Below are 57,671 nucleotides of genomic sequence, written 5' to 3'. Positions count from 1 at the left end.
TCTGCACGGGCGGCTCCAGATACACCTGGACCACCTCACGGCCGGTGCGAGCACCGGTGTTTTCGATCTGTACGTCGACCTCAACCGCACCGGAGTCTTCCCAGCGCGGCTCACCGAGCGCGGCGTAGCGCCAGTTCGTCCAGCCGAGGCCGTGGCCAAAGGGCAGAGCCGGGGTGTTCCCGGCACGCAGCCAACCGCGATAGCCCACGTGCACACCATCGGTGTAGCGGATGCGGTCATCGGCTTCGGGAACCGCGTGCGGCACGGGGACGCTCGCCTCATCGCCGGGCAGCGTCCAGGGCAGGCGGCCCTGCGGCTCGGCGCGGCCGGCCAGAATATCCGCGAGCGCGCCGCCCGCCTCCTGCCCGGGGAACCAGGCCCACAGAACCGCGTGAGCGTCGTTCAGCCAGGGCAGCAGCACCGGGGCACCCGCGTTGACCACGATGATGGCCTCGGGGGCGACCGCAAGCACGCGGCGCACGAGTTCGTCCTGGCGGCCGGGCAGAGCCAGGGTGGTGCGATCCCACCCCTCGGACTCCACCTCCTCGTTGGTACCCACCACGATGACGGTGCGATCGGCGACCCGGGCGGCGTCCACCGCGGCCGAAATCTCGAGATCGGCATCCTCGCTCGGGGTGCGGTGCCGGAACTCGGCACGCACAAAATCGCCGTAGCCGCCGGCGTGGATCACGCCGAGTTCGGCGCGCAGCACGGCCACCCGGGGCTCCTCCACGAGGCCCTTTGCCACGATGCTCGGCGGGTTGTTGACGCTCGAATCCAGCACAACCTCGGCACCGGCCGGCCTGGTGTTCTCGCCGATCAGTTCGCCGTCGACCAGGACGCGATGCGCACCGACGGTTCCCACCTCGAGCGAGTGGTATCCGGGTTCATCCAGCAGGATGCGGGTCTCGACGATGACCCGCTCGATGCGCGGATCGGTAATGCGCTCCCAGCCCTCCCACTCGACCATCTCGCGACGGCTGAGCTCGCCGCCCTCGGCGTCAAGGTGGGTGACGGTGACGATACCGGCGCCGGGCACGGTCGGGTTGCCGGAGGCATCCACGAAACCGGTCAGGCCGGCCAACACCGGAATGGTGGGGGCGTAGCGTCGGCTATCGCCACCGCGGCTCAGGGTCACGGTACTCGCCGGGAACACCTCGGTGAGGCCGTCGTGGATCTCCTGTACCCGGGCGGGATGTACGGTGGAGCTGCCGCCGCCCAGCACGTGGGTGCGGGCAGCATTCGGGCCGATCAGCGCGATGGACTCGCCATCGCGAATCTCGGGGATCCCCGCCTCGGGGCGCGCGAGCACCACGGTGCCGGCGGCGGCCAGCTCGCGGGCGATGCGGGCATCGGCCTCGACATCGGCGAGCCCCGCGGGGTCCGCGGGAGCCTCGAAGCCGGCGAGCTTACCCACGCGGGCAGCCATCAGCAGGATGCGGCGTACCTTGTCGTTGATGACGTCCTCGGACACCTCGCCCGCCCGCACGGCGGCGAGCAGATTCTCCGCCCAGGGTCCACCGGGGCCGGGCATCACGATGTCGAGGCCACCATTGGCGGATTCGACGGTGGTGTTGGTGGCCATCCAGTCGCTCACGACCGTGCCGTCAAAGCCGAGCTCGTCCTTCAAAACGTCGCGCAGCAGGTGCGAGTGCTCGGTCATCGGCGCGGATTCCACACCGTCATCGACGCCGTTGTACGCCGCCATGATCGACCACACGCCCACCTCGCGCACCGCGTGCTCGAAGGGGGCAAGGTAGACCTCGCGCAGGGTGCGCTCATCAACCTCGGAGACATACTCGGTGCGGCGGGTTTCGGAGTCGTTGGCCACATAGTGCTTGAGGCAGGCGGCGACGCCGCACTCCTGGAGGCCACCCACGATCGCCGAGCCGATCTCAGCGGTCAGCAGCGGGTCCTCGGCGAGGCACTCGAAGTGACGGCCGCCCACCGGGGTGCGCTGAATGTTGACCTGCGGTGCGAGCACGACGTCCACGCCGTGGCGGCGAGCCTCGCGGGCGAAGAGATTACCCACCTCGCGGGCGCGCTGCGGATCCCACAGGGCGCTGAGCGCACTCGGCGACGGCAGCAGAATCGAGGTCTCCCCCGGGGTCTCGCCGGTACCGCGCACCCCGACGGGGCCGTCCGACAGGACAACGGATTCGAGCCCGATTTCGGGGATGGGGGTCAGTCGCCAGGAGGTCATCCCGGTGAGCAGGGTGACGCGCTGTTCGAGCGGGATACGCGCGACCAGCTGGTCTAGTGTGGTGCCGTCCCGATGGGTCGGGAGGGGCCGCGGGGTAGTGGGCATCTTTGCATCGCCTTCCGTGCGTCTCTGCGCGAGTGCGTTTCACCCTAGGTTACTGAACTGTAAGTAACTGCGCAAGCAGCGTGTCGCAGAACGACGGCACCCCGTCGCCCAAACGGGCGACGGGGTGCCGTCGTTGATCTCGAGGTGCCGCCTAGGCGGCCTGCTCCAGGTAGGGCTCCCAGGAGGGGACGCCGCGATCGGCACCACGCACCGACCAGGACGGGCCGCGCGGCGGGCGCGGCGCCCGGTTGAGCGACCAGCCCATCTCGCGCGGGGTGCGGTCGGCCTTGATGTTGTTGCAGCGCATGCAGCACGCCACCAGATTTTCCCAGCTCCCCGCTCCCCCGCGCGAGCGGGGAATCACGTGATCGATGGTGTTCGCGTTGGCCCCGCAGTAGGCGCAGCGGAAGTCGTCACGGCGCAGCACGCCCCGGCGGCTCACCGGAACCCGGCGCACGCGCGGAAGACGCACATAGGTTCCGAGGACGATCACGAGCGGCCTCGCGAACTCGGACTCGGAGGTCCAGACCGGATGATCGGTATCGACCTCGAGCACGGTCGCCTTGTTATTCATCACGAGCACGAGTGCTCGCCTGAACGAGACGATACCGAGTGGTTCGTATCCCGCGTTAAGAATGAGTGTGCGCATGAGTGGTTCTCCCTCGCGAATGGCCTGGACGGCTTCTAGGTAATTCGGCTGCTGCCCCGTCACGCTCGCGGTCATTCCGGAAAACAAAAATGGCGCTGTCTTTACGACAGCGCCACAACTCAGGCTGGAAATCCAGCTCGTTCCGGAACACAAACAAACTCTCACGCACACCACGATGGTCCATGGGTCGGACACCGGGTATTCGGATCATGTGCTTCCGCTCCTTACAACGGGTAACGATCTCACACTAATGCAGAAATGGCGCAAAATCCGAAGATTTTGCGCCATTTCTCGGTGAATACAAATCGAAGATTAGCCCGCGATCCGAACGATCGACCAGCTCTTTGCGTAGATGGGACCGATTCGCAGCGGAACGCCCGGACGCGATGCGTGCAGCATCATTCCGTTACCGGCGTAGAAGCCGATGTGGCCGGCGCTGACAACCAGGTCACCGGGGACGGCATCGGCGACGTTGATCTTGGTGCCCATGCGGCCCTGGGTGTCCGCGTTGTGCGGCAGGTTGATACCGAACTTCGCGAAGACGTACTTCACGAAACCGGAGCAGTCGAAGCCGGCGGGGGTAGCGCCACCGAGCACGTAGGGCACACCCTGGTACTTCAGGCCCTCGCTGAATACTGCCGCGAGGCTGTAGGAGGGTACGGGAGCGTTAGCGTCTACGACGGTTGCGCCCTTGTACGAGGTCTGGCTGGCAGCAAATGCGGCGCGGCTAGCGACGGCGTCCGCGGTGCGCTGAGCCTGGATCTGGGCGGCGTTGGCGGCGGAGATTTCGGCGTCAGAGGTGGCGTCGAATCCGTCACGCTGCAGGGCGGCGGTTTCGGCCACGGCCGAGTCAACGGCGAAGCTCTGCGCGCTGTCGGTGGTCGAGGCGGTGGAGCCCTTCTGACCGGGCAGGCCCGCGGCGTATGCGGGGAGGGCAACGGTTCCGAACAGTGCCGGTACGGCCAGGGCGACGGCCACGGTCGAGCCCCAGCGGCGACGCGGTGCCGCGGGTGCGGCAGAGATGGTGCGAGCGGGCTGCGGGTTGACGAATGCCGATTCGCGAGCGAGTCGGTTTTCGCGGCGGCTGGTCGGCTGAGTGCGAGCCAGGGCCTGAGTGCGAGCCGCTGTCAAGGAGTCGGCGTTCGACTCGTTGGTTCCTTCTTCAGTCAAAATGACTTCCTCCGGCGCCTCCACACGGGGTCCGTAGCGGGTACGGATCCGCCGTTCGTCCACTTCAAGAATACTTGGAGTCTCGTTCATGAGGAGACGAACGGGTAGGCGCCTCATGACGGGTCCTGCGGTCTGGGTTGAACCATCGGACTCAACCGAGAGTACGCGAGTTCGAGGCCGTTGTCATCTCTCAGAGGGATATTTCTAACAAATTGGTAACGTCCACAGTGATCTTTATGAAAACCCTACTAACAAAATACCCCGCCACCTTCGTGACGGGGTACTGAGTTTTCCGCGTAATTACGCGGTTCTTGCGGAAACCTACAGGGCTTCGGCGTAGATGTGTGCGGCAACCTCGGTGGGAAGTTCCAATCCGTCACCGAAACCGTCAACTCGCACCACGACATACGAACCGGCCGAGGTGAAGGTACCGACCTGGCCGGGCATCACGCCCGCCTGCTTGAGCTGCAGGAGGAGCTCGGGCTCAAACTGAACCGGCTCGCTCAGGCGGCGAATCCGGGCGCTCACGGGCTCGGCGGAGTCTGCAACCAGCTGCACCAGGCTCGAGACGCCCTCGGTGAACGAAACGGCCTCGGGGCCGCCGAGGTCGGACAGACCGGGGATGGGGTTGCCATAGGGCGACTCGGTGGGGTGGCCCAGCACCTCGAGAAGCTTGCGCTCCACCTGCTCGCTCATCACGTGCTCCCAGCGGCAGGCCTCATCGTGCACGAGTTCCCACTCAAGGCCGATAACGTCGCTCAGCAGGCGCTCGGCGAGGCGGTGCTTGCGCATCACCTGGACGGCCTTTCGACGCCCTTCGGTCGTCAGCTCGAGGTGGCGGTCTCCCGACACAACCACGAGCCCGTCGCGCTCCATTCGACCCACCGTCTGTGAAACGGTCGGGCCGGAGTGTCCTAGTCGCTCGGAAATACGCGCGCGCAGCGGCACGATGTTCTCTTCTTCGAGATCGAGGATGGTTCGCAGATACATTTCGGTGGTATCAATGAGATCGGTCATTGGGTCTCCCTACTAGCCCTCGGGGGTCGCACCAAGCTTAGCTTGTCCTTGCTGTGAACCCACCAGAGCGCCTCGCCGTGCAACGGTTGATCCGTGCACTTCTAACCATATCTTTGACATACGACAACATCCTCGCTCCGCGCGTCCCCACGCGGCCGTAGAATCTGGGTATGCCTGAGATTACGATCCCCTCCAACCTTCTGCCCGCCGACGGTCGCTTTGGTTGTGGCCCGTCCAAGATTCGTCCCGAGCAGAATGCCGCACTGCTGGCCGCCGGTTCCGAACTGCTGGGTACCAGCCACCGCCAGGCGCCGGTCAAGAACCTCGTGGGCCGCGTCCGCGACGGTCTGGCCGACCTCTTCTCGCTGCCCGAGGGCTACGAGATCATCCTGGGCAACGGTGGCTCGACCGCGTTCTGGGACGCCGCCTCGTTCGGTCTGATCGAAACCCGCGCCCAGCTGCTGAGCTTCGGTGAGTTCGGATCGAAGTTCGCCGCCGCCGCGGCCGCACCCTGGCTGCAGGCTCCGGATGTCCGCACCGCTCCGGGCGGCTCGCGCAGCGACTTCGAGGCCGTGGAGGGCGTCGACGTCTACGCCTGGCCGCACAACGAGACCTCCACCGGTGTGTCCGCGCCGGTCACCCGCGTGCACGGCGATGCCGGTGCCCTGACCGTGATCGACGCCACCAGCGCCGCCGGTGGTATCAACTTCGACACCGCTCAGGCCGACGTCTACTACTTCGCCCCGCAGAAGAACTTCGCCTCCGACGGAGGCCTCTGGTTCGCCGTGGTTTCCCCCGCCGCGATCGAGCGCATCGAGCGCATCGCCGCATCGGGCCGCTACATCCCCGAGTTCCTGTCGCTGGCCAACGCCGTGTCGAACTCCCGCCTCAACCAGACCCTGAACACCCCGGCCCTCAGCACGCTCGTGCTGATGGACAGCCAGGTGCAGTGGATGAACGCCAACGGCGGGCTCGCCTGGGCGGATGCCCGCACGGCGGAGTCTTCCGGCCACCTCTACGCGTGGGCCGAGAAGAACTCCTTCACCACCCCGTTCGTCGAAAACCCCGAGCACCGCTCGCAGGTCGTGGCCACCATCGACTTCGATGACAGCATCGACGCCGCCGCCGTGGCCAAGGTACTGCGTGCCAACGGCATCGTCGACACCGAGCCCTACCGCAAGCTCGGCCGCAACCAGCTGCGCGTCGCAACCTTCACCGCGATCGACCCCGAAGACGTGCGCGCCCTGACCGCGAGCATCGACTACGTGGTGGGTGCCCTCTAGGCTTCCCGCTCGGCACGCGGCCCCCGCTTCCTCGTGAAGCGGGGGCCGCGTGCATTTGGCCCGTATGGATACGCTCGACGGGCTTCCGTGACGCGCAAAAGACCCCCGATGCCGAGCATCGGGGGTCTTTCGGTGAGGGCTAGCGCCGCCTAGCGGAAGGACGCGGGGCCCTCATCGTCATCGTCGTCTACGAGGTCGCCGTAGATGTCGTCATCGCCGGTCGCGTGGCGGGCACGGCGTGCGCCCGGGGAGGATGCGGCGAGGGGGAGGTCGTGCTCGTCGGATTCGTCGTCCGCTTCGTCTTCCTCGTCATCGTTGTCATCCTCGTCATCGTCGTCATCGTCGTCACCGTCGTCGTCGTCTTCTTCTTCTTCGTCGTCGTCTTCGTCGTGCTCGTCGTCGTCATCATCCGAGTCGTCGTCTTCGTCCTGCACCTGATCAACGTCGACGCCGTCGATGTCTCCGCCGTGAACGCGACGACCGTTCTCGTCGAACTCCTCATCGTCGTCGTCATCGTCATCGTCGTGATCGTCGTCATCCGCGTGGAGTGCGGCGAGCTCTGCCTCCGCGGCGGCCGCGGCCGCCTGGCTGGCACGGTAGTCGGCCAGACGGTCCGACCACGGCACCCACTCGGGCGAGAGCAGCGCGCCGTCGGCGGGGATCAGCGAGATCTCGAGCACGTTGGGCTCCGCATCCGCGTCCACCCGCGCGATCGTGACGTTCCAGAACCAGCCCGGGTAGCCGGGAAGGCGGTTCTCAAACAGCATTGAGAGAACGCGCTCGCCCTCGACCCGGTGCCCGACGTGACGCCCCACCTGTTCGGCGGGAATCACCTCGAGCAGCGCATCGCGGGCAACGTCCACGGCGATCGCGAGCACCGGATCCGATTCGAAGACCACCGGGGCTTCCGACGGCTCCGAGGTCTCAGCAGGCTCAGGTGCATCCGGTGCGGTCACCGAATCGCCCTCGGTCGCCGTGACGGAGGCAAGGGTCTGCGCGAGCTCGGCATCCGCAGCCGGCAGAGCAACTTCCTCGGCGGGGACGACGTCGCCCGGTTCGAGGTTCTCGAAATCTGTGGTCACTGGATGTCCTTGCTGTTGGTATCCGCGGTGAGGCGGGAAAATCGGTTGTACCGGGCTCGACGCGGGCCGAGCCGCGAAACTAGGCGTCGAGCTCGTCGGCCACGCGGCGCAGCGCCTGGGCGACCATTTTTGCCTGCTGCCCCTCGGGGTAGCGGCCGGCACGCAGGTTGCTGCCCACGCCGTCGAGAACCTTGACGACGTCCTCGATGATGATGGCCATGTCGTCCGCATTCTTACGCTTCATCCGAGCGAGGCTCGGCGGGGCCTCCAGCAGTCGTACCGACAGAGCCTGCGCCCCACGCTTTCCGTCCGCGATTCCAAACTCAAGCCGGGTACCGGGCTTTACCGAGCCCACTCCGGCCGGCAGTGCGGACGCATGCAGAAACACCTCCTGGCCGTCATCGCTGGCGATGAAGCCGAAACCCTTGTCATCGTCGTAGAACTTGACCTTGCCGGTGGGCATGGGGAAAACCTCGCTGAGAGTCGGGGAGCGCCGGGGCGATCCAGGGAATAAAGGGGCGCCATCGGACGCCGCCGTGAACGCGGTGTTCACGCGCCCAGCTTACCCGTCATCCCCCCGTTATTCTTGCTTTCGTGACGCGTCATCGTTTACCCGGGTGGGGCGTGGCGGGTTATCCTGAGGGAGTGACCGACGAACAGACCCGCAGTGTGTCCCGCGCCGAGCGCGTGCTTGCCTACCTTTTGATTGTGTTTGTGGCGGCCGCGATCATCGCGTTTTTCGCGATCATGATCGGTTCCGCCAGCGGCATGAGCCAGGAAAGCTTTGACACGCCGGTGTGGCGCGTTGTCGCCTTTGTGCCCTGGGTTGGTCTCCCGCTGGCGTTTGTCATGCTGTTCGCCCTGGTCATCATCGGGGGTCGGGGCCGTTCCGCCGCGAACCGTCTTGCCCGACAGACCGGCAGCGGGAGCTGACCCGCCCCGTGCAGCCTCGCGTCGCCGATCTCCGCGTCCTCGCCGACGCCCTTTCCGTCCTCTCCCACTCGGAGCTGGACGCCCTGCTTCGTGCACGCCAGGTGTCGCCGACCGCGCGTCTCATCGACTTCTTTGACCTCGCCGAGCTGCTGCTCTCCGAAGACTCCCTGCGTACCGCCCTCGCCCCGCTCGACCGCACCCGAATCTCAGCCCTGACCGATCCGACGGTCTCGGATCCCACCGAGTTCAGCGCGGAACTTGCCCGGCGCGCGCTCCTCGTCGAAGTCGACGGCCGGGTTACCCACCTCGAGAGCGTCACAACCCTGGCGCGCGAGATCAGCGCGCTGGCGCCCTCCCCGGCCACCGGTCCGGCCCCCGGCGGGCATCCCGCACCGATGGGTCGCCTCGCCCGCGGCGAGCGCGCTCTCTCCGAGCTCCTCATCGGTCTCGGCGATACCCCCGCCCGGGAGCTCATCCGCGGCGGGCTGGCTCAGCCTGAGCTGCGCAGGCTCGGCACCGAGCTCGGCCTCGAGCCCGAGGCGGTCCCCGCAATTGTCACCCTTGCCCGCGATGCCGGCCTGATCGCCCGCACCATTGAGGGGTGGGTACCCACCGACCACGGCGAACACTGGCTTGGCCTCGGTACCGCGACGCGCTGGGTACGACTCGCTACCGCCTGGGCCGATGGTTTCCCGCCCGGGCTAGAAAGAATCATCACGGCCGAGGCCCCCCTGGGTGATCAGCTCGCCGCCGGCTATCCCGCCGCCACCGATGCCCTCAGTGAGGCTTTCACCGAGCGACGCGTGAGCGGTGAGCTGCTCGGTCTACTCGACGGTGACTACCTCACCGATCCCGCACGACTCCTGCTCACCGATCCCGATCTGCTGGAAGAAAGCGTTACCGCGGCCTTCCCCGCCCCCATCACCGGGGTGTATCTGCAGCACGATCTGAGCATCATTCTTCCCGGCACCCTCGCCCCACATATCGAGCGCACCCTGCGCGGCTTTGCCGATCTTGAGGCCCGCGCCGAGGCATCGACGTATCGCCTGAGCGATGCCAGCATTATTCGCGGGCTCTCCGCCGGCACCACCGGCGAGGAAATCCTGAGCTTCCTCACCGACATCTCGCTCACAGGAATTCCGCAACCCGTGCGCTACCTGGTATCGCGCGGCAGCGAACGCTTCGGCTCGCTCGTGATTCGACCGCACGACGGGCAGACCATCCTGCGGGTCACCGAGCCTCCCCTGCTGGATCAGATGCTGGTGGATCGGAACCTCTCGGCCCTCGCCCTGCGACGCGACGACATTCAGACGGCGCACTCCCGGTTTGATCCGGACGTCGTGTTTTGGGCCCTCACCGACGCGCGCTACCCGGTGGTGGCCCACACCATCTCCGGGGAAGTGCGCCGCCCGCGTCGCCGGGTCGCGCCGGTTCCGGTGCCGGCCGAGGTGGACTACCACCCGCTCATCGAGGTGCTGACCTCCTCGGCGCGCGAGGCACCCACCGACACCGATGCCGCCTGGATGACCCGCCGGCTCTCCTCCGCACTGCGGGCAAAGGAGTCGCTGCAGGTCACCGTGACGGTGCCGGGCCGCGGCGACTTCACCTTCACGCTGGAACCCACTGGAATCTCCGGCGGGCGCCTGCGCGGGCTCGACAAGGCGGCGGATACCGAGCGCACCTTCCCCATCTCGAGCATCACCGCGGTGGCGGAACTCTGAGCGGGCCGCACCGACCACCCCGCGGGGGAAATCTCACCGTTCGCCCTGAGCGAGTATTCGGTCGGATTGTTGCGGCGAGGGCCGCCGTCCAATAAATACGGGTAAACTTGACCCTTATGTCAGACGGCCCCCTCATCGTCCAGAGCGATCGCACAGTCCTCCTCGAGGTTGCGCACCCGCACGCCGAAAATGCACGCCACGAACTCGCTGTTTTTGCCGAGCTCGAGCGCGCCCCCGAACACATCCACACCTATCGCATTACGCGTCTGGGCCTCTGGAACGCCCGTGCGGCCGGGCACACCGGCGAGGACATGATCGCAACCCTCGAACGGTATTCGAAGTTCGCGATTCCGCCGAGCGTCACAATGGATATCGCCGAGACCGTGGGCCGCTATGGCCGCCTCATCATTGATCGCAATGAGGAGGGCGAGCTGATTCTGCGCTCGAGTGATGACGCCGTACTGCGCGAGGTCGCGCACGCGAAGAAGATCGCTCCGCTGCTGATCGGCCACCCCGCCCCCGGGGTATTCCTCGTCGAGCCCTGGGCTCGCGGGCAGCTGAAGCAGGATCTCGTGAAGCTCGGGTGGCCGGCAGAAGACCTCGCCGGGTACACCCCGGGCACCCCGCACCCGATCGATCTCGAAACCGACGGCTGGGAGCTACGCGGCTACCAGCAGAAGGCCATCGATAACTTCTTTGACGGCGGCTCGGGCGTCGTTGTGCTCCCCTGTGGGGCCGGCAAGACCCTGGTGGGCGCGGGAGCCATGGCCACCGCGAAGACCAACACCCTGATCCTCGTGACCAATACGGTATCCGCCCGGCAGTGGCGCGATGAGCTGCTGCGTCGCACCACCCTCACCCCGGACGAGATCGGCGAGTACTCGGGCTCGGTCAAGGAGGTCAAGCCGGTCACCATCGCGACCTATCAGATCCTCACCGCCCGCCGAAAGGGCGAGTACGCCCACCTCGCGCTGCTCGATGCGCTCGACTGGGGTCTCGTGGTCTACGACGAGGTACACCTCCTGCCGGCACCGGTGTTCAAGCTGACCGCCGAGCTGCAGGCGCGCCGCCGCCTCGGCCTCACCGCCACGCTCGTGCGCGAGGATGGCCGGGAGGGCGACGTCTTCAGCCTGATCGGCCCCAAGCGGTTCGACGCCCCGTGGAAGGAGATCGAGGCCCAGGGGTTCATCTCCCCCGCCGCGTGCTTCGAGGTGCGGGTAGACCTCCCCTATGAGGATCGCATGGCGTATGCCGCGGCCGCGGATGAGGAGCGCTACCGTCTGGCAGCGACCGCCGAGGCCAAGCTGCCGATCGTGAACCGCATCCTCGAGAAGCACCGGGGCGAGCGCATCCTGATCATCGGGCAGTACCTCGATCAGATCGATCACATCGCCACGAGTCTCGGGGTGCCCCAGCTCACCGGCTCGACCCCGATCGAGGAGCGCGAGCGTCTGTTCCAGGAGTTCCGGGACGGCATTTCCGACGTGCTCGTGGTCTCGAAGGTTGCCAACTTCTCGGTGGACCTCCCGGAGGCCTCGGTCGCGATTCAGGTGTCGGGGGCCTTTGGTTCCCGACAGGAGGAGGCGCAGCGTCTCGGCCGGCTGCTGCGCCCGAAGTCGGTCAAGAAGACCGCCCACTTCTACACGCTGGTTGCGCGTGACACCCTCGATCAGGACTTCGCGCTGAACCGTCAGCGCTTCCTCGCCGAGCAGGGCTATTCGTACACGATTCTGGATTCGGATTCCCCCGAGCTCAGCGACGTCCCCGCCTGGGTGTAGCCGTGCCTCGACCCCGGTGTGCCCCGCGCTTTCGCATGCAAACCGGGGTTTTGTTTTGCCCTGAACCAGCCGGGTATCGGACGTGAACCCCAATCCTTCCCGATAACGTTCAGACTTCTTTCAGGAATTGTGCAGATACTGGGCTCATGACCGGACCCAGAATTCTCATCGTTGACGACGAACCAAACATTCGCGACCTGCTGACCACCAGCCTGCGTTTTGCAGGTTTTGCCGTTCGCGCCGTAGGAAACGGTGCTCAGGCAATCTCGGCCGTACTCGAGGAGGAGCCGGATCTCATGATCCTGGACGTTATGCTCCCCGATATGAACGGCTTCGGCGTAACCAAGCGGCTGCGTGCCGCGGGCTACACCGCCCCCATCCTCTTCCTCACCGCGAAGGATGACACCGAGGACAAGATCACCGGCCTGACCGTGGGCGGCGACGACTACGTCACCAAGCCGTTCAGCCTCGACGAGATCGTTGCCCGCATCAAGGCGATCCTGCGCCGCACCATGCAGGCCGACGAGGATGCGATCATCCGCACCGGCGAGCTGACCATGGATCAGGACACCCACGAGGTCCTCGTTGGGGACACCCCGATCGAGCTCAGCCCCACCGAGTTCAAGCTGCTGCGCTACCTCATGCTGAACCCCAACCGGGTTCTCAGCAAGGCACAGATTCTGGACCACGTTTGGGAGTACGATTTTAACGGCGACGCCGGCATTGTGGAGAGCTACATTTCCTACCTGCGACGCAAGCTCGATCAGTTCTCTGCGGAGCCCCTGATCCAGACCAAGCGCGGTTTCGGATACATGCTCAAGACCTCGAAGGTGTAGTTCCCCATCTCCATGCACGATTCCCTCAGCGAGTGGTGGCACTCGATCTCGCTGCGCACAAAGATCACCGGCGTCACCGTACTGGTGCTGGCCTTTGGCATTCTCGTTGCGGGAATCGGAACCATGGCGATGCTCCGCCCGGCTCTGCAGGGGCAGGTGGATGAGCGGCTGAAGGCCGCGGCCGAATCGATGGCCACCTACGGCAAGATCGATCAGTCATCCACCTCCTCCGGCGGCCTGTCGACCACGGGCAACGACTTCTACTTCGCGTTCTACTGGCCCGATGATGGCAACCTGGTACAGACCAACTGGAGCGAAAAGGCCCCGGCCGTGGTTCCCAACGTGCCCACAAACATTCGGCTGCAGGACGCCCTCTCGCGTGGCCGCGCACCCTTCGCGCTGGACAGTGCGAACGGCTCGACCCACTTCCGCGCCGTACTGATTCCCGTCTGGTACAAGGACGGCCCCGAACAGCAGGGCGTGATGCTCGTCGCCACGAGCACCCGCGAGGCCGAAAACATCATCGCGACCTACCTGACCATCTTCTTCGGTCTGGGCCTCGCCGTGATTCTCTTCGGGGCCGCGCTCACCCGCCTCCTCGTGACCAGCACGTTCACCCCGCTGCGCGAGGTTGAGCACACGGCCGCGGCCATCGCCGACGGAGATTTCAGCCAGCGATTGGCGGTAACGACCCCCAATACCGAGGTGGGCAGGCTCAGCCGCTCCCTCAACACGATGCTCGATCGTATCGATCAGGCATTCTCCGACCGCGCCAAGACCATCGGCCAGATGCGCCGCTTCGTGGGCGATGCAAGCCATGAGCTACGCACCCCGCTGGTGACCGTCCGCGGCTATGCCGAGCTGTATCGGATGGGCGCGCTGCAGAGCCCCGAGGATGTGAGCCAGGCGATGGAGCGCATCGAAAAGGAGGCCATCCGGATGGGGGCCCTCGTCGAGGACCTTCTGGAGCTCGCCCGCCTGGACGAAACCAAGCCGCTAAATCTCGGCCGCCTCGACCTCTCGGCACTGGCCCGCGATGCCGTAATGGATGCCCGCGCCGCCGACCCGGGCCGCGCCGTCACCCTCGTGGTGGATCACTACGTTCCCGAGACTCCCGCCCCGGAGTCCCTCGCGCTTCCGGCGGGGGCACCGCCGCGACCGCCGCTGCCGGTCACCTCCGGTGCCGAGGCGACGCCGCCGCTCACCCGCCCCACCCTCGAGGATGACGCGGTGCAGCAGCTCGACCCAACGCGCGTCATTCGTCTCCCCGAGACCGACGCCGCCGTGCCCCCCGCCCCGGAGGCACCGACCACCGGTCGCGTGCGTACCGGGACCGGACCGCTGTCCCGCGTGCGCGGCGAGGGCACCGGTCCCTTCACCACCCGTCCGCGCGCCGAGGGCACGGGCCCCTTCACCTCCCCCACCTCACTGGTGAGCCGGCTGCGGGCGCGACGCCCGCGTCGCGGCACCCCCTCGGCTCCGATCGAGCTGGTCGAGACCCACTCGGCCGCGCCCAGCGCCGTGCCGACACTCGAGATTCCCGCGATCGTGCTGGCCGAGGAAAACAAGATCCGTCAGGTCATCACGAACCTGATGGGAAACGCGATGCGCTTCACCGACACCGAGTCCCCCATCGAGATCGGGGTCTCGGCGAACAGCGAGACCCGTCGTGCCTCGATCGCGATCATCGATCACGGCGAGGGCATCCCCGAGCAGATTCGCGAGAAGATCTTCCAGCGCTTCTGGCGTGCGGATACTTCGCGCACCCGGGAAACCGGCGGCAGCGGCCTGGGGCTCGCGATCGTGGCCTCGATCATCGGCGCGCACCACGGCACGGTCACCGTTTCCGAGACCCCCGGCGGTGGCGCCACGTTCCGGGTCGAGTTACCCCTGCTTACCGAGGCACCGGACGCCCCGCCGCAGAACTCGGTACCCTCGCTCTAGCCGACGCCGGGCAGGCTCGCGCTACTCAGTCGCGCCAGATCCCGTTGGTTCCGGCAACCGCAGCAGCAGCGCGAGCATCAGCCGGGTTGCGGCATCGGCGAGGTCGAGCCCGCTGATCTGCTGTGCCCGGGTCAGTCGATACCGCAGGGTATTCGGATGGATGCCGAGCCGTTCGGCGGCGTGACGCACATCGGAAAACGCATCGAGGTACACCCGCACGCTCGGCACGAGCGAGCCGTCGTGTTCGGCATCGTGGGCGCGCAGCGCGGTGAGCCGCGGATCGCGGAGGTCCGGGCGGGCGGCCAGCCAGCCGGTCACCTCGCCCAGCAGCACGTCCGATCGCAGGCCGGAGCGGGTCACCACCGTGGGGAACCGGGCCGGGTCTCGGGCCACGGTGTCCAGCAGGTGGTCCACGCTCAGCCGCGCCTCGGCGAGGGTGGGTAGGCCGCCCTCGGCCTCGGCGATTCCGGCACGAAGTTCGGCCGTGAGGCGCGCGCGCAGGCTCGAGACGGCGTTCTCGGTCCACTCGGTGAGGCGATCGGGATCGGTTCCGGTCACCACCGCGTAGAGGCGGCCGCGGTGGGTGCCCACCACGATCCGACGACGATGGCTCGATGCCGACAGACGAAGGTAACCGGTGAGGGCGGCGGCGTCCTGATCGCCGAGCCCTCCGGCAGACTCAGCCGCGAACCCGATGACCGCGAGGAACTCCCCCGGGTGCGGGTCGAGCATGCTGGCCAGGGCGTAGCGGTCGGTGACCGAGGGCTCGACCCCGTGGGCACCGAGGCCGAGGCCACCGCGCACGAGCCGTTCTTCCTGGCCAGGGCCACCCGGCCGGCCGCGCAGACCGCGTACCGCAATTCGGGCGGCGCCCGGCAGCAGTTCGCGAGCATCCGGCGCAAAATCGGTGGGCCCGCGCTGCACCCAGAGCGTGCCGAGGAACTCGCCCGCGTCATGGATCCCCACCGCCAGACGCTCCTGCCGCAGACCATCGGCCGTGGCCGGGACGTAGAGCACGGTGTCTTCGCGGGCGAGCGCGGTCAGCACGCCCTCGTCGCTCAGTCGGCGCATCTGTGCGGCCGGACCGCGGCGCCCGAGGATCGAGGAGATGCGCAGCTCGTCCGCGCCCGCCACCGCGCGGGAGTAGGCCAACACCTCCCCACCCGGCCCCTCGATACTCACGAGCCCGCGCACCTGCGCGGCCACGGATTCGGCGAGGGTGAAGAGGTCTTCGGCATCATCGCCACGCCCGGTGTCGAGCGGCGCCGTGCGTGCCAGCACACGCTGAACGATGCCCGCGAGCTGATCCCAGCCGGCATCGGGGTGCACCCGCACGAGGTGCACGCGCCGCTGCTGGGCGGTGGCGATCGCGTCGAGGTTTTCGCTCGCGAGCTTCACGAACAGCACGCTTCCCGCCGGGACCAGCGCGAGGAGCTCCACCAGCCCCTCGATTCGCACGCCGATGAGCAGCAGGACGTCGGCCTCGGGCAGGCTGCGCGAGCGCAGTTCCTCGGCCTCGATCACCGCGCTGGTGCGCACCGGTACCGAGCCTCCGCCGGCGGTGAGCAGCCGCGCGAGGGGGGATCCGATCGTGCTGAGGAGGGTGCGGAGCTCGACATCCTCGGTCAGGGCCATACTCGCCGCCTTTATTTGTGCAATTGAACTATGAACAGACTATCTTCTCTTATTCCTGGCCAATAGTTTTCCCGGTGTCTCGGCGTAGATTGGCAGGATCAGCCGCATCCGGCTGACATCGGAATCTTTGTCGTCAGGAACACCATGACCACCGAACCCATCGCCGTCCCCGGCGAGGACGCCGTCGCCCTCGTTCGCCGCTGGCTTGCCGAGAGCAAGGATCACGCACCCAGCCGCTCCGCGAGCCTGCTCGCCGAGACGCTGCGCGACCCGGCCGGCCTCGACTTCACCCTGGGCTTTGTTGACCGCGTGATTCGCCCCGAGGACCTCGGCGTCGCCGCCCGCAACCTCCGTGCCCTCGCCGCCCACACCCCGCAGTTCCTGCCCGCATACATGCGCGGTGCGGTGCGCCTCGGTGGCGCTTTCGCCCCGATCCTGCCGGGCATCGTGGTGCCGATCGCCCGCCGCGTGCTGCGCGGAATGGTGAGCCACCTGATCCTCGATGCGCGCCCGGCACAGCTCGGCCGCGGCATCAGCCACCTCTCGGCCGCCGGTCACCGCCTCAACATCAACCTGCTCGGCGAGGCCGTGCTGGGTGATGCCGAGGCCAACCGCCGCCTGGCCGGTACCCGCGATCTGCTCGCGCGTCCGGACGTCGACTACGTCTCGATCAAGGTGTCCTCGGTTGTCAACGAGCTGAGCCTGTGGGACTACGACAACACCGTCACCAAGGTCGTTGACCGCCTGGTGCCGCTGTATGAGCTGGCCGCGTCCTCCGCGACCCCGAAGTTCATCAACCTGGACATGGAGGAGTACCACGACCTCCACCTGACCATCGACGTGCTGAAGAAGATCCTGGACCGCCCGGAGTTCCTGACCCTCGAGGCCGGAATCGTGCTGCAGGCCTACCTGCCCGATGCTCTCGGCGCGCTGCAGGATCTCACCGTCTGGTCGCAGGCTCGTCGCGCCCGCGGCGGTGCCGGTATCAAGGTGCGCGTCGTGAAGGGCGCAAACCTCGCGATGGAGACCGTCTCGGCCACCGTGCACGGCTGGGAACTCGCCACCTACGGCACCAAGCAGGACTCGGATACCAACTACAAGCGCGTGCTCGACTGGGCGCTGCGCCCCGAGAACACCGACGCCGTGCGCCTCGGTATCGCCGGCCACAACCTCTTCGACATCGCTCACGCGCACCTGCTGGCCACCGCACGCGGTGTGTCCGACCGGGTCGAGTTCGAGATGCTGCTCGGCATGGCCGAGGGCCAGGCCGCCGCGATCTCGAAGGACGTGGGCTCGCTGCTGCTCTACACCCCGGTGGTTGCCCCGGAAAACTTCGACGCCGCGATCTCGTACCTGGTGCGCCGCCTGGAGGAGAACGCCAGCCCGCAGAACTTCATGTCCGCGGTGTTTGAGCTCACCAAGGAGCCCGCGCTGTTCGAGCGCGAGAAGAACCGCTTCCTGGACTCCCTGGCCGCGGTGGATGCCACCGTGCCGGGTGCAAACCGCACCCAGACCCGTCTGAACGAGACGCCGGTCGCCCCGGTTGGTGGTTTCGACAACACCCCGGACACCGACTCCTCGCTGCCCGCCAACATCCGCTGGGCTCACGACATCGCCGCGCGTATCCCCTCCTCCGAGCTGGGTCTCGCCGGAATCGCCGCGGCCGCCGTGCACTCCGCCGATGAGGTGGAGACGCTCGTCGCCGGTGCCCGTGCCAGCCAGCCCGCGTGGCAGGCCGCCGGTGCCGCCGAGCGTGCCCGCGTGCTGCGTGAGGTGGCCCGCGAGCTGGCCGCGCACCGCGGTGAGCTGATCGAGGTTGCCGCGGTTGAAACCGGCAAGAGCCTCGACCAGGCCGACCCGGAGATCTCCGAGGCCATCGACTTCGCCGCCTACTACGCCGAGCGTGCCGAGGAGCTGGAGGCCCTGCAGGGAGCCGAGTTCACCCCCGCGGCACTGACCGTGGTGGCCCCGCCCTGGAACTTCCCCATCGCGATCCCCACCGGTTCGACCCTCGCAGCGCTGGCCGCGGGATCCGCCGTGATCCTGAAGCCCGCCCCGCAGGCACGCCGCTGCGCCGCCGTCATTGCCGAGCTGCTCTGGGCTGCCGGTGTGCCGCGCGAGGTGCTGATCCTCGCGGATGTGGCCGAGGGTGAGCTGGGCAAGCAGCTAATCTCGCACCCGAGCGTGGACCGCGTGATCCTCACCGGTGCGTTTGAGACCGCCGAGCTGTTCCGCTCCTGGCGTTCGGACCTCCCGCTGCTCGCCGAGACCTCGGGGAAGAACTCGATCATCGTGACCCCGAGCGCCGACATCGACCTCGCCGTGGCGGACGTCGTGTACTCGGCCTTCGGCCACGCCGGTCAGAAGTGCTCGGCTGCGAGCCTCGTCATCCTGGTGGGTGAGATGGGCCGTTCGGAGCGCTTCATCAACCAGCTCGTTGACGCCGCAACCAGCCTGCGCGTTGACCTGCCGACCAACCTCGCCGCGCAGGTCGGCCCGATCATCGAGCCCGCCGCCGGCAAGCTCGCCTGGGCCCTGACCGAGCTGGCCCCGGGTGAAACCTGGGCCGTGGAGCCGAAGAGGCTCGACGCCGAGGGGCAGCTGTACTCCCCCGGCGTGCGCGTGGGCGTGGCCGAGGGTAGCCGCTTCCACACCACCGAGTTCTTCGGTCCGGTGCTCGGCGTGATGGCCGTCCCGACCCTGGAGGACGCCATCCGAGTGCAGAACGGCACCGCGTATGGTCTGACCGCGGGTCTCCACTCGCTGGATGCCGCCGAGCTGAAGATCTGGCTTGACGGTGTGCAGGCAGGAAACCTGTACGTCAACCGCGGTATCACCGGTGCGATCGTGCGCCGTCAGCCCTTCGGTGGCTGGAAGCGCTCGGCCATCGGTGCCGGCGCGAAGGCCGGCGGACCGAACTACCTGTTTGGTCTCGGTTCGTTTGCTCCCGCCGCCGCGGCGAGCGTACCGCAGGTTTCGATCGACGCTCGCGTGCGCGCCATCATCGACGCCTCGGGTGCCGACACCGCCGCGCTGCTGCGCGCCGCCGCCCTCGACCAGGCCGCCTGGGATGCCGAGTTCGGTGCGATCACCGATGTGTCCGCCCTCGTGCTGGAGCGCAACATCTTCCGCTACCTGCCCGCCCACACCGGCGTGCGGATCGCGGAGAACGCGGCCCTGACCGACGCCGTGCGCGTCCTGATCGCCGCCGTTCGCGCCGGCGGTTCGGTTCCGGTGAGCACCGGTCTGGCGCTCCCCGGCGCGCTCGAGGCAGCCGCCCGCACCGCGGGTCTGCGCCTCACCGCAGAGTCGGACGCCGCCTGGCTCGCCACGCTGCCGAAGACCGACCTCGCGCGCATTCGCGTGGTGGGCACCAGCAGCGCCGACGAGTACGCCGCCGCCGGTGGACGCCCCGAGCTGGCGTTCTACCGCGACCCGATCACCGAGGCCGGCCGCATTGAGCTGCTGCCGTTCCTGCACGAGCAGGCCGTCTCGATTACCGCACACCGCTTCGGTAACCACGACGCCTGGTCTGAGGCAGCGATCTAACCACCCTCCCCAGGGCACTACACGGCCCCCGGAACCGGCTACGGTTCCGGGGGCTTTGCCGTCGTATCAGGGGCCGCCGCGGGCCCTCCCTGAGCGGCGATGGGGAGCGGGTTCTGCGCGATGATCGCCGCTACTTCCGACGTTGCGAGGAGAAGGGTGCGGAGATCCCGATCGATCATGGAGGCAAGCCTGAGGCAATCCTGGTGAGCAGTCTCAACGCTCACCACGAGTTCCTGTCCCGGAAGCTGGATGCCGTTGATAAACGGTTCATGATGCGCCACCCGGTTTCGCAGCGCGTTGATGCGGCTCACGATGGAGAGCGCATATCCTCGCTGCCAGCGTTGCCCATCGATTTCCGCCTGCTCCCGGCCGCCGGGGAATGCCCGGTCGAGCACCCCGCGCCACAAGCTGTCGTAGTTGCAGCGGACCCGACGCGGGGCTCGCCCCACGTGGTCGCCCCGGTCAAGCAGGCCTCGCCAGAATCCAAACATGCAGTGCGCGATGACGTCGTCCGGCATTTTCGATTCTGAAGCCCTCACCCACGCCGCGCTCAACTGATGCCTGGTCCGTTCGTCGAGGAGTACGGATGGGTCTGCGTACCACTCCGGACCCCATCTCCTCACAATCTGGGCATTCATCGCGTTTCGAAGCGCGGGTTCCAGTAGGGCAATATCCGCGAGAAAACCGATCGCCAGCCGGCGATCCCAGAGGTAGAGCTCGAGTGCGGCCTCTCGGTCTCCCCTTGCGGCAGCCACATACACGCGCATCCTCCTCAGGGATATCGCCCGCTCGAGTGCGCAAAAATACCGCTCGGAAAAGATAACCATTGGCTGCTCCCCTGTTGACGTGTTACGCTGGCCTCGAAGTCCCCGGCACATGCCTCTGTCGAACATGATTCGTTATGCTGCCGGGGTTTTTCTTTGCCCAGTTCACCGCGAAGCACCCCGTCACGGCGGCAATCCACGAGGTCCGTGAGAAACTTCCTGGCTTCACTGGCCTGGGGAAACATTCACACGCGTCGACGGCGACCGGTTTTTGTCCCCAGACTGCCCGGATTTTCCCCGGATGCTTGCCCTCCCCCGCGCACGTTGCAAGAATGGGGCGCACCGGGGACGGGGTGTTCCGGTGGCAAGGAGACCAGCGTTGGGTATGTCCGCGATCAATCCGCTACTCGTGTGCGTTGTGATTTTTGCGGTGGTGGCCGTGCTGACCTGGGCGGTGACGGCGAGGCGCGGCTCATCGGCGTGGCTCGATCGGCTGTGGTCGATTCTGCCCATCGTCTACGCGTGGGTGTTTGCCGGTGCTGCGGGTCTCGGCGATGCACGGCTGAACCTCCTCGCAGTGCTGGCCACCGCCTGGGGCGTGCGGCTGACGTTCAACTATGCCCGCAAGGGTGGCTTTCGCCGCGGTGCCGAGGACTACCGCTGGGGCACCGTGCGTCAGAAACTCACTCCGGCACAGTGGGTGGTCTTTCACGCGCTCTTCATCAGCGTCTATCAGCAGGCGCTCCTGCTCCTGCTGATTCTGCCCGCATGGACCGCCTACGAGCACCGTACGCCGCTGGGGGTTCTCGACTGGATCCTCGCCGCCATCTTTATGCTTCTGCTCGTGGGAGAGGGCACGGCGGACGGCCAGCAGTGGCGCTTCCAGCAGCGCAAGCATGCGGCCGCGACGGCCGGGAAGCCGCTCACCGAGGGATTCATCAGCACCGGCCTGTTCCGCTATTCGCGGCATCCCAACCTGTTCTGCGAAATCCTCATGTGGTGGGTGTTCTACGCGATCGGAGCCGCGGCCGTCGGTCCGCTACTGTCCTGGACCATCATCGGCACGGTTCTGCTGACCGCGCAGTCCTTCGGATCGACGGTCATGGCCGAGTCCCTCTCCGGCGCGAAATACCCCGCCTACGCGGCCTATCGCGCCCGTACCTCACGCCTGGTCCCCTGGCCCCCGCGAGCCTAGCCGGCACGCCAAAACGGGTGCCCTCCGGAAGGAGATCGATCGTCTGTGTGAAGCGAGGCGTGGTTTGAGCGGTCCACACCGCCGCCACCAATGGCCAGAGGACGGTAGCCTACGAGGTCGGTCAGAAACCTCTTGTCCTGGGTGGCCTGAGGAAACCGCCCAGCACAACGAGCACAATTGCGGCGATGGTCCAGGCAAGCGCCTCATAGGAGAGGGCTGCCATCACGAGGCCCGCGAGAACACTGAAAACGCCCCCGGAGACATTCATACCGAGGTCGGTAAGCCCCTGAAAGACGCCTCGCTCCGGCTCAGGAATTTTGCCAGACACAAGCGCAGACCCCGCAACGATCCCCATCGACCAGGCAAATCCGAGGAGGGTCAGACCAACCGGGAATAGCCACGGCGTATTCGTAGACGCCAGGGCAAGAATCACGGCGGATACCCCGGACAGTATGAGGCCTGCCACGCCGACTACCCCTGCACCTCGCCACCGGGCGAGCATCCCAAAAACCGGGCTCAAAACATACATGGCTACCAGGTGAGCACTCATGATGAGCCCAACCACCCCGGCCGAGGTCTGGAGATGGCTCAGGTGCACCGGGGCCATTCCCATCAGCGCGATCATCGCGGCGTGCGAAACGAGCGTGATGATCAGCCCCTGGGTTGCGGACCGATGCTTTCGCAAGAGCATCGGGATCTCACTGAGCCGCACACGACGCTTGGCTGCAAACGCGATGTGGGGGCGCTTCCCGTTCGCACCCGCAAATGATGCGGCGATGGCGAGCATGTAGAGGATGAGCAAGAGCTGATATGGCCCCAGGTGCGAGGCCGCGCTCATCTGGCCCACGAGGTTGGGTCCGAGCAGGGCACCAATCGTGCCCGCCCAGAGAATCAGGCTGATGGCGAGGGGAACACTCGCTGGTTTCTCGACGATATCCGCCGCGGCAAATCTTGTGGCCAGGCCTCCGACGGTACCACCCCCAACCAGGAAAAGCGCGACGAGAAAGAGGGGCCAAGATTCGATACTCACCGCCCCGATCGTGCCCCCGGCACCACCTGCGGCGAGGGCGAACGCCACCGCGAGTGCGGTTCCTCGCCCACTTTTTTGAGCGAGCCTCGCGATGGGAAAGGTCAGGACGCTTGCGCCAACAATCATTGAGGTCTGGGCAAGCCCCGATATCTGTCCCGAACCGGAGAGACGGAATGCCGTTGGCGTCACCACGGTGAGCGCAACGCCTGCCGCGGTGGACGCGAATACCTGCGCAAGCCCCAGTGCGGTCAGTCTGGCTCGGATGGCAAGCCGCGGCCGCCGTCTAGGCACGCATCACGCTCACTCGGTGAGCTCCTCATAGTAAAACGGGGCCTCGTCACCGTAGATGTACACCGCACGGAAACGTTCGAACTCTTGAAAAATCATGCTCTCGTATTCCGTTACGATCTCGCCGGAAGCGGTGAGAATCGCGACGCCGTGCCAGGGTGAAATAATTGTTCTCACATTTTTCAAGATCGGAGCATACTGTCCTGGTTTAGGATGCACGGTTCCACGTATGGCCTGTGGAAAAGCACGCCCAATAACATCAAGTTCACGAAGCTTTGTCATGAGCACCGCATACTCAAAAGCGGTATGTTCCGCACGTTCCTGCACAATTAATTCGGCTTGATCCGCGAAATCTTGAACCGATATCGGAAACGAGTCGCCGGATTTGTACATCTCTATGAGCGCAGAAGAGATTGCGGTCGTTTCGGTCCCCTGACGCAGGGCGCGAATCAGGTGTGCCCGTTGGGGGAAGCTTTTGTCCGTCCATTTTTCTGAGATGGAGCTACGAACCCGTTCGTCGATGTCCGAAAGCTCCGAAGCTCGGGCTGACATCAAATCATGCAATTCAACAATCTGGATTTGCCCGCGCGCCCCCAGAAGATCAATTTGTCGCCATAAGTTTGACGCATACGGCATGCCTTCATGATCGCTATATCCGTAAAAGTCACGATGGGCACGACCATCCAGTAGCAGAGTGATAACAAGTCCTGGAGCATGCAGTCGGGTCACGGCATCGGAGATATTTTTCAGAAGCTGAAGTGCATACAATTCGCCGAGGTCGGGGGCTACCCGCCGATGGGCAGCTGGGTTATGGGGCCGGCCTGCAAACGAAGGAAGTACCAGTTCAAGCGGACGACCGTGCTCCATTGCATCCCGGATCTTCGACAGTATCGTGCCGTCCTCTGCCCACGGGTGTTCGATCGGGCCGTTGAGGAACTCCGGCGCTGTCATCCTCGTCAGAACCTGTTGCGGGGTGGCCTCCTCGATAGCATTTTCGACAGTGGAAGTAAGCCCGTGCGTCCGCTGAAAGGTGTCGACGTCGAATCGAGGGAGCATCATGGAATCCGGAGATCTCCACCGCCGAGCAGCATCCAAGAGTTTCTGCGGATCTGCCTTCCACCCCGGTTCGGTATATGAGATATGGATGAAGTTCTCGGGTGATACTTGCTGCGCCATGATTTCCCCCTGTTGGTTGAGGGCTCAGCCTGCCTGTCTGAGCTGACGATCGCCTCCATCCTCAGGGCCGTGCCCTCTGCACTTGTTATCTGGACTCGTCGGCTTTGTGTACAGCAAAACGGGCGCCCTCCCGAAGGAGAGCGCCCGTCCCGTGTGAAGCGAGGGGGACTTAGAAGTCCATACCGCCGCCGTCGCCACCGGCTACCGGAGCAGCCTTCTCGGGCTTGTCAGCCACGACGACCTCGGTGGTCAGGAACAGACCGGCGATCGATGCGGCGTTCTGCAGTGCCGAGCGGGTGACCTTAGCCGGGTCGATGATGCCCTGGGCGATCATGTCACCGTACTCGCCGGATGCGGCGTTGAAGCCGTGGCCGACGGGCAGGTCGCGGACCTTGGCGGCCACAACACCGGGCTCCTGGCCGGCGTTCAGTGCGATCTGCTTCAGCGGGGCCTCGATGGCCACGCGAACGATGTTTGCACCGGTTGCCTCGTCGCCGACGAGCTCCAGCTTCTCGAAGGCCAGCTTGCCGGCCTGGATCAGGGCAACGCCACCACCGGCGATGATGCCCTCTTCGACGGCAGCCTTTGCGTTACGCACGGCGTCCTCGATGCGGTGCTTGCGCTCCTTGAGCTCGACCTCGGTTGCGGCACCGGCCTTGATGACCGCAACACCGCCGGCCAGCTTGGCCAGACGCTCCTGCAGCTTCTCACGGTCGTAGTCCGAGTCGGTTGCCTCGATCTCGCGACGGATCTGAGCCACGCGACCGGCGATTGCGTCGGCGTCGCCGGCACCCTCAACGATGGTGGTCTCGTCCTTGGTGATGACCACCTTGCGGGCACGGCCCAGGTCGGTCAGCTTGATCTGCTCGAAGGTCAGGCCGAGCTCGGCGGAGATAACCTCTCCACCGGCCAGTACGGCGATGTCCTTGAGCTGAGCCTTGCGGCGCTCACCGAAGCCCGGAGCCTTGACGGCGGCGGACTTGAAGATGCCACGGATCTTGTTCACGACGAGGGTGGTCAGCGCTTCGCCGTCCACATCCTCGGCGATGATGACGAGGGGCTTGCCGGTCTGCATGACCAGGTCGGCTACCGGGGAGAGGTCCTTGACCGAGGAGATCTTGGAGTCTGCGATGAGGATGTAGGCATCCTCGAAGACGGTCTCCTGGCGGTCGGGGTCGGTCACGAAGTAGGCCGACAGGTAACCCTTGTCGAAGCGCATACCCTCGGTCAGCTCGAGCTCGGTGCCGAAGGTGCTGGACTCCTCAACGGTGACCACACCCTCCTTACCAACCTTGTCGATGGCCTCGGCGATGATCTCACCAATGCCGGTGTCGGCAGCCGAGATCGACGCGGTAGCGGCGATCTGGTCCTTGGTCTCGATCTCCTTGGAGGCCTCGGTCAGCTCGGCGATGACCGCGGCAACGGCCTTCTCAATGCCCTTCTTCAGGCTGATGGGGTCGGCGCCGGCTGCGACGTTGCGCAGACCCTCGCGGACCAGAGCCTGGGCCAGAACCACCGAGGTGGTGGTACCGTCGCCGGCGACGTCATCGGTCTTCTTGGCGACCTCCTTGACGAGCTCCGCACCGATCTTCTCGTACGGGTCGTCGAGCTCGATCTCCTTGGCGATGGACACACCATCGTTGGTGATCGTGGGGGCGCCCCACTTCTTCTCAAGTACTACGTTCCGACCGCGCGGGCCAAGGGTGACCTTGACGGCGTCGGCGAGCGTGTTCAGTCCGCGCTCAAGACCGCGGCGGGCCTCTTCGTCAAAAGCAATGATCTTTGCCATGTGGTTTTTCGTCCCTCCCGGACGTCGAAAACAGGGTTAGCACTCGGGGAATGTGAGTGCTAATTCGATTCTGGCACTCTCCACCTATGAGTGCAAGCCGAAGGGCTCAGATTACGGCACACTAACACCGTGCCGTTCGGCGCTACTGAACGGTGATGTCGGCCCCGGGAACCAGCGGCACCAGCTCAACCCAGGTGTTGCCCGGGGCCAGTAGAACCGCGCTCCCGTCCTCGGCGGTGAGCCGGATCGGTTCGGTAGCCGACGCCTTGGCCCAGCTCACGGCGATGGTCTTTCCCGCGGTGGCCACCTGGCCCACACCCGAACCGATTAGTTCGGTCTTCGGGACATCCGGATACTGATGGGAAATCTCGACCCGGAGCGAAACGACGTTAATCGCGGACAGAGGCTTCCCATCGGCCGCGAGATCGGGGTGCCCCTGCTGCGATCGCACAAACGAGCCGCCGGCCTCGGCCCAGTCCCAGGACTGTTTCCGGAACGCCGAGAATGTGGTGTGAATCGAGGCCACGGGCACACCCGAGAGTGCCGCGGTGGCCGATTCCGGGCCGTCCGAATGGTCAAACTGCGGGCGAGGAGGGGCCAGTGCGGCCTCCTTTTTCAGGAGGTCCTGCGCACGCAGAATGACGTTGTGAGGGGCCGGTTTGTCTTTCGAGCGATACATGAAGGGGTCTGCGTTTGCGTCACCGTGCACGTAGTTTTTCACCGGGGCCGCGCGCATCATGTCCACGAAGATCTGCTGCCCGCCGGAGTACGCAACGAGGCCGCCAAACGGCGAGACGATATCCGGGTCCATCGGTCGAATGGATCTCAGCGGCCCGATTTCCTTCGGGATGCGCGACTGCCACACGCCCACGTACCGCGTGAGTCCGCCCTCAACGAGCTCCTCGAAGACGATATCCGCCTGGTCGAGCCCCCGCTGCGGACGCGCCTCCGCGTCGTTTCCGATTTTCGCGGAGAGCGCGGGGCTGGTCTCGGTGGCCGAGGTCACCGGCATCCCCGTCAGGGGCGAGGTCTCCGGAGGGGCACTCGGCGCTACCGAGCCGGCTTCGGACGCCCCGGGTTTCGGATGGGTGGCGCAGGCACTCAGCAGCACACCACCCGCCAGCAGGAGGGCGAGTGCGCGTGCGACCCGGGAGACACCACCGGGAGAATGAGTTCCGACCATGCGGCCACCCTAGGCGAAATCCGTCGATTTTTGGGGATGCAAACGGGTCGAATCCTGTTCGCATCCCCGGGGAGCCGCTCGCGGCCCCGCTCAGTACTAGTTGCTGGCCGAGTAGTCGGCGCCGAGAACGGCCACGACCTGGTTGACCGGTGCGGCACCGCCGCCCTTGACGGTCGCGAACTCGTTGGACTTGAGCACCTTCGAGATGCCGAGGTTCGAGGCCAGTGCTCGCGCGGCCTGTTCGCCGGCCGCGGCGTGGTAGTAAACGGCACTCTCACGCACGGTTCGGGAGGAGGCGTTACCCACGTTGATCTGCTGAGTCCAGCCATCCTTCTTCAGGTTGGCGGCAGCGCCGGCAGACAGCCCGGTCGTGGTGGTTCCGTTGAGGACGTACACCACGGCCGTCGGGTCGGCCTTGAGGTCGCCAGTCGGCGGGGTGGAGGGCTCATTCGAGGGGGCTTCGCTCTCGCCATTGCCCGGTGTCGCGCCCTCGTCGGTACCGGGTTCCTCGGTGGCATTCCCGTCGGGATCGGTGGAGGGCTGCGCACTCGAGGTGTTTGCCGGCGGGGTGAAGTCGATCCGGCCGTTCTGCACGGCGATGTAGATGATGCCCGCGAGCACGAGAGCAACCACGGCGATGATGGCGACCAGCCAACCCAAGCGCCGCGGCGGCAGTGCGCCGGCTGCCCGGTGGGCACCCACCCGCTTGGAGTTCTTGGGTGCGTTATCAAAGCGGTCGTGGGGATAGCGTTCGCGCATCTGGTCGGTTCCTTGTGGGCGGATCAATCGAGAGGAGGGGATCTTCTCGGCGGGAAAGAGTGGGACGAGCGGGTGCCGGCGCTCAGGCCGGAGACAGCCAGGGGGCTAGTGTTGGCCGGTGACGCGGCGCTCACGTGCGGCCTGCCGCGCCTGGCGCAGCCGCTGGAGACGCTTGATCAGCATCGGATCAAAGATGAGGGCCGCCGGGCGATCGATCAGGGCGGAGAGAATTTGATAGTAGCGGGCCGGGGAGAGCGAGAGTTCGGCGCGGATCGCCTCCTCCTTCAGCCCTGGATGCTGCCACCAGCGGTTTTCAAACTCGAGGATGGCACGCTCGCGGTCCGTCAGCGCACCGGCGCGAACGGGTTCCGGCGTTGATGCCGTGGAATCGGAACTCATTGTCATCTCCCCGCCAGTTGTGCTTACCCCGAGAGGTCCGTGTTGGGTAATCCTAACCCGAATCTCTGAACGCTTCGGTGGACCGGCCGGGAGTATGCGGGTAAGCGTGCGTGGCGGACACGGGAACAAAGCGTGCCGCGGAGCGTTAGATTAGGAGTGGACCACCACCCGAAGGAGACGCAATGACCACCCCCGTGAACAAGAGCGACGCCGAATGGCGTGAAGAACTTTCCCCCGAGCAGTACCAGGTGCTGCGTGAGGCTGCGACGGAGCGCCCGTGGACGGGTGAGCTTCTCGATGAGGAGCGCGCCGGCCTGTACACCTGTGCCGCCTGTGGTGCGGAACTGTTCAAGAGCGGTACCAAGTTTGATTCCGGCTGCGGCTGGCCGAGCTTCTATGAATCGGTCCGTCCCGAGGCCGTGAAGCTCATCGAGGACTCCTCGCTGGGCATGGTGCGCACCGAGGTGCGCTGCGCGACCTGCGATTCCCACCTGGGCCACGTGTTCGATGATGGTTTCGGCACCCCCACGGGCGACCGCTACTGCATGAACTCGATCGCGCTCAACTTCACCGCCGCGGACTCCGAGTAGCGTGAGCGCGGGGGCGTATGAGGCCGCGCTGGCGCGGCGATCACGGTCGAAGGTTTCCGCGGAGACCCCGGATCATGCGGAGCTTCTGCGCCTGGTGGGTGCGGCCGGCCGCGTGGCCGATCACAGCGGGCTGGAGCCGTGGCGGCTCATTGAGTTGCGCGGTGATGCGCGTATCCGCTTGGGTGCCGCGCTTTCGGCGGCCGAGGGTAAGGATTCCCCCTCCTCAAAGCCCCTGCGTGCCGAGCTCCTCATCGCCGTGGTGTTTTCTCCGAGGAAGAGCCACAAGGTGCCCGAGTGGGAGCAGGAGGCGGTGGCCTCGGGGGTGGCGCACGTCCTGAGCCTTCTCCTGGATGAGGCCGGCTGGGGCGTTCTCTGGCGCACCGGCGGCCTGACCCGATCCGAGCCCGTGCACGAAATGCACGCCCTGGCCCCGAACGAAAAGCTGCTGGGCTGGCTGTATGTGGGGGGCAAGATCCCTCGGGAGAAGTCCGAGCGTCCGCGCACCATCACGGCCGAGAAGTTCCTCTCGGTACTGGACGCCTAGGCGTATCCGGTACGACGAAGCCCGCATCCATTCGAGGATGCGGGCTTCGTCATTTCCGGGGCCTCTACCCGGCCGTGGTCTCGTCGGCCGGCTCGGGTACCGCGTGCGCGGGGCGGTGCCGTCCCCACCGGGGTAGCCCGGCGAGGATCGCGGCAACGAGCGCGAGGAGCGCTCCGCCGACGGTGGCGATGGACATCTGGTCGGCACCGAAATCGATGAGGTCGAGGATCACGGCGGTGACGAGCTGCCCGGCGATCATTCCCATTCCCATGAGGAGCACCCCGGTGGAGGAGACAATCCAGGCGGAGAGCCCGATGCAGACGCAGCCGATGATGCCGCCGAGGTAGAGGGTGGGATCGGTCGGCCAGGTGAACTCGGTGAAGTGCGGGCCACCGCTCACGAATACGGCAACGAGGAGCGCAAACGTGCCGAACAGAAAGTTGAGGAACGTCGCGGAGAGCACGCTCTGTGCGGCGGCACGCACGCGGCCGTTGACGGCCTGCTGCCAGCCGAGCAGGATGCCCGCGATGAAGGGCAGGGCGAGCGCCCAGAGCGGAATGTCGGTGGAGATTTTGCCGGAGACGGACCATCCGGTGGCGACGAGCACGAGGGCGGCACCGATCATGCGGTTGGCGCTCGGGCGTACCCGGCCCAGCGGGCCGAACCCGACGCCGTCGATGATGAGCCCGGAAACGGTCTGCCCGGCGACCACGGCGACGCTGAACATGGCGATTCCCACGATGATGCCCACGCGGCTCTGGCTGAACACGAGGAAGGCACCGCAGAAACCGGCGAGCAGGATCCACCAGGGCAGGGTGCGGTTCCATACCCCGCGGAACACGGCGGCCACACCGCGGCGGCCGTGACGCGAGATGAGCATGCCGACGCTCAGCACCACGAGTCCCGTGCCGAACGACACCGCCGCGGCGGCGAGGCCGTCGCCGAGGGCCTCACCGAGGTGGCCGTTGACCCGCACCTGAACCGACATGGCCGATCCGATGATGACGGCGAGGATGAGCGCGAACCAGCGCGGGAGGAGTCTGGCAGAACGCTGCGACATTGTGGGGCCTTTCGGGAGGTGGCGCCCCTAAAGGTGGGCACGCCGCGTGCCAGCTTACTCTCGTAACCGTTACCTGCGGGACGTACCGGGATGCCGGAATCACCGGCCGAGTCCTCGGGAATACGACATCGATATTGAGAATCGGCTCGGAAATCATCGCCCTTCAATCCACACCGGTTATTATTGGAGACTGCCCTGTGCCCGCTGTTTGGCACATCCCTCAAACCGGCAAGGACATACCTCCCCTATGGCGCTTACGAAGAAAAAACGCATCAGCCTGACAGTTGTGCTGTCTATCGTGGTGGTGATTCTCGCTATCGCCGTGGGTGGCGGTATCTTCGCGTTGACCCTCGCAAACAAGTTTGACGCCTACGAGAAGATCGACGATCCATTCCCCGATGAGGCTGGCCGCCCCGCGAAGAGCGACACGGGCTCGCAGAACATTCTGCTGCTGGGTTCGGATACCCGCGGCGAGATTGGCGATAAGGAACTCGACAATATCAAGGGCGACCGTTCCGACTCGATGATGATCGTGCACATTCCGGGCAACCGCGAGGGCATCTTTGTCACCTCGATCATGCGTGACAGCTGGGTACCGATTCCGGGCCGCGGCTCGGCCAAGATCAACGCCGCGATGGCGTACGGTGGCCCGAAGCTCGCCGTGCAGACGGTGGAGACCCTGATTAACGCCCGTATCGACCACGTTGCCGTGATCGACTTCGATGGCTTTGAGGGCCTGACCGACGCACTGGGCGGCGTGACGATCAACAACCCCATCGCGTTCACGGCTACCCATGGCAAACAGCACTTCAAGCAGGGTGAGATCACCCTGAGCGGTAAGGACGCCCTGTCGTTCGTGCGTGAGCGCTACTCCTTTAAGGACGGCGACTACCAGCGTGCACGCAACCAGCAGCTGTATATGAAGGGCGTCATGAACAAGCTGCTGAGCAAGGACACCCTGACGAACCCGGGCCGCGTGATCGAGTCGATCGACGCCATCTCGCCGTTCCTCAAGGCCGACAGCGGCATGAACGCAGCCTACGTGGCCGGCCTCGCACCGAGCCTCGCGGGCGTGCGCGGTGAGGACGTGCAGTTCATCACCGCCCCGACCAGCGGTACCGGCACCTCGCCGGACGGACAGTCGATCGTGCGCCTCGACGAGGTCAAGATGGGACAGCTGGCCACCGCCTTCCAGACGGACAAGCTGGCCGACTTCTTCGCGGCTAACAAGAAGTAGCGTCCGCTCCCTCAACACGAGTGCCGCCCCGGTTTTCCGGGGCGGCACTCGTGTTTTCATGCATCGCGCGAGGCGTTTGCGTCCCGACGAAGGTTCGTGCCATACGCGACACACCTATTGAGCTTCAGTTTTACAAATATAAGTAATTGTAAAGGACCGCAATTCCCCCCCCCTTAGTGTGGGTTGACGCTTCTCGCGCTGTAGCCGTGCTCGCGGTTCTGATGCTCCACTTTCAGATGTGGATTATTGAACCGTATGACACCGACCCCGGCATGGTCACGCAGGCCTGGGCGGCCTTGAGTAGCTTCATGGAGCCCATCCGGATGCCGTTGCTCTTTCTGGAATCGGGGATTCTCGCGTCTTCGGCACTGTGAAAGCGTCCGCTGCGTGTGGGCATGCACCGCGTCGTGAGCTCGGTGTATCTCGTGATCGTCTGGACAACGCTGTATTTCGTTATCCGGCTCCTCATCGGGCAGCCCCTTCCCGGGGCGGCGGTTGATGTCTCGCAGTACATCAGGAACCTCTACACCCCCAACTCGGTACTGTGGTTTGTATACGTTCTCGGGGCGTGGAACTTCCTGGTCATTCTTCTTCGGCGTGCGCCCCGCTGGGTCGGTTTTTCGGTCTTTGCCGTGGCACTGCCGCTGCTCTTAGAAGCGGGTATCGGCCTGCCCAACCGAATCATCATTTATGGGACATTCTTCGCCGCCGGCGTCTATTTTAAGGACTGGTTCCTGGCGTTCTTCACCGACCGTGTCGGGCTCAAGGCCGTTCTTCTCCCGGTGTTCGCGGTGGCCGCAGGGTTCCTCGCCGTCGCGACCGAGAGCATTCCGGTTCTCTCGTTTTACACCTGGACCCTTCAGCACTTCCTCGCCGCGATGGCGACCATCGCACTGGTATCCATTGCCTGCCGCTGGAGTTTGTTCGCGCGGGTCTTTGGTTGGCTCGGACAGCGTACCCTGCAGATGTTTATCCTCCATCAGCCGGTCGCGTGGCTCGTGATGACGATTCCTGTGCTACAGACGATCCTCATGGCCGATGTGATTCGCTGGATTTGGCCGGTCACGGGGATGATTTTCCTCGCCGCCGTCTCGCTGGGGGCGTATGCATTGCTCTCGCGTACACCGTTGAAGTATCTCTTCCGTCTGCCGAAATTCCCGCCGGCGAAGAGTGTCGCCGTACCGGTGCCCGCTCGAGAGCAATCATCGATCGCGTAGCCGTGCAGGCTTAGGGCCTTCCTGATTTAGCCCTCACGGCGGGTGGCATATTCCGCGGCGGCGCGGCCTTTCCAACGCTCCACGACAGTTTCACGGAGTGCAGTACGTATATGCAGGCCCTAACGTCTTACCCCGACCCGATTGGCTGGCGACCCTCCCGAATAACACTGTGCTATCACTGTGCGGTCTTCCTGCAGATACGCGCCGCTTTCGGATGCCCGAGATATCGCTCTAGTTCGCGCAAAACCGATTGTCGGAGACCTTATTACGTTCGAGCACGTGTACATTCAAAACGAACCTTGAACGCCAAAAGCACAATGGGCGACTCCCTCATTTACTGAGTGAGCCGCCCATTTTCGCGTTTCGCGGTGCCGATCGTCCCTAGCTAGTGACCAGTCGCTTCGTGACGGTAGCGGCCCATCCCGCGATAGTCCCATCCCGCAGCTAACCAGCGCTGGGCGTCAAGAACATTGCGACCGTCGATTATTTTCGCTGCAGAAACTAGCGGGGACAGCGCGCTAGGATCAATCTGCACAAAGGACTTCCACTCTGTGAGGAGAATGACGAGATCAGCGTTCGCTACCGTTGATTCAACAGAATCGGCATACTCCACCGTAGTGAGTACCCGTCGAGCGTTTTCAATCGCCTCAGGGTCGGTAGCGACGACCGATGCCCCATCTTCTGAAAGCAGACGGGCGATAGACAACGCAGGAGAATCCCGGATATCGTCACTCTCGGGCTTGAAGGAGAGACCGAGAAGCGAAATACGCTTTCCCGCAACGCTGCCACCCAGCATCTCTGCTGCCAGGGATACCACGTGCGCCCTTCTCCGGAGATTTACTTCATCAACTTCTTTGAGGAACGCGACCGAGTCCCCCACTCCAATTTCATCCGCGTGCGCCATAAGTGCACGAATGTCCTTGGGCAGACAGCCACCGCCGAAACCAACTCCAGCGTTGAGGAAACGGCGCCCAATTCGTGCATCTAGTCCGATCGCATCGGCCAGTTCAGTTACGTCGGCTCCCGTCGCCTCCGCGATTTCAGCCATCGAGTTGATGAAAGAGATCTTGGTTGCAAGAAAGGCATTCGCGGAAACCTTGACCAACTCAGCAGTCTCTAGTTCAGTAACAAGCACCGGTGCGCCCTCAGCGATGGGAGTAGCGTAGACCGCGTCAAGAACTTGCTTTAGTTCATCGCGGTTACCGTCATCGGCAAGCCCGTAGACGATTCGGTCAGGATGCATGCTGTCATTCACTGCAAAGCCTTCGCGAAGGAACTCGGGGTTCCAGGCCAAACGCGCGTCGGTTGGCGCGATAAGCTCCGCAATCCGACGCGCGGTTCCCACTGGAACGGTTGATTTTCCAACCACAAGGTCGCCGGGCTTGAGGTGAGGCATCAGCGCTTCGACTGCAGCGAAGACATAGGTTAGATCAGCTGCGTTTGAGCCGGCTTTCTGGGGCGTTCCGACGGCGATAAAGTGGACGGTGGCATTCTTTGCTTCGGAGATCTCACTACTAAACGCGAGGCGGCCAGCCGCAAATCCTTCGGTCAGGGCTTCGGGCAAACCAGGTTCGAAGAAGGGTGCTCGGGACTGGCTGAGATCAGCAATTTTCCGCTCGTCGACGTCGATGCCGACCACTTCATGTCCCATGACCGCAAGTGCAGCAGCGTGCACCGCGCCCAGATATCCACAGCCAATTACTGAAATCTGCATCTCGTTTTCCTTGCTCGTTCGGTTCGTGCCAAGTTCGTTTGGGATCGCCCGCAATAGGTTGCCATAAATTGCACTCACACGCGTGTCTGTCCATCGGACAGCCCACCGGTACCGATTGTGCGTTCTCGCATTCCCCTTTATGGCATATAGCTTTAGATTCTAGTGTGAGCTGCCGCAGACCCAATAATCCTTGTCCGCGAAAGAATCATTCCGGGCGTCGATTCGGCGATTCCGTCTGGCATGATTATTCCTGAGCCCCACTTTCCTGACCGCCCATGCGTGGCTTTGGCCACGCAACACATCAAACTAGAAGTGTGATCGATTGACCCCGCCTGCCCCAATGCCCAACGTGGCCGACGTTACGTGCGTAATCCCAACTCATGATCGTGACGTCTCCTTGAAACGAGCCGTTGAATCCGTATTAGGGCAGACACAACAGCCAAAACGCATCGTCGTCGTCGACGATTTAGGCGCTGATTCAACTCGTGCCCTTGTGGAAAGCTATGCCGCAGTAGTTTATATCGATGGCAGCCAGATTGACGAGAAGTCCGCAGGTTCATCAAGAAATCTGGGTGCACGGAATCTATCTACCAAATGGATAGCTTTCCTCGATGACGACGACGAGTGGGCACCAACCTTTCTCGAAGAGCTCTTCAAAGCTGCTGAGCGACGCCCCGCAATCAGCCTTCTCGTCTCCTGGTCAGATTTGAGCTACGAAAATGGTCGTCTTGTACCTGCTTCACGCATGGCTGAAGGTCACACGCAACGTGATGTTGTAGCTAAAAACCCTGGCTTTACGGGAAGTAACTTCTTGATACGTGCCAGCACTTTTCGCGAACTAGGAGGTTTTGACGGATCGCTTTGGGTCGCAAACGATCTTGATTTCATAACTAGATATCTCGGCTCGAAAAACGTCTACGGTGTAGTCCAGGAGTCCCTCGTTCTCATCGGAGTCGGTGATGGTCAGGAACACCTTACTTCGCGAAGCAGACGCCATGCTGAAGGTATCAAGCGCTATCTTTCAAAGCACCGAGGAAAGGCAAACTTCATACAGCGTCGACCGCTTTTACGTCGCTATCATCTTGCGAGCAGGTACCCGGGCCAATCTCGCACGCGAGCAATGGGACATTTCGCATTGCAACTATTTTATTCTTCCCCGAAAGACATCCTCGTCGTGATTGAACGACGACTACGTGGTGATTCCGAAGTCTACTGAACCACCCAGTCTAGACCCGAGCTCGCTTCGACACTCGGTAAAGAATTCGGTAGGCGGCTGGTGCGTGGTTTAGCAAATAGGCGAGAAAAGCAAGTTTTCTCTCTTTAGCGCTCCAAAAATAGCCTGGAGCGCTCTGGTCCTGAGCGTCTCGAGCCTTCGCTTTAACCTGAGAAAAAGCAGGTTCGTTAATGACTGAGCTCGTTAAGTTTGCGATCGGGATCAGAGCGTTTCGATAAAGAAAACGAGTTTGCTCGGAAACGCTGAGCGCCGAACTGGCATGGCTATCTATGCCCTGTAGGCAGAGAAGCGTGTTATCCAACAGGTCGCCGATCCGCGGAGAAACTGAGGAGGTAATTGCTTCCTCTCGAAAAAGGTAGCGATAAAGCGCCTCATTGATGAACTCCACCCGGCGTGCTTTCACCAGGAGAGCACCCATTACCGCGACATCCTCATAGGTGCTTCCGACGGGGAAGACTATTCCCTCGTAAAGGCTACTGCGAACGAGTTTATTCACAGTAAACGCGTCAAAGCGTCCAGCAATCATCTCGCCAAGGGCTTCGCTCCCGCTCCAAGATTGGTCAGCGTCGTAATCTCTCATGCGCACTTGTGATGCAGAGCCATCCGGACGAGATCGGACGACGTTAGTAGCCACGATATCGACGTCGATGGTCATACGCTGCAGCATCTTCTCTAGCATCGTTGGATCCACTGTGTCGTCAGAATCGACAAACCAGATGAAATCTGTACTGGATTCGGCGATTGCGGTGTTCCTTACAGCTGCCAGCCCACGGTTTTCTTGATGCCGAACGAGGCGGTAAGCAGGTCGTGAAGGAGCTCTCTGTAGATAATTCTCTGCAACGGCTACAGATCCGTCTGGTGAGCAATCATCGATCAAGAGCAGGCTAATCTCAGCCATCCCCCAGGCCGTTTGCTGTAGCACGGAGTCCAGGGTCTCTTCAACCAGGTTCGCAACGTTATATAGCGGAATGGCGATGCTGACGGAGGATGAAATCGGCATTATCTCTTCTTACTTCCGGGAGCTGGCGCAAGGGGAGAAACAATTCGATGAATGTCATTTGCAAACCGCTGCGGGTCGAAGAGTCGCTTATACCGTTCGCGCCCCTCAACACCCATACGCTGGAGTGTCTCAACATCTAGTGTCTCCAGAATGGTTGCCAATTCCTGCGGGCTATCAAGGTTGAAGAACGCACCGGTCACGCCATCTTCGATAATTTCAGAAAGGCCGCCCTTATTGATACTTGCAAGCGCGGCGCGCCCAAAGGCGTTAGCTTCAATTGCAATCGTGGGCAGCGGATCCGGGTTGCGGCTAGGAACGATTATCGCGTGTGCCTGTGTCAATGCCTCTCGGATATCAGAGACCTCGCCGATTACCTTTACGGAATCAGGCCTACGCAGTCGTCTGATGCGTTCATGTACGTCGTACACCTCGCCGCTTGGTGGAGGTCCGCCAAGCACGTGAAGCTCAACATCCCGGCGCTCTACTAGATCCCACGCATCAAACAGCTCACCATATCCTTTGCCAGGGGTCCAGCGGCTCGCTACTGCGACCACCAGGGGAGTTTGAACGTTGTTCTCGGGCAACACGTCGATGTTGAAACCGTTGTACACGATATGAGTTTTGTTCTGCAGAGCCTTGCTCAGTGGACGGGTGATCGCCTTGCTCACTGCGATAATCTCTGACGGGCCCCCAATAAGTGGTTGTATTACTCGACGCGCAGTTCCGTCAACATACTCATGCAAATGCATTACCGCAGGCACGCGCTGGATTCTGCACATGTGAATTACAGATGCGAGAGCCGACGTATTCACATATACCGCGTCGGGCTTTCGTTGGCGCAAGCGCCGGAATGTCGTGAGGTATCGACGGACGAGGGTTGGGAATGCGCGAGGCGTCATGAGTGCACGACGAAAAACTGGCAGATTGATGTCGAAGTTCGTAATACCGAGTGCGTCCAGCTCCTTCGAGAGCAACCGATCCGGATATGCCACGTCCGTCGGCAACCAGACTTCGATCTTCCAGTCATTCATCAGCGCCCGGATGCTTTCCAACAACACTCGGTCCGAACCATAAAGCTCATTCGATGGATGCACCATCAGAAGTGTGGGTTTCATCACAGCAAAAATCTCCTTGTCAACCCGCACTCCATTGGTTAGCGGGGAAGTAAATTGGCGGTGTGCGCCCGGTGACAACTACTTATTTGAGCCAGGTATATCCACACCTAATACGACATTACAAGGTCTTCGAGACCTAAACTTCGTTTCTCAGTTCCAAAGATCCGAAGGAAAAGCATCACGGAGCGGTGCCGGGTCCCACGCCAACGACGGATGCCCTCCCATCGCGCGCGCTTCGTCAATGGAGGCCGCGAAATCCTGTGATTCACGCCCTGACCCGAGAAAATAGTCTTGGTACTTGAACTCGGGTTCGTGCGCCGAAGAAATGAGGCGAGCGGGAATGCCCAGTGACTCTGCAATAACAATCCCGTGCAGTGATGAACCGGTCACAAACTCGCTCTGTGCGATTCGTTTCAGTACATCCTTGAGCGGCGCAACCGGCGAAAATACATTGCTTTCTCCCTTGTAAGCCGGAAAGTCATTCAGATTCGGAATGATTGTTTCAGGGAACTGTTTCTTATTTGCCCACTCCCGTAACTGAGGCATAAGCTCCGGTAGTAACAGAGCAGGGTCGCCATAAACCTCAGGTACGAAAATCCCGCGTTCTTGGAGCCTTTCTCGCGTGCGAGGGCCGCGTACTGCCCTCACATCAAGGTCTTCGAACGCTAAATGTGCCGCATCGATCTTGTCGTTAATACCTGTACCCCAGATGGTATCCCCAGTGCGGGCGAAATGCATGATTGAGCCAACGCTGACCAGACGCCGTCCTACCGACGCCGATCTGCCTGCAGGAGCGAGCGCCCGCGATATGAGAGGGCCGAGTAGGTCCCCGAAATTATTGATTCTTGCAGCCACCGGAACTCGCCGTAGGCCAGGGATCTCAATCCGTCTCCGTCTCGGGTTCCAATGCACGAGTTCTACACCCTCGTAAGAGCTTCTATCCACGTGTGTTTTTCGCTTTCGATCTAAAAAGTGGCGTCGCATTATTGGACGTGGCGGTTGCCATAACTAGCTGTTGGGTGCTTTGCGTTCGGCAAGTATTTCTCGAACCTGGAACAACCGCCGGCGCGAAATGGGGTTGGCCAACAACGCTGTTGCAAGAATGGCAAAAAACACTACCGAGCTCAATATAAAGTTCCAAACACCGCCATTGCCTACAATCTCTCGGAAGTACCAGGACGCTCCACCTGTAACAGCCATAGTCGCAACTACCATAAGGCCGTTACCCAGCATTGCTCGAACGGGCGCAAACGTAATCCGGCTAATCCAAACGAGCCCCATGAGCCACAGGACGCAACTCGAGACAACGTAGGCAACGGCCACGCCTTGGATTCCCCAGATTAGCCCGATGACGATACCAATGATTACCAGCGGTCTCGTTACGAGCGCAAAGTACATATTCTGCTTTGACTTGCCCTGGGAGAAGAACACCCAGTAGGTCGCAAAATGCGCGGCCTGAAATACACCCGCCACTGCCAAGATTTGAAAAAGCGGGACGACTTTGCCCCATTGTGGGCCAAGAGCGAATGGAACGAGCACATCGGCGAATGTAGCTACATAAATCAGTACTGTCGAGACCGTTGTTACCAGAAGGAACTGCCCCTGAACCAGGAATCGTCCAAACTTTTCGCGATCATCCTTCAAGCGAGAAAGTATGGGGAGCGCGACCCGGGTTGCAGGAGTATTCAGTTGTTCCAACGGCAGCATCAAAAGCTGGAAGGCTCGATCATAGATGCCGAGTTGTTCAGCGCCGTATCTACGCCCGACAAGAAGCGAATCTACGCTTCGGCTGGCGAAATTAAGAAGTTGAGTCGCAAAGAGGTACCCGCCAAAGCTCACTAGGCTCCGCACTGAGGCGTCGCGCTTCCATCCGCGAGGTAACCAACCAGAGAATGCAACGCTGAGAATGAGATAGACAATTGTTTGTGTCATCTGCTGCGCGACAAGAGCCCATACGCCAGCACCCGCAATTGCGAAGCCAATTCCCGCAATCAACCCAAGACTGATCGAGGCTACGGCAACAATCGCAAGCTGCGTGAACTTGAAAGCGCGCGCGAGATTCGCACTGAATTGAGTGGCAAGGCCGTTGAGCAGGAACGATAAGCTGAGGACTTGCGTGATTGGGACAAGCTGTGGCTCATGATAAAGATCAGCAATCAGCCACGAGGCACCGAACATTACGAGGGTAAGCACGGCTCCCATCATCGTATTGATCCAGAACAATTTGTCCCGCTGTGCATCGCTGATAATTTTGGCCTGGATGGTGGCCCCAGAAAGCCCGAGGTCTCGAAACACCTCGCCAAACCCTAGAATCACGGCGACCATCGCAAGCAGCCCAAAATCCGAGGGCGGGAGCAGCCTGGCCATGATGATGATGCCAGCAAATTGCACGATAACTCGCGCGATCTGTCCAAGCATCGTGACCGAGGCACCACGGAGCGCTGTATAGCCAAGAGTCTTTTCTTTAGGCATCTTGTTTACCTCGGGTCAGCGCGATTGCCTGACGATAGACCGCCTCGTGTGCATCGCCCGCCTGTTCCCAATCACGCCGTGAAAGATCTGGCTGAGAGACAACGGTCGGGAAATCGCGAAGGTTTGTCAAGGTATTCAGAATGTCAATGCTTGACAGTTCGCCATCGTACATAAATACCCAGCCCGGACCGACTTCGTCGGATAGCGCCTGATTCGCGGGGGTATTAGGGACAAGAATGGGCACGTCTAGTGACAGGCTCAACAGGGCAGCACCGGAGTTGAACATTTCCGAGTACGGAAGCACCACGAGGCCAGTTTGCGCAAGCTCTTCAACGAGTCTGGCATCGTCGACATAGGTCAGTTCTGTGTGGACTCGATCGTTACCTGCACGTGCTCGTTCGATCTCGCTCGCAAGGTCGGTAGATGAAGGCTTACCGAGAATTCGTAACTCTAGATCGCCGTTGTTAATCTTGTTGAATTCGCGAATTAGGGATGGGACATTTTTGTATTCACGAATAAAGCCGAAATAAGAGACAACCCCAAGTCGCTCTGCGGCGCGCGGTACTCGCAAATTCCGAAACCAATCACGATAGTGTCCGTGGAGAATCTGGACATGGGTTGTGTCCTGATATTCGGAAACCACGGGGTTGATTTCAACCCAAACGACAGTTTGCCGATCTAACCGGCGTAATAGAAACCGCTCGAGTGGATTTCCAGCCTCGTGAGGTTCCACATTGTGTCGAGTTCTCACGACAGGAATTTTTTGGAGTTTCAACCTCACCAGCATCATTGAGAACAGGATCGGCGTTAATGCCCGACGAACACACCCCGGTTGGCGGAGCAGCTCTTCGGGCCAATGAATGTGCAGCGCGTCAACGGGACCTGTCAACGCTCTACGCCACGAAAAGGGCTGCAAGTTTACGCTCTCGGACGTGTTCTGCCAGAGTAAAGATACATATGGGTTGGATTCGCTCTGGTCCGGATAAACCGACTGCAGAATCTGGATGGTGGGACGGATCATTTTGCATCCCTACCAAGTCCCAGCCTCAACTGGGGAATGTTCACGCCATTTAAGAGTCCGTCAAAACGTTTGGATACCTTGCGCTCCCATCTATCTCGGCTGAGCTGACCGATGAAGAAGCCAGAGATAAGGAACCACAAATAGAGTTCTGAGTTGGAAAGGAGAGCCCATCCAGTAAAGCCAATTGAAAGTACAACGGGAAGTAGCGCGAGGTATGCACGTGCCATGGTTTCCTGATTACCACCGACACGGCGCATTCTGAACGCAATAATGAAACTCCAAATGAGAGGCCCAAAGAATAAGATCGCTCCTATGATCCCGGTTTCTACCGCCATATGAAGGAAAATATTATGCACCGGCCATCCTTGGCTGGTTAGTTTGTCATACGGTCCAACCGCGTCCAAATAATTGTTCAAACCCACGCCAAACCATGGAGTGCGTCCGATCTGAGCAAGCGCAACTTCGATGAAGTGATCGCGTTCGCCAAGTGAGCCTTGCTCAAGCATTCTCACAATTACTGAGGTTGTCACCGCAGCGCCTGCGATTACTGCAGCAACTATCGCGAAGATCCTTATACGACCACTCAAGCGCGGGCGATTAAACCAGAACCACACCGCGAGCATGCCCACATAGGCAATGAGATTGGCGCGGCCACCCGAAAGTACAAGTGGAATGAGGGTTGCGGCTAACGTTACCGAAGCGACACCGGTTCGAACGCGGGAAGCGCTTCGCAGGAAGGGCAAGACGAGCACTGACAAAAACACAAGTGCTTTTCCCAAGTTGGCTGGGTGCTCGAAGGTGCCGTTTGTACGAGTGCCCATTAACTTAGCAATTCGTCCGTCCATTGGAAAGATCGAAACTCCCGCAAACTGCAACAGGACAACAATCACTTCAATGGCAACCACCGCAGCAACAAGAAATAGTAAGAACCCGGCAGTTCGAGATTCGAAACTGATCGATTTGCCGCCAACTATTCCGAGCGCAAATGCAGCGATTGCGACAATGACGAGAAACACTCCGGACCACTGTGCCGTTGTGCCGCCCCAAATGAACATCACCGCAAACAACGAATACACCACGAACGGAAGTGCCATCCAGGGCACTGGAAATCTTCTAAATACAAGCGAATAGGCAAGTAAGGCGACAATGATCAGGAGCGAAGCTGCAGTGAGCTCCACTCCTGAGTGCGCAATTCCAATGTGGCTCTGGCTAGCACCTTTAATCAGGGTAATTGTGAAACTTGAAAACAAAAGACTTACCAAAATTGCGGCAATAGTAGTGCGGTTGATTCCCTGCCAGAGAATGAGACATAGGCCCACCACCGCGGCAATCAAAAGCTTAGTTGTATCCATTGGTCCCTTGAAACCCCATCTGAGGGACTAAACACCCCCGCGATTAAACCTCTCGGTCCTCCGCTATCCAATGTCGATGCCACCGGTTTTCAGCAGCAAAACAACCGTGAAATCCGAACCTTGCTATCTTAGCCTGTTCGGATCATGATGCCTCTGAAGCTATCGACTAATCGCTTCGACGGCTGGTCCTTACCCTACGGCTTCCTTAGAGCTGTGCTCGTTCAAGAGCTGCGTCCAACACATCGTCATGCGCCAGCGTCACGTCGCCAGCTGGTGGCCGTGTGCGGTCGTATTTCCAGCCGGTATTTATCCCGCGGAAATGCCGATAAGAGATATCTTCATCGAGTTCAATGTCGCGAATACTGTGAACTTCCAACACAGCGTCCTCGGGCAGGGCTGAGGGACGATAGCTCCACTTAGTCGCACAGGGTTTTGATCCCGACTCAACGAAGAGGTACTTCCGGTACGGATTTTCGGCACTGCCATCAGACTCAACAGCACTCATCCAGCGCCCTCCGTATACCGCTGCTGCTTTCCCTGAACGTTCGAGGTGATCTCCCATTGACAGGCCAGAGCTCACAATAACGAGCTCATCAATATCGGCGTTAATCACGCTCCTGGCATGGCGAAAGTACTTTCTCCGGGCATGTTCGAAGCTCGCGAACTGCTGAAAGTCTGAATCCCATTTTGCATGAGGGCCGCCACCAGGACCTCGCTTAAACGGCCATTCGACAACAACAAGCAGCTCAAGTCCGGGGACACTCGCAGCTTCTGCTAGTTCCGCGGCCGAGTATGCAGTCGTGTTGTTGTTGTAAATAACGATCCCTGTCACCTCATGAGCGTTTACATAGTACTTAGCCCAATACTTGATCCACTCAAGATCGTTATTCTTTTGCATCGTCGCGATAACATTACGGCCTCTAAACATCTCGGTAAGGGAGCTCTCGAAAGGACCGGCAAGATCGGGCTCACCATTTACAAGACGATCACGAATCTCATCGCTATCCGGAATCCTTAGAGAGTACGCTTTTCTACGATCGATATACTTACTGCCCTTGGATTTGACCTGGGTCAGGAATCGACGCCGCATGTTCAAAAGGGGCGGGCCCACAAGCTCAAGGTTTCCTTCGGCTTGGAACACATCGTAAGCAACTGTTGTGAAATCAAACTCGTCAAGGTACGTCTCCTGCCGGAATCGAGCAGGTCGCGGCGGCTTGCGTTTCATCTTCGAAGATTCACTCGTAGTAAGAGGATTCGGCCGATCGTGCACAACCTCAGTCATCGTTCATGTCTCCTTCGGGTGATCAGATTAGTTTGGGTCTCTGGCTAAACACGGTGAAAGCCGTTCACACGAGCTGTGCTAGCTCCGTTAGATTTTCTTCATATGCGATGCACACCTTCTGCCAGGTATATACCTCACGACTTCTTTGGAGTGCACGCATTGCGTGCTCTGTCTGAAGGGCTGAGTCTGCGAGCAGACTCTCGCAGGCGTCGACGATGGCCCGCGGATTTGGTTCCGTCAGGATGGCCCCCTCGCCCAGCACCTCGCGGTTGTACACCGTATCGCGAGCCACGGTGGGTGCACCGCACGCCATGGCCTGCACGAGGGCGGGGTTCGTACCGCCCACGCTGTGGCCGTGGAAGTACACACCCGCGTGCTGCCACAGGGCGTGCAGCTTGCGATCATCACTCACGTGCCCGAGCCACTGCACACGAGGAAGGCGAGCGGCGAGGTCCGCGGCTCGGTCGTCAAGCTCGCCTCCATATCCGCTGGAGCCCACGATCACGACATCGTGTGTCTGCCCCAGGGTTTCCACGGCGTCAAAGAACTCACCCACGGTGTTTTCCGGTACGAAGCGGGCCACCACGAGGACGTATCCGCGGCGGGTAAGCCCCTCGGGCACTGGAAGGATCTCCGTCGGCTCATCGCCTCCATAGGGAATGAACACCCCATCTACGCCAAAATCACGCTGCCAACGCGCGGCGATCGCCTCCGCGTCGTACACCATGCGGTTACCCCAGCGAGCAGTGAGCTTCGCGCCAACGCGGAACGTGAACTTCGCCAACCGCCCCCACTTCTGGCGGTCCCACTCAATTCCGTCCACGTTCACCAGCGTCTTGATGCCGCGCATCTTCAGCAGGGGCAGCCAGAAACCATTCGCCACGTTCATGACCAGTGCCACGTCCGGCTTATGCCGCGCAGCATGCCAGCAGGCCGTCAGCCCATAGGTGAGCGTGCTCAGAGACTTCTTCTCGATTCCACCGGTAACCACCGTGTGGACGCGCGGATCCCGGCCCGGATCATCATCACGCGTTGCCCCGTCGCGTCCATAAACGGTCACATCCCAACCCTCGTCAACGAGATGGGGAGCGATACGCCGCACCGCGGTTTCAAAACCGCCATAGTAGCTCGGGTACCCGCGCGTGCCAATAATGACAACTGACTTTGGCGAGGAGGTCACTGATTCACTTCGATTCTGCATAGATTGTCAAACGATTTGCGGTACTAGTACGCACCGCTACTGCCCACGACCGCCCGCGCGGTACGCCACAGAATGATGAAGTCACCCGTCATCGACCAGTTCTCCACGTAGTAGAGGTCAAGTCGCAGGCTGTCTTCCCAGGAAAGATCGCTACGCCCGCTGACCTGCCAGAGGCCGGTCATACCCGGTTTCACCAGGAAGCGGCGGTGCGCGGCATCCTCGTACTGGTCAACCTCGCTGCGCAGCGGAGGCCTCGGCCCCACGAGCGACATATCTCCGCGGAACACATTGATCAGCTGCGGCAGCTCATCGATGCTGAACCGGCGCAGGAACGCCCCGAGCCTGGTAATGCGCGGGTCGCTCTTCATCTTGAAGAGCACACCGTTGCCCTCCGAACTCTTTTGCAGGGCATCCAGGCGGTCTTCGGCATCCACGACCATCGACCGGAACTTCACCATGTAGAAGTCCTTGCCGTTCAGGCCGACCCGCTTCTGCCGGAAGAACACCGGCCCCGCCGAGTCGCGCTTAATGAGGAACGCAAGCACCAGGAAGAGCGGAGAGAGCAGAATCAGGCCGAAACCCGACCCGAGGATATCCAGGGCACGCTTTGAGGAGTACTTACGACCCTCGAACTCCGGAATATCGACGTTGATCAGTGGCAACCCGGCAACCGGACGAGCGCGGATCCGCGGGCCCGCGATATCGGTCAGCGCGGGGGCCACCACCAGGTGAATCCCGCGGTGTTCGAGGTCCCATCCGAGCTGACGGAGCCCCTCCGGAGTCATCCGATCCGAGCCCGTGTACACCACGGTCTCGATCGCCTCCTCATCCAGTACCTGCGAAATATTCGACAGTCCGCCCCGCACCGGCACGCCCGGCAGCAAATCATCAACGAGCACGCTGTCCGAGGTGATCGCGGCAACCGGGAGCAGCCCCGAGCTCGGGGTGCGCAGTATCTCGTTGCCCACGTGCGCGGTCTGCACCCGCTCACCGATGAGCAGGGTGCGGTTGAAGTACCAGCCGCTCTTGCGCTTATGCCCCACCCACACGCGCCAGATCCAGCGGGTGCCCAGCAAGAAGATCAGGCCCACCGGCAGCGCCAGGAGGAAGTATCCCCGGCCGAGCTCGACCTTGCCCAGATAGCAAATAATGGCCAGCAGCCCAAAGACCCGCAGCGTCGCATCCACGACCTGCTTGTATTCCAGGGTTCCGGTGCCAATAATCGACGCGCGCCGCGTCGCAAACAGCGAGAGTGCATAGAGCCAGCCCACCACCAGGACCGCCGAAAACGCGGTGTACGAGACGCTGAATCCCACAAACTGGGGATCAGTATCGATCGACAGATGCTCAGACTCGGTGCCGAAGCGAAGCCACTGGCTCCCAAAGACCGCCGCAAAAACACTGAGGGTGTCAGAAACCATGAGACGACGACGATATACCTGCTCCCACCGACGGGCGGGTGAACGAGTAGACCATGCGGGCATGTATTCAGATCCTTGGGGGGGGGGAAGTGTGCGGGACATAAAAATCGCCGCGCCGGGGGAAAACGCACGGGTGCACCGGAAAATTCGACGCACCCAGACTCAACTGTAATCAATAACGCCAGGTCTGGGAAAACACCCGAAGTGTGTTTGCTACAAAATACGCAATATGTACCCATTATTGGGGTCATTCGCCATCAATTTTCGCCACTTTGGTTGACAACGGCGGGGCACGCGGGCAAAGTGCGCGCGAACGCTTCGGACGTCTGGCACGATGGATCCAACCCGAAGGGAACACTCCCCATGACGCCTCCCCGCACCGCCGCCAACGCCGACAGCATGCGCCGTCAAAACCTCGCCGCGGTCCTGGAGATCATCCACCACCGGCGCACCCTCTCACGCACCGAGATTACGCGGGCCTCCGGACTCAGCCGCTCCGCGGTCAAGGGGCTCGTGGACGAGCTCGCGAGCCTCGGACTGTGCTTCGAGAGCGAGCCGCTGGCAAACAACCGTTCCGGCCGCCCCTCCCCCATGGTGCAACCGAATCCGAACGTCCTGAGCGTCGCCGTCATCCGCGATGCCAGCGGAATCACCGTCGCGTTCACCAGCCTCGGCGCGCGCATCGTCCTGCGCCGCGTCGTCCCGCTCCCCCGCGATGTCTCGGCCCGAGACACCGCCGAAATCGTAGCCCGCACCATCGCCGAATCTCGCGACGAGCTTCCGACCGGCGCGGTGCTGGTGGGCATCGGCGTCGCCACCCCCGGGTTTGTGACCGGTGACAACCACGAGTTCGTCAGCGCATCATCGCTCGGATGGGATTCCGAACCCTTCGCCCAGTACCTCACCGAGGCCACGGGCATTCCCGCGGAAACCCGCTATGACGGGCATCTCGGCGTCGTCGCCGAAAGCATCTGGGGTGCCGGCCGCGGGCGCAGCAACGTGGTCTACTTCTACGGCGGCCCCGGGGGCATCGGTACCGCGGTGATGGTGGGCGGCCGGCTCCTCCGCGGAAACACCGGTGTGGCCGCATCCTTTGCCCACGCCACCGTAAACCCCGGTGGCGGGCGCTGCTGGTGCGGCGCGCGGGGTTGCTTCCAGGTGGAGGTGACCCAGTACGACACCCTGCGCGCGCTCGGCGAGATCGGCGCGCTCCCCGAACTGCCGCCCGAAGCCGCCGAGGATCGCTCGCCGCGCACCGTCTACGCGCCCCCGCACGACGATGACCCGGTGCTCCCCGCACCGCCGTTTTCCCCCCACGAGCGCATCGCCAGCCAGCTCGCCCTCACCGGTGCCGCCCTCCGATCGGCGGTCATCGCCTATGATCCCGAGCTGATCCTGTTCGGCGGCTTCTTCAGCCACCTGCTCGCCTACGGGGCCGACACCCTCGCCGAATACTGCGTGATCAGCAGCTTCGACACCATGCGCCAGCAGGTTGAGCTGGGCACCCCCGAGCTCGGGCCCGATCTCCTCCTCTTTGGCGCGGCCGATCTCGGTTTTCGTCAGCTCCTCGCCGACCCGCTCAGCATCGTCGCCGCCTAGGCAAACCCGGCAACCCGGCGCACGGCACAGACGTCGGCGGCCGCTCCCAAGGGAGCGGCCGCCGACGTCTGTGTATCCTCGCGCTATGCGCGCCCCGGGCCCCCGGGCTTCTTCAGGAAGAACGTCATCACGAGGGCGAGTGTTTTCACCGCGAGCCCCACGATCAGCGCAAAGCGCAGCCCGTGGCCGTCGGCAAGGAAACCGTACACCGGGGCAAACAGGCCGCCCACGGTCGCCCCCAGACCGAGCGTCAGACCGCTCGAAGTACCGATGCGGTTCGGCAGATACTTCATGCCGAGCGCCACCTGCACCGAGAACGGGATGAACGCAGCGAAACCCAGCACGCCGATCGCGATCAGCGCCACCACGGTACCCGGAGCGAGCAGCATCACGGCCAGCGCGAGCGGTCCGATCAGATAGCCGAGGCGCAGCGTACGGATGTGCCCGATCCGGTCGGCCATCCAGCCACCCGCGAGCGTTCCCGCCACTCCCATACCGGTGAACAGGGTCAGGCTACCCGCACCAAACTCGGTGCTGACGCCAAACTCGTTGATCAGGAAGAGCGCGAGGAAGGCTTGAATACCGGCAGACCCGGCCGAAGCCACGATTACCATCGCCGAGAACCCGCCAAAACCGGCCCAGTCGTCCTTCCCCACGGGCGCGGGCCGAGAGGGCACCACCGCGGGTGCTCCGGCACGGGAGCGTCTCGCCCGCTCGATGCCGCGCCAGAGCGCCACGGCGAGCGCGAGGACCACCGCGGGCAGCGCGAGCAGCGGCGTCGCGGCGAGACCCAGCGAACCGATCACGAGGGATACCGCGAGCGGTGCCAGCGCCATTCCGATGTTGCCACCCACCGAGAAGATCGCGAGCCCACTCGTGTGCGGCCCGGAGGCCGCCTTCGCCAGTCGCGTCGCCGCCGGGTGGTACGCAGCCACGCCGAGACCGGTACCGGCCACCGCGAGGCAGGTGAAGACGAGGTCCTGGGTCAGACCCGAGACCCCCACACCCACACCGGCGAGGAGGAACCCCACCACCGCGAGCCACGGCATCCGCCAGCGATCCACCAGGAGACCAAACGCCGGCTGGAGGATGCTCCCGAGGAGGTTGGCCGCGAGCATGATCGCGCTCGCGGCGGCGTAGGTGTAATTGCGCTCCATCACCATGAACGGAATCAGCGCGGGCACCGCACCCGAGTAGAAGTCGTTCACCACGTGGGTAATCGACATCAGCGCCAGCGGGCCGCGCCGTATTTCACCCGCGGCAGGCGGGGGTTTGGTGGCGGGCTCGCTGACCGGTCCGCTCATGCGCGGGGGCGCTACCATCGGCAGCGCCCCCGTGTCCGGCGATTCCAGGGAATCCACCGTGTCGTGTCGATCGGTCACCGCGCCAGCAGCCAATCCACCTCGCGGCGCAGCAGGTCGTGCCGCTCCGGGGTGTCAAACGCCTGTACGCCGTGGCCGAGGGCGTCGTAGACGGTGCGGGCACCGTCCTGCTCGGTAGTCCACACCAGTGCGTGGGTGAGGTCGGCGTAGTCGTGGGTCAGCAGCACCCGGCTGCCGGGGTAGGCCTCCAGGTAGCTGTACATCTCGTCATACGGGTGGAAGTCCGCGAAGCCCTCGGTGATGGGGTGATCGGCATCCGAAACCTGTACGTGCGAGACGCCAATCGGCGGGTGCATCGAGGTACCCCGCACCCACTCGCCGCCAATCCACTGGTGCCACTCCTCCAGGCCGTCGAGGCTGTTCGAGGCGGCGTGCAGCGCGAGGATCGGTGCCTTACGCGCGCGGTAGGCACGCAGTGCGGCGAAGGCCTCATCCCACTCCTCGCGCGGGCCATCCGATACCTCGGTGTACTCGCCGAAACCGGAGTTCACCACGAGCAGGTCGGTGTCCTCAAGCTCCTCGAGGATGCCCTGGGGCTTCAGCGCCCGCAGCACCACCTCGTGCCCGGCCTCCTGAAGCACCTGTGCCACACGGTATCCGGTGGCGGTGAAGTCGTGCCAGCGGTCCTGGTACTGACCGGAGCCGGTGAGAATTGTAATTTTTGCCATGATGGTTCCCTTTCTCGGGTGGGGTTAGGGGTGCAGCAGGGTGTTCGGAATCGGGGCGGAGACCAGGCCAGAGGCATCCAGCTCGGCCCACAGCTCGGTGGGGATCTCCCACCCGGCCCAGGAGAGGTTCTGCTCAAGCTGGCCGCGATCGGCCACACCGGTGAGGATCGTGTCGACCTCCGGGTAGCCGAGCACGTACTGAATCGCCACCGCACCGATGGGCACGCCGTATCGCTCGCTCAGCGCGTGGATCGCCGCGACCCGCTCCACGATCGCCGGCGGGGTGGGCTGGTAGTGGAAGTGACCGGAGTCCTTGCCGTCCACCAGGCCCGCGTGCAGGGTCGAGGCGATGCTCAGGGTCACGCCCTGCTCACGCACCAGCGGGATGACCTCGTCGAGCGCCTCGGAGTCAACGAGCGAGAAGCGGCCGGCGAGCAGCGCGGCATCCAGGTCGATCTCGCGCAGGAAGCGCGCCAGCATCGGGGCCTGAGTGATGCCCACGCCGATCGCACCGATCACTCCCTCGGCGCGCAGCTCCTGCAGCGCCGCATACGACTCGGTTGACGCCTGATCATAGAAGCGGTCGGGGTCGTGGATGTAGGCGATGTCGAGGCGGTCGACACCCAGACGGGCGAGCGAGGCGTCGACCGAGCGACGGATACCGTCTGCCGAGAAGTCGTAGCGCCACAGCGGGTCCTCGAACTCGAGCACGGGCTCGCCATCGCGGACCAGCCGACCCACCTTGGAAGACAGCACGTACTCCTCCCGCGGGTAGCGGGTGAGCGAGGGGCCAAACAGCTTCTCCGAAGCCCCGCCGCCGTACATGGGAGCGGTATCGAAGTAGCGGATCCCGGCATCCCAGGCGGCGTCCACGAGGTCGTCGCTGTTTGCCTGCGGGTCGGCGTGGTGGATCAGCGAGGTGGCGCCGAGAGCCAGGCCGCGAGCCTGCGGGAAGGTAACCCGCTTGGCCGGTGTGGGAGAGGTGGTTGTCATGATTAGCCTTTCAGTCCGCCGCCGAAGTTGATTCGCATGTACTTCTGCAGCCAAATAAAGATGATGATCAGCGGGATGGTGGCCACGAGCGATCCGGAGATCACCAGGGTCGGGATGATGGCCTCCTCGGTGTCGCTACCGCGCATCATGCTGTAGAGACCGAGCGAGAGGGGGTACTTGGTGTTGTCGCTCAGCATGATGAACGGCAGCAGGAAGTTATTCCAGATTCCCACGAACTGCAGCAGGAACACGGTGAGCAGGCCGGGTGCCATCAAACGCAGGCCAATCGAGGCGAAGATACGGAACTCGTTTGCACCGTCCACGCGGCCGGCGTCGAGCAGCTCACGCGGCACCGATGAGGCCGCAAACACGCGGCACAGCCACATGCCGAACGGGCTCACCATGACCGGGAAGAGAATCGCAAAGTAGGTGTTGGTCAGCTCGAGCTGCGCCATCAGCAGGTACTGCGGGATTGCCACGACCACGCCGGGAAGCAACATGCCCATCAGCACCAGGCCGAACGCCACCTGCTTGCCACGGAACTCGTACATTGCCAGGCCGTAGCCGAACGCGGCCGAAACCAGCACCGAGAGCAGCGCACCGCCGCCGGCATAGATGACCGAGTTGCCCATCCAGGTCCAGAACGCACCGTCCTGGTAGTTACCCAGCTGGGCGACGTTGCGGAAAAAACCGTCGATTCCATCGGGGATAAACGTGTTGGTGGTGAAGAGGGTTTCGCGGCCCTTGGTCGAGGCACTCACCAGCCAGAACAGCGGGATGAAGCAGTACAGCGAGCCGATGATCAGGATCGCCGAGGGGATCGCGCCGAGCGCCCTGCGCTTTGCCCGTGCACGCTCTCGCTTGATCTCCTTCGGCGGCAGCTCGCTCGCGGGCAGCGCGGCGGCGACGGGAACCGGGGTCTTATCGATCGTGGTCATCAGTCTCCCGATCCCTTCTTGCCGGCCAGTCGGAACACCAGCAGTGAGAGTCCAAAAGCGATCAGCGCGATGATGATCGCCCCGGCCGCGGCCATGTTGGTTTCGCCCTGCTCAAACGCGAGGCGCTGAATCTCCATCAGCGGCACCCAGCCGGAGGTGATGGAGGGCGACATCGTCTTCATCGTCTGCGGTTCGGCGTACACCTGCACCGCACCGATCACACCAAACAGCAGCGTGAAGATCATCGAGGGCACCACGAGCGGCAGCTTCACCTGGAGGGCGATACGCAGCTCGCTGGCACCGTCGATCCGGGCGGCCTCATAGATCTCGCGTGGGATACCGCTGAGGGCGGTGTGCAGGATGATCATGTTGAAGCCGATGCCGCCCCAGACGGCGATGTTCACGATCGAGTAGAACACGAGGGAGTCGCCGAGGAAGTCGGGGGTGGGGAACCCGAAGAAGGTGAAGATGTCACCAAACGGGCTGGTGCGCTCGTGGTACATGTAGCCCCACATGAGCGTGGCAATCACGCCGGGCACGGCATAGGGGATGAAGATGATGGTCTTCGAGACCGTGCGCAGCTTCGAGACACCCACGTCCAGCGCGAGGGCAAAGACCAGGGCGAGACCCAGGGTGATCGGGATGACCAGGAGGCCGTAGTAGCCGGCGCGGGCGAGCCCCGACCAGAATACCGAGCCCTCGAGGATCGCGGCGAAGTTGTCGAATCCAACAAAGATTGAGGTGCGCTCGGCCGCTCCGATGATGCCCGAGGACACCTTATTGGAGAAGAAGCTCAGGTAGACCGAGTAGCCGATCGGGATCAGGAGGAACAGCGTGAAGAGCGTGATTCCCGGGGCGATGAAGAAGTACGGGGCGAGGCGGTGGCGGCCCGTGCGCGGGCGGCCAGGCCCGGCCGGGGCCCGCCCGGGCGCGACTGTGCGTCGCGCCCGGACGGGGCCGGCCTGTTCGAGAACGGACTGGGCCATGGGGCTAGTCCGTCACCGTGAAGCCGGTGCGCTTCATGTCGTCCACCACGGTGGACTGAAGCTTCTTGATCGCATCATCCATCGAGAGCTCGCCGGCGATGGCCTTGGGCGCGATGTCCTTCCAGGTGCTCTGCATCAGCAGCGCGTTGGGACCCCAGTTGTCGAAGGTCTTGGCCTTCTGGCTGGCGACCATCTTCAGGTAGTCCTGGGTCGGGTCGATCGGGCTCGGACGCATCTCGAGGATCTCCTTGGACTCGTCGAGACGGTCACTGCCGGAGAGGTTGTTGCTGTACTTCCAGCGGGTGAGGATGCCCTCCTCCGAGTCGGTGAACCACTCGATGAAGGTCTCGGCGGCCTGGCGCACCTTGGTGTTCTTCACCAGGATGATCGCCGATCCACCGGATACCGCGGTCTCGGTGTCGCCCGAGTTCCACACCGGCATCGGAGCCGCACGCCACTTGCCGTCGAGGGCGGGGTTCGCGTTCATGATGGTTCCGGGGGCCCAGGCACCGGCGTTCCAGGAGAGGATGGTGCCGTCGGCGATCATGTTGTTGACGCCGGGGCCGGTCTCGGTGGAGATCAGGCCCTCCTTGATGAGCTTGGAGCGGAAGTTCGCGGCCTTGAGGGTGGCCGGGTCGTCAATGCCCACGGTCCACTTCTCGCCATCGGCCTTCCACCAGTTTGCGCCGGCCTGGGCCGACCAGCCGGCGAGGTCGTTGGAGTCGTAGTTGTAGTTGCCGAGTACCTTGTCCGGAGCGACCTCCTTGACCTTGCGGGCGAGGGCCTCATACTCGTCCCAGGTGGTCGGGACGGTGAGCCCCAGCTGGTCAAACAGGTCGGCACGGTAGAAGAACATCATCGGGGTGAAGTCCTCGGGTGCGCCATAGTCCTTGTCGCCGAAGTGCACGAGACCGCGCACGGATTCGCGGTACTTGCCCTCATCGATCTTCAGGTTTTCCAGCGGTGCCACGGCCCCCTGGGAGACCAGGTAGGGCAGCATCTGGTACTCGGCCTTGATGACGTCGGGGGCGTCTCCGGCCTGAACGGCGGCGATCAGCTTGGCCGCAATGTCCGGCTGGTTACTCGGAACGACGGTCAGCTTGACCTTGATGTTGGGGTGGGACTTCTCAAACGCCTCCACAATCTGCGGCGCGTACTGCGTGGGGTGCCAGAACTTGATGGTTACCGGCTTGTCGGCGGTGCCGAGTCCCTTGTCTTCTTCCGCCTTCGCGCCACCGGAGCATCCGGCGAGCAGGGCGACCATCGCCGCTGCGGCGATGAGGGAGAGGGAACGTTTTTTCATGGGCGTTGCTCCTTTGCAGGTCAATGACGAAACGTGATGCGGGTGCGATCATTCATCCCCGGGCACACCAATTACCGCCCTCATTGGCGGTATCACGATCGCGGTTTCCCCATCGTGAGCGTGGGTGCCCCCGGCCATCCGGAGGTATGTTCACGTCATCAACATACCCCATTTGCGGCCCGTGTCCATAGCCCCGCAAAAGTTTTTTGGAACGACAAACTCGGGGTGCCGCTTTCGCCTGCGTTGAGCCCGCTCGGTTTTCCAGAGCCGCACTCCGTGATCGCGCCTTACACAGTTGCGATCGACATGAACCAATGCTGCTCGCGCGAGGATATTGTCCCCGTATGAGTGAACTCCATCCACACACCGCGGCCCCGTTTGTCGAGCTGTGGGATGGGCTGACGCAGTGGGCTCCCAGTACGGGATTCGCCGGGGTTGCCGCCAGCGCCGCCGCGATGATCACAGTATTCATCACTCGGAAAAAGCAGCGCGAAGATATCTGGTGGCGGCGCACCGAATGGGCCCTCACCCACTATTTTGGCCGACTGAATGCGGCGGAAGGAACGGCCGCGTTGAACATGCTCATCATGCTCAGCTCATCTCCGCTGGGCGGAAAACACGGTCGAGATTTACTCAACGCCACAATGGGCTCCATTCTCCGCACGCCCGTCAATCGCGGACACGACGAGGACAAGAACATTGTGATGCCTCATCCCGTCCAGGAGCATGGAAGCAAGGAGGAAGAAACCCATGACCGCTGACCAGTTTTTCGCGATAAACCACGTACCGCCCACTCACGACGAGCGCGTCCTCATGGCCCAGATCTACGTGATTACGGGACGGGAACTCGGCTATGAGATTCCCGCATGGATCTTTGCACTTGCCCTGGAGGGCAGACCGCTCCCACCCTGGCGCTGGTATCACCGCCTACGCGCACGGCTGAGGCGCTAGCCCCAGGACGCGGCACGCAGGCCGCAGCGCACAGCGGCCCACACAAGCAAAAACCCGGCCAGGTTCGCATCTCATGCGCCCCGACCGGGCTTTTGATGGAGCCGTTTGCGAGAATCGAACTCGCGACCTTCGCATTACAAGTGCGGCGCTCTGCCAACTGAGCTAAAACGGCGGGTGCGGATCACGCACTCAACCAGTGTAGAGCACGCGATCCCGCAGCGGGAACAGCAACGCGACGTGGCGTGGGTTACTGAGCGGGGGCGTCACCGGTGGGTGCGTCACCGGCCGGGGCCTCGCCCTCGGGAGCATCGCCCGCGGGGGCGTCCGGCGAGGTCGACGGCGACGGGCTTGCGCTGGCCTTGTTCTGGGCCTCACTCGCGACCGACAGCACGAACGCGCGGAACTCCTTGGTGCTGGTGAGCTCGCCGGTGTACACCTTGTCGTTGACCAGCACGGTGGGCATGGTCACGATCTTGTCGAGCTTGGAGTTCGGCACCTTCTCGTTCATTGCACGATCGGTCACGGTGTTCACCCAGCTCTTATAGGTCTGCTTGGTGATGCACTCCTCAACCGCGGGGGCCTCGGCAACCTTGACCGACTTCGCCAGCGCGACCAGGTCGTCATCGCTGCGACCGGTGGTGCCCTCGGTGGGCTGATCCTTGTACAGTGCCTCGTTGAAGGCGAAGAAGGTGTCGGGCGAGTAGTTTGCGACACAGGCGGCGGCGTTTGCGGCCCGCACCGAGTACTGGCTACCGGCAGACTTCGCGGCGAGCGGGGCGATCGGGTGGTACTCCACGGTGATCGCGCCGTCCTTCACCAGGGTGCTCAGTAGTTCGCCGTTGGCCTTCTGGAAGGTGCCCATATCGGCACCGATGTAGTCGGCGTAGATGCGAATGTTCGGCACGGCCGGGTCGATCGCGGTGGGTACCGCCGGGTCGGAAATCGGGGTGGACTCCGAGCGCACGGCCACGAAGTCCTTGCCCACGACGATGCCGCCGCTGATCATGTTTTCCGGGGTGGTGGTGGCCGAGGGCTCGGTGGTCCGGAAGGACATCACCACGCCCACCACGATGGCGGCGACAACGATCACACCGGCACCGATGAGGAGCGCACGGCCGAGGAAGTCCTTTCGTCGCTGCGCGCTACGCAGCTCGGTGGCGCGCTCTCGCGCGGCCTGTCGGACCGATCGGTTCTGGGGTGACTGCGGGTCAGCCTCGGTTGTCATTCATCCTCGCTTCGTGCAAATACGCTTCGGGTGCCGCGGCACGCAAACCCCGAGTCTACCCAGTGGTCCTGAAAATACCCCAAACACCGCCAGTTCGAGGCACATTTTCTCTTTCTCCGTGAAAGCGTTTCGAAACGCGTCCCGGGCGTGCCATACTGGCAATCGTGACATCGTCGTCACACTCCGCAATGAAAATGGCGGAGTTCCATCACAACGGATCGTCCGGCACGTACCTGCCGGTGAAGGAGAAGAGAAAATGGCTTCGGTCACTTTTGATAACGCAACTCGTATGTACCCCGGAGGCACCCGCGCCGCCGTTGACAAGCTGAACCTCGAGGTCGCTGACGGCGAATTCCTCGTTCTGGTTGGCCCGTCCGGTTGTGGAAAGTCCACCTCCCTGCGCATGCTCGCCGGCCTCGAAGAGGTCAACGACGGCCGCATCCTCATCGGCGACCGCGATGTCACCGACATCCCGCCGAAGGACCGTGACATCGCCATGGTCTTCCAGAACTACGCGCTGTACCCGCACATGACCGTGGCCGAGAACATGGGCTTCGCCCTGAAGATCGCCGGTGTCAGCAAGGATGAGCGCGCCGCCCGCGTGCTCGAGGCCGCCAAGCTGCTCGACCTCGAGGACTACCTGACCCGCAAGCCCAAGGCCCTCTCGGGTGGTCAGCG

48 protein-coding genes and 1 tRNA gene (2 of these 49 only partly in view) are annotated in these 57,671 nt (G+C 63.0%); 16 read left to right on the top strand and 33 right to left on the bottom strand.

Annotated elements, in window-relative coordinates; genetic code table 11:
- From D9V32_RS03170 to D9V32_RS03155, 4 genes are all read right to left on the bottom strand, one after another.
- Positions 1-2,308, bottom strand: the 5' portion of a protein-coding gene (locus D9V32_RS03170) for a beta-glucosidase family protein (protein ID WP_121647446.1). It extends 230 nt beyond the left edge of the window; 2,308 of the gene's 2,538 nt are visible here — the first part of the coding sequence; the start codon lies at positions 2,306-2,308; the stop codon falls past the left edge of the window.
- A 151-nt stretch (positions 2,309-2,459) separates the two neighbouring features.
- Positions 2,460-2,957, bottom strand: coding sequence for an HNH endonuclease (locus tag D9V32_RS03165; RefSeq protein ID WP_121647445.1), 498 nt, complete (start codon positions 2,955-2,957; stop codon positions 2,460-2,462).
- A gap of 312 nt (positions 2,958-3,269) precedes the next feature.
- Positions 3,270-4,127 (bottom strand): C40 family peptidase, encoded by an 858-nt coding sequence (locus D9V32_RS03160; RefSeq protein ID WP_183086155.1) that lies wholly within the window; start codon positions 4,125-4,127, stop codon positions 3,270-3,272.
- A gap of 321 nt (positions 4,128-4,448) precedes the next feature.
- Positions 4,449-5,144, bottom strand: coding sequence for an iron-dependent transcriptional repressor DtxR (locus D9V32_RS03155; protein ID WP_121647443.1), 696 nt, complete (start codon positions 5,142-5,144; stop codon positions 4,449-4,451).
- Between the two features lie 170 nt (positions 5,145-5,314).
- Between D9V32_RS03155 and serC the strand changes: the two genes are divergently transcribed.
- A complete protein-coding gene (gene serC / locus D9V32_RS03150) occupies positions 5,315-6,427 on the top strand; it encodes a phosphoserine transaminase (protein ID WP_121647442.1) in 1,113 nt (370 codons plus the stop codon).
- Positions 6,428-6,576: 149 nt separating this feature from the next.
- On the opposite strand, the gene D9V32_RS03145 is transcribed toward serC, so the two are convergent.
- Positions 6,577-7,509 carry a DUF3027 domain-containing protein gene (locus tag D9V32_RS03145; RefSeq protein WP_245981985.1) on the bottom strand — a complete coding sequence of 311 codons (933 nt, stop codon included), beginning with the start codon at positions 7,507-7,509 and terminating at the stop codon, positions 6,577-6,579.
- A gap of 79 nt (positions 7,510-7,588) precedes the next feature.
- Positions 7,589-7,972 carry a cold-shock protein gene (locus tag D9V32_RS03140; protein WP_121647441.1) on the bottom strand — a complete coding sequence of 128 codons (384 nt, stop codon included), beginning with the start codon at positions 7,970-7,972 and terminating at the stop codon, positions 7,589-7,591.
- A 182-nt stretch (positions 7,973-8,154) separates the two neighbouring features.
- Here D9V32_RS03140 and D9V32_RS03135 point away from each other — a divergent pair, with 182 nt between their 5' ends.
- The 5 genes from D9V32_RS03135 to D9V32_RS03115 all read left to right on the top strand — a co-directional run bounded on the left by D9V32_RS03135 (position 8,155) and on the right by D9V32_RS03115 (position 14,721).
- Positions 8,155-8,442 carry a hypothetical protein gene (locus D9V32_RS03135; RefSeq protein ID WP_121647440.1) on the top strand — a complete coding sequence of 96 codons (288 nt, stop codon included), beginning with the start codon at positions 8,155-8,157 and terminating at the stop codon, positions 8,440-8,442.
- An 8-nt stretch (positions 8,443-8,450) separates the two neighbouring features.
- Positions 8,451-10,163, top strand: coding sequence for a helicase-associated domain-containing protein (locus D9V32_RS03130; protein ID WP_121647439.1), 1,713 nt, complete (start codon positions 8,451-8,453; stop codon positions 10,161-10,163).
- Positions 10,164-10,279: 116 nt separating this feature from the next.
- A complete protein-coding gene (locus tag D9V32_RS03125) occupies positions 10,280-11,941 on the top strand; it encodes a DNA repair helicase XPB (protein WP_121647438.1) in 1,662 nt (553 codons plus the stop codon).
- Between the two features lie 146 nt (positions 11,942-12,087).
- A complete protein-coding gene (locus D9V32_RS03120; protein ID WP_121647437.1) occupies positions 12,088-12,777 on the top strand; it encodes a response regulator transcription factor in 690 nt (229 codons plus the stop codon).
- A 12-nt stretch (positions 12,778-12,789) separates the two neighbouring features.
- Entirely contained in the window at positions 12,790-14,721 is a 1,932-nt protein-coding gene (locus tag D9V32_RS03115) for a sensor histidine kinase (protein WP_121647436.1), read from the top strand.
- A 21-nt stretch (positions 14,722-14,742) separates the two neighbouring features.
- Here the strand turns inward: D9V32_RS03115 and D9V32_RS03110 are convergent, their stop codons facing one another.
- Entirely contained in the window at positions 14,743-16,356 is a 1,614-nt protein-coding gene (locus tag D9V32_RS03110; protein ID WP_121647435.1) for a PucR family transcriptional regulator, read from the bottom strand.
- 144 nt (positions 16,357-16,500) lie between these two features.
- On the opposite strand from D9V32_RS03110, the gene D9V32_RS03105 reads away from it, so the two are divergent.
- The gene (locus D9V32_RS03105; protein ID WP_121647434.1) at positions 16,501-19,905 is read left to right on the top strand and encodes a proline dehydrogenase family protein; all 3,405 of its coding nucleotides are present in this window, start codon (positions 16,501-16,503) and stop codon (positions 19,903-19,905) included.
- A 38-nt stretch (positions 19,906-19,943) separates the two neighbouring features.
- On the opposite strand, the gene D9V32_RS03100 is transcribed toward D9V32_RS03105, so the two are convergent.
- Positions 19,944-20,732 carry an Abi family protein gene (locus D9V32_RS03100; protein WP_121647433.1) on the bottom strand — a complete coding sequence of 263 codons (789 nt, stop codon included), beginning with the start codon at positions 20,730-20,732 and terminating at the stop codon, positions 19,944-19,946.
- A gap of 322 nt (positions 20,733-21,054) precedes the next feature.
- Here D9V32_RS03100 and D9V32_RS03095 point away from each other — a divergent pair, with 322 nt between their 5' ends.
- Positions 21,055-21,864: a DUF1295 domain-containing protein gene (locus tag D9V32_RS03095; protein WP_245981982.1), complete on the top strand. Its 810-nt coding sequence runs from the start codon at positions 21,055-21,057 to the stop codon at positions 21,862-21,864.
- Between the two features lie 121 nt (positions 21,865-21,985).
- On the opposite strand, the gene D9V32_RS03090 is transcribed toward D9V32_RS03095, so the two are convergent.
- From D9V32_RS03090 to D9V32_RS03065, 6 genes are all read right to left on the bottom strand, one after another.
- Positions 21,986-23,185, bottom strand: a complete 1,200-nt coding sequence (locus D9V32_RS03090; protein WP_121647432.1) for an MFS transporter — start codon at positions 23,183-23,185, stop codon at positions 21,986-21,988.
- A gap of 9 nt (positions 23,186-23,194) precedes the next feature.
- On the bottom strand, positions 23,195-24,358 hold the full coding sequence (locus D9V32_RS03085; RefSeq protein ID WP_121647431.1) for an L-tyrosine/L-tryptophan isonitrile synthase family protein: 1,164 nt from the start codon (positions 24,356-24,358) through the stop codon (positions 23,195-23,197).
- A gap of 169 nt (positions 24,359-24,527) precedes the next feature.
- Positions 24,528-26,147, bottom strand: a complete 1,620-nt coding sequence (groL, locus tag D9V32_RS03080; protein WP_121647430.1) for a chaperonin GroEL — start codon at positions 26,145-26,147, stop codon at positions 24,528-24,530.
- A 142-nt stretch (positions 26,148-26,289) separates the two neighbouring features.
- The gene (locus tag D9V32_RS03075) at positions 26,290-27,330 is read right to left on the bottom strand and encodes a DUF3048 domain-containing protein (protein ID WP_121647429.1); all 1,041 of its coding nucleotides are present in this window, start codon (positions 27,328-27,330) and stop codon (positions 26,290-26,292) included.
- 96 nt (positions 27,331-27,426) lie between these two features.
- Positions 27,427-28,089: a LytR C-terminal domain-containing protein gene (locus D9V32_RS03070; RefSeq protein ID WP_121647428.1), complete on the bottom strand. Its 663-nt coding sequence runs from the start codon at positions 28,087-28,089 to the stop codon at positions 27,427-27,429.
- A 105-nt stretch (positions 28,090-28,194) separates the two neighbouring features.
- Positions 28,195-28,488, bottom strand: a complete 294-nt coding sequence (locus D9V32_RS03065; RefSeq protein ID WP_220700641.1) for a DUF3263 domain-containing protein — start codon at positions 28,486-28,488, stop codon at positions 28,195-28,197.
- A 182-nt stretch (positions 28,489-28,670) separates the two neighbouring features.
- On the opposite strand from D9V32_RS03065, the gene msrB reads away from it, so the two are divergent.
- Positions 28,671-29,078, top strand: coding sequence for a peptide-methionine (R)-S-oxide reductase MsrB (gene msrB / locus D9V32_RS03060; protein ID WP_121647426.1), 408 nt, complete (start codon positions 28,671-28,673; stop codon positions 29,076-29,078).
- A gap of 1 nt (position 29,079) precedes the next feature.
- Entirely contained in the window at positions 29,080-29,622 is a 543-nt protein-coding gene (locus tag D9V32_RS03055; RefSeq protein WP_121647425.1) for a nitroreductase family protein, read from the top strand.
- Positions 29,623-29,686: 64 nt separating this feature from the next.
- Here the strand turns inward: D9V32_RS03055 and D9V32_RS03050 are convergent, their stop codons facing one another.
- A complete protein-coding gene (locus tag D9V32_RS03050) occupies positions 29,687-30,682 on the bottom strand; it encodes a DMT family transporter (protein ID WP_121647424.1) in 996 nt (331 codons plus the stop codon).
- Positions 30,683-30,968: 286 nt separating this feature from the next.
- Between D9V32_RS03050 and D9V32_RS03045 the strand changes: the two genes are divergently transcribed.
- Positions 30,969-31,919, top strand: a complete 951-nt coding sequence (locus D9V32_RS03045) for an LCP family protein (protein WP_245981980.1) — start codon at positions 30,969-30,971, stop codon at positions 31,917-31,919.
- Between the two features lie 395 nt (positions 31,920-32,314).
- Positions 32,315-33,136, top strand: a complete 822-nt coding sequence (locus tag D9V32_RS03040) for a hypothetical protein (protein ID WP_121647422.1) — start codon at positions 32,315-32,317, stop codon at positions 33,134-33,136.
- A 385-nt stretch (positions 33,137-33,521) separates the two neighbouring features.
- Here the strand turns inward: D9V32_RS03040 and D9V32_RS03035 are convergent, their stop codons facing one another.
- Positions 33,522-34,850 carry a UDP-glucose dehydrogenase family protein gene (locus D9V32_RS03035; protein ID WP_121647421.1) on the bottom strand — a complete coding sequence of 443 codons (1,329 nt, stop codon included), beginning with the start codon at positions 34,848-34,850 and terminating at the stop codon, positions 33,522-33,524.
- A gap of 349 nt (positions 34,851-35,199) precedes the next feature.
- On the opposite strand from D9V32_RS03035, the gene D9V32_RS03030 reads away from it, so the two are divergent.
- Positions 35,200-36,066 carry a glycosyltransferase family 2 protein gene (locus tag D9V32_RS03030; RefSeq protein ID WP_183086154.1) on the top strand — a complete coding sequence of 289 codons (867 nt, stop codon included), beginning with the start codon at positions 35,200-35,202 and terminating at the stop codon, positions 36,064-36,066.
- A gap of 10 nt (positions 36,067-36,076) precedes the next feature.
- On the opposite strand, the gene D9V32_RS03025 is transcribed toward D9V32_RS03030, so the two are convergent.
- The 9 genes from D9V32_RS03025 to D9V32_RS02995 all read right to left on the bottom strand — a co-directional run bounded on the left by D9V32_RS03025 (position 36,077) and on the right by D9V32_RS02995 (position 46,948).
- Positions 36,077-37,084 carry a glycosyltransferase family 2 protein gene (locus D9V32_RS03025; protein ID WP_121647419.1) on the bottom strand — a complete coding sequence of 336 codons (1,008 nt, stop codon included), beginning with the start codon at positions 37,082-37,084 and terminating at the stop codon, positions 36,077-36,079.
- Positions 37,084-38,199 carry a glycosyltransferase family 4 protein gene (locus D9V32_RS03020; protein ID WP_147440378.1) on the bottom strand — a complete coding sequence of 372 codons (1,116 nt, stop codon included), beginning with the start codon at positions 38,197-38,199 and terminating at the stop codon, positions 37,084-37,086. Before D9V32_RS03020 ends, D9V32_RS03025 begins: the two co-directional genes overlap by 1 nt.
- Positions 38,200-38,349: 150 nt before the next feature.
- The gene (locus tag D9V32_RS03015) at positions 38,350-38,937 is read right to left on the bottom strand and encodes a polysaccharide pyruvyl transferase family protein (RefSeq protein ID WP_183086153.1); all 588 of its coding nucleotides are present in this window, start codon (positions 38,935-38,937) and stop codon (positions 38,350-38,352) included.
- A 270-nt stretch (positions 38,938-39,207) separates the two neighbouring features.
- On the bottom strand, positions 39,208-40,671 hold the full coding sequence (locus D9V32_RS03010) for a lipopolysaccharide biosynthesis protein (protein ID WP_121647416.1): 1,464 nt from the start codon (positions 40,669-40,671) through the stop codon (positions 39,208-39,210).
- Positions 40,664-41,692: a glycosyltransferase family protein gene (locus tag D9V32_RS16010; protein WP_147440377.1), complete on the bottom strand. Its 1,029-nt coding sequence runs from the start codon at positions 41,690-41,692 to the stop codon at positions 40,664-40,666. The genes D9V32_RS03010 and D9V32_RS16010 overlap by 8 nt, the downstream gene beginning before the upstream one ends.
- On the bottom strand, positions 41,689-43,044 hold the full coding sequence (locus D9V32_RS03005; protein ID WP_121647415.1) for an O-antigen ligase family protein: 1,356 nt from the start codon (positions 43,042-43,044) through the stop codon (positions 41,689-41,691). Before D9V32_RS03005 ends, D9V32_RS16010 begins: the two co-directional genes overlap by 4 nt.
- A gap of 205 nt (positions 43,045-43,249) precedes the next feature.
- On the bottom strand, positions 43,250-44,269 hold the full coding sequence (locus D9V32_RS16005) for a hypothetical protein (protein ID WP_147440376.1): 1,020 nt from the start codon (positions 44,267-44,269) through the stop codon (positions 43,250-43,252).
- A gap of 121 nt (positions 44,270-44,390) precedes the next feature.
- Positions 44,391-45,527, bottom strand: a complete 1,137-nt coding sequence (locus tag D9V32_RS03000; RefSeq protein WP_121647414.1) for a glycosyltransferase — start codon at positions 45,525-45,527, stop codon at positions 44,391-44,393.
- Positions 45,528-45,550: 23 nt separating this feature from the next.
- Entirely contained in the window at positions 45,551-46,948 is a 1,398-nt protein-coding gene (locus D9V32_RS02995) for a sugar transferase (protein ID WP_245981977.1), read from the bottom strand.
- 363 nt (positions 46,949-47,311) lie between these two features.
- Between D9V32_RS02995 and D9V32_RS02990 the strand changes: the two genes are divergently transcribed.
- Entirely contained in the window at positions 47,312-48,547 is a 1,236-nt protein-coding gene (locus tag D9V32_RS02990) for an ROK family transcriptional regulator (RefSeq protein WP_121647412.1), read from the top strand.
- An 83-nt stretch (positions 48,548-48,630) separates the two neighbouring features.
- On the opposite strand, the gene D9V32_RS02985 is transcribed toward D9V32_RS02990, so the two are convergent.
- The 6 genes from D9V32_RS02985 to D9V32_RS02960 are packed head-to-tail and all read right to left on the bottom strand — an operon-like array spanning position 48,631 to position 54,817.
- A complete protein-coding gene (locus tag D9V32_RS02985) occupies positions 48,631-49,929 on the bottom strand; it encodes an MFS transporter (RefSeq protein ID WP_121647411.1) in 1,299 nt (432 codons plus the stop codon).
- On the bottom strand, positions 49,926-50,597 hold the full coding sequence (locus D9V32_RS02980) for a ThuA domain-containing protein (protein WP_121647410.1): 672 nt from the start codon (positions 50,595-50,597) through the stop codon (positions 49,926-49,928). Before D9V32_RS02980 ends, D9V32_RS02985 begins: the two co-directional genes overlap by 4 nt.
- Positions 50,598-50,621: 24 nt before the next feature.
- On the bottom strand, positions 50,622-51,590 hold the full coding sequence (locus D9V32_RS02975; RefSeq protein WP_121647409.1) for an aldo/keto reductase: 969 nt from the start codon (positions 51,588-51,590) through the stop codon (positions 50,622-50,624).
- A gap of 2 nt (positions 51,591-51,592) precedes the next feature.
- Positions 51,593-52,528 carry a carbohydrate ABC transporter permease gene (locus tag D9V32_RS02970; protein WP_121647408.1) on the bottom strand — a complete coding sequence of 312 codons (936 nt, stop codon included), beginning with the start codon at positions 52,526-52,528 and terminating at the stop codon, positions 51,593-51,595.
- The gene (locus D9V32_RS02965; RefSeq protein WP_121647407.1) at positions 52,528-53,514 is read right to left on the bottom strand and encodes a carbohydrate ABC transporter permease; all 987 of its coding nucleotides are present in this window, start codon (positions 53,512-53,514) and stop codon (positions 52,528-52,530) included. Before D9V32_RS02965 ends, D9V32_RS02970 begins: the two co-directional genes overlap by 1 nt.
- A gap of 4 nt (positions 53,515-53,518) precedes the next feature.
- Positions 53,519-54,817 (bottom strand): ABC transporter substrate-binding protein, encoded by a 1,299-nt coding sequence (locus tag D9V32_RS02960; protein WP_121647406.1) that lies wholly within the window; start codon positions 54,815-54,817, stop codon positions 53,519-53,521.
- Positions 54,818-55,161: 344 nt separating this feature from the next.
- On the opposite strand from D9V32_RS02960, the gene D9V32_RS02955 reads away from it, so the two are divergent.
- Positions 55,162-55,578 (top strand): hypothetical protein, encoded by a 417-nt coding sequence (locus D9V32_RS02955; protein WP_121647405.1) that lies wholly within the window; start codon positions 55,162-55,164, stop codon positions 55,576-55,578.
- A 286-nt stretch (positions 55,579-55,864) separates the two neighbouring features.
- On the opposite strand, the gene D9V32_RS02945 is transcribed toward D9V32_RS02955, so the two are convergent.
- A tRNA-Thr gene (locus D9V32_RS02945) sits at positions 55,865-55,940 on the bottom strand.
- A gap of 75 nt (positions 55,941-56,015) precedes the next feature.
- Positions 56,016-56,993 (bottom strand): DsbA family protein, encoded by a 978-nt coding sequence (locus D9V32_RS02940; protein ID WP_121647403.1) that lies wholly within the window; start codon positions 56,991-56,993, stop codon positions 56,016-56,018.
- Between the two features lie 256 nt (positions 56,994-57,249).
- Between D9V32_RS02940 and D9V32_RS02935 the strand changes: the two genes are divergently transcribed.
- Positions 57,250-57,671, top strand: the start of a protein-coding gene (locus tag D9V32_RS02935; RefSeq protein ID WP_121647402.1) for an ABC transporter ATP-binding protein. It continues 676 nt past the right edge of the window; 422 of the gene's 1,098 nt are visible here — the first part of the coding sequence; its start codon is at positions 57,250-57,252; its stop codon lies off the right edge, out of view.

This window comes from Mycetocola tolaasinivorans (assembly GCF_003667565.1).
GTDB classification, from domain to species: domain Bacteria; phylum Actinomycetota; class Actinomycetes; order Actinomycetales; family Microbacteriaceae; genus Mycetocola; species Mycetocola tolaasinivorans.
This window is presented reverse-complemented; position numbering and strand designations above follow the sequence as displayed.

Coding starts and splice junctions, on each gene's coding strand:
- D9V32_RS03165 (WP_121647445.1), bottom strand. CDS start 2,957: ATGCGCACACTCATTCTTAACGCGGGATACGAACCACTCGGTATCGTC.
- D9V32_RS03155 (WP_121647443.1), bottom strand. CDS start 5,144: ATGACCGATCTCATTGATACCACCGAAATGTATCTGCGAACCATCCTC.
- serC (WP_121647442.1), top strand. CDS start 5,315: ATGCCTGAGATTACGATCCCCTCCAACCTTCTGCCCGCCGACGGTCGC.
- D9V32_RS03140 (WP_121647441.1), bottom strand. CDS start 7,972: ATGCCCACCGGCAAGGTCAAGTTCTACGACGATGACAAGGGTTTCGGC.
- D9V32_RS03125 (WP_121647438.1), top strand. CDS start 10,280: ATGTCAGACGGCCCCCTCATCGTCCAGAGCGATCGCACAGTCCTCCTC.
- D9V32_RS03120 (WP_121647437.1), top strand. CDS start 12,088: ATGACCGGACCCAGAATTCTCATCGTTGACGACGAACCAAACATTCGC.
- D9V32_RS03115 (WP_121647436.1), top strand. CDS start 12,790: ATGCACGATTCCCTCAGCGAGTGGTGGCACTCGATCTCGCTGCGCACA.
- D9V32_RS03110 (WP_121647435.1), bottom strand. CDS start 16,356: ATGGCCCTGACCGAGGATGTCGAGCTCCGCACCCTCCTCAGCACGATC.
- D9V32_RS03105 (WP_121647434.1), top strand. CDS start 16,501: ATGACCACCGAACCCATCGCCGTCCCCGGCGAGGACGCCGTCGCCCTC.
- D9V32_RS03100 (WP_121647433.1), bottom strand. CDS start 20,732: ATGGTTATCTTTTCCGAGCGGTATTTTTGCGCACTCGAGCGGGCGATA.
- D9V32_RS03095 (WP_245981982.1), top strand. CDS start 21,055: ATGTCCGCGATCAATCCGCTACTCGTGTGCGTTGTGATTTTTGCGGTG.
- D9V32_RS03085 (WP_121647431.1), bottom strand. CDS start 24,358: ATGGCGCAGCAAGTATCACCCGAGAACTTCATCCATATCTCATATACC.
- groL (WP_121647430.1), bottom strand. CDS start 26,147: ATGGCAAAGATCATTGCTTTTGACGAAGAGGCCCGCCGCGGTCTTGAG.
- D9V32_RS03075 (WP_121647429.1), bottom strand. CDS start 27,330: ATGGTCGGAACTCATTCTCCCGGTGGTGTCTCCCGGGTCGCACGCGCA.
- D9V32_RS03070 (WP_121647428.1), bottom strand. CDS start 28,089: ATGCGCGAACGCTATCCCCACGACCGCTTTGATAACGCACCCAAGAAC.
- D9V32_RS03065 (WP_220700641.1), bottom strand. CDS start 28,488: ATGAGTTCCGATTCCACGGCATCAACGCCGGAACCCGTTCGCGCCGGT.
- msrB (WP_121647426.1), top strand. CDS start 28,671: ATGACCACCCCCGTGAACAAGAGCGACGCCGAATGGCGTGAAGAACTT.
- D9V32_RS03050 (WP_121647424.1), bottom strand. CDS start 30,682: ATGTCGCAGCGTTCTGCCAGACTCCTCCCGCGCTGGTTCGCGCTCATC.
- D9V32_RS03040 (WP_121647422.1), top strand. CDS start 32,315: ATGCACCGCGTCGTGAGCTCGGTGTATCTCGTGATCGTCTGGACAACG.
- D9V32_RS03035 (WP_121647421.1), bottom strand. CDS start 34,850: ATGCAGATTTCAGTAATTGGCTGTGGATATCTGGGCGCGGTGCACGCT.
- D9V32_RS03025 (WP_121647419.1), bottom strand. CDS start 37,084: ATGCCGATTTCATCCTCCGTCAGCATCGCCATTCCGCTATATAACGTT.
- D9V32_RS03020 (WP_147440378.1), bottom strand. CDS start 38,199: ATGAAACCCACACTTCTGATGGTGCATCCATCGAATGAGCTTTATGGT.
- D9V32_RS03015 (WP_183086153.1), bottom strand. CDS start 38,937: ATGCATTTCGCCCGCACTGGGGATACCATCTGGGGTACAGGTATTAAC.
- D9V32_RS03010 (WP_121647416.1), bottom strand. CDS start 40,671: ATGCCTAAAGAAAAGACTCTTGGCTATACAGCGCTCCGTGGTGCCTCG.
- D9V32_RS16010 (WP_147440377.1), bottom strand. CDS start 41,692: ATGATCCGTCCCACCATCCAGATTCTGCAGTCGGTTTATCCGGACCAG.
- D9V32_RS03005 (WP_121647415.1), bottom strand. CDS start 43,044: ATGGATACAACTAAGCTTTTGATTGCCGCGGTGGTGGGCCTATGTCTC.
- D9V32_RS16005 (WP_147440376.1), bottom strand. CDS start 44,269: ATGAAACGCAAGCCGCCGCGACCTGCTCGATTCCGGCAGGAGACGTAC.
- D9V32_RS03000 (WP_121647414.1), bottom strand. CDS start 45,527: ATGCAGAATCGAAGTGAATCAGTGACCTCCTCGCCAAAGTCAGTTGTC.
- D9V32_RS02995 (WP_245981977.1), bottom strand. CDS start 46,948: ATGGTTTCTGACACCCTCAGTGTTTTTGCGGCGGTCTTTGGGAGCCAG.
- D9V32_RS02990 (WP_121647412.1), top strand. CDS start 47,312: ATGACGCCTCCCCGCACCGCCGCCAACGCCGACAGCATGCGCCGTCAA.
- D9V32_RS02980 (WP_121647410.1), bottom strand. CDS start 50,597: ATGGCAAAAATTACAATTCTCACCGGCTCCGGTCAGTACCAGGACCGC.
- D9V32_RS02975 (WP_121647409.1), bottom strand. CDS start 51,590: ATGACAACCACCTCTCCCACACCGGCCAAGCGGGTTACCTTCCCGCAG.
- D9V32_RS02970 (WP_121647408.1), bottom strand. CDS start 52,528: ATGACCACGATCGATAAGACCCCGGTTCCCGTCGCCGCCGCGCTGCCC.
- D9V32_RS02965 (WP_121647407.1), bottom strand. CDS start 53,514: ATGGCCCAGTCCGTTCTCGAACAGGCCGGCCCCGTCCGGGCGCGACGC.
- D9V32_RS02960 (WP_121647406.1), bottom strand. CDS start 54,817: ATGAAAAAACGTTCCCTCTCCCTCATCGCCGCAGCGGCGATGGTCGCC.
- D9V32_RS02955 (WP_121647405.1), top strand. CDS start 55,162: ATGAGTGAACTCCATCCACACACCGCGGCCCCGTTTGTCGAGCTGTGG.
- D9V32_RS02940 (WP_121647403.1), bottom strand. CDS start 56,993: ATGACAACCGAGGCTGACCCGCAGTCACCCCAGAACCGATCGGTCCGA.